This is a genomic window from Algibacter pectinivorans (assembly GCF_900112595.1).
In the GTDB taxonomy this organism is placed as follows: Bacteria; Bacteroidota; Bacteroidia; order Flavobacteriales; family Flavobacteriaceae; genus Algibacter_B; species Algibacter_B pectinivorans.
The window spans coordinates 1-57671 of record NZ_FOMI01000008.1 but is presented as its reverse complement, the minus strand read 5'-3'; the positions used below and the strand labels follow the sequence as shown (position 1 = coordinate 57671).

Sequence of the window (57671 nt, the reverse complement as noted above, 5' to 3'; positions counted from 1 at the left end):
TAGCCTTTTCCTCCTCTAAGCGGCAAATTACTGGTAGCGTAATGATCTCCAGAAGCTACACCACCATTATCTGAAGTAAAAACTACAATAGTATTTTCTTCTAATCCGTTATCTTTTAATGCTTTTAAAACGATACCAACAGCATCGTCCATAGTTTCAACTAATCCTGCATAAATAGGGTTGTCTTGTACTTGACGGATAGGTAATACACGCTCCATAACATAACCTGAATCTGCAACACCTAAGCTATCAGCTTTATCACGGTATTTTCTCCATTTTTTTTCTGTGGTTTGAATAGGTGCGTGTACTGCGTAAAAAGATAAAAATGCAAAAAACGACGTGTCTTTATGTTTTGAAATGAAATCTGCAGTTTCGTTAGCTAAACGCAAGGTTAAATTTTCTCCTTTTTTCTTATTGGGTAATTTTGGATTGTTCCAAGGTGAAAAAAAACCACCTCTAGGAGATCCTGCATCTATGCCAGCAATATTAATATCAAAACCATGATTTTCGGGGTATGAACCTTCACCTCCTAAATGCCATTTTCCTGCAAAAAAAGTTTTATATCCGTGATTTTTAAAAGCTTCTGCAATGGTAATATCTGCTTTAGGTAATTGCATTACATAATCGGCTGGCAATAATTTATCATATCGATTTCTTGTACGCCACGCTTCACCTGTTTTTGCTCCTATCCAATCTGTAATGCCATGGCGTGCTGTAAACTTACCTGTCATGATACTAGCGCGAGATGGACTACATACTCTACTTGCCGCGTAGCCCTGGGTAAACATCATGCCTTCATTGGCTAATTTATCTACGTTTGGAGTTTCGTAAAAGGTGCTACCCGTAATACCTAAATCGTGATAGCCTAAATCGTCTACTAGAATAAATAGAATGTTAGGTTTGGCAATTTGTTTTTGGGTTTCTTTATTTTTTTTACACCCAAATACTGACAACACCATTAAGCAAATACAGATTATTTTTGAATGATACATATTGTAAATTGGTTAAAATCTAATCGCTTACATATTTATGTGTTTATACTAAAACTTCCTTTTGACCCGCGTTAGGGATTGCAGCGGCATCCTTTTTAATACTTAACTTAAACCAAAGAAGTTTTTAAACTACACAGTAGCAGTTTGCCACGTCACTAACTCCTCGTAATGACATATTAAAAAGATATAGCGGAAAGCCCGACCCCTTGTGGGTAACGCCCAAATACTTAATTATCTATACTTATAGGCTTTTTGCTGCTTTTGGCCCATCATAATTATAAGTAAACCAATCGACATCAATATACCCTGCATCCTCTTTTTCGTTCCATGAAAAGAAGCCTAAACGATCGCCCGTCCATTTCCCGAACGCTATGGTAAACGTTGGCCCAAAAGAGTTATAGGTTTCGCCATCGAGACTATATTCGTAAGTAGCTTGGTTGCTGTTGTTTGATGTGCGAACATATAAATCGCTTCCTGTTATTTCTGGCCCTTTCGTTTTTTGCGCCATAGGATCCATATAAAACAGGTGTTTTTTTCCATTTTCGTCTACTTCTATACCCAATAAATTGAACACGCCGCCATAACGCACAAATCCTGCTAATTGGTGTGGTTGCATCCCTGAAATATCGAATTTGGCCACAGCTGTTCCTGTTGTGACACCCATAATACGCTGACTTAAGGTATTAGAAGCTCTCCAAAAATCTGAATCGGAACCATCGTTGTTTGTCCACTCGTTTATATTTGGTCCGTAGCCTTTTTCGTTTGGTAATATTTTACTTGCTTTAAGGCGTAACCACCCTGAGCGCTCAGTTAAAGACCAATGTGTGTTTCTTGGATTATGGTTCCACTCCCACTGAAACCCTAATTTAGATGATGAAAAATCATCGTCTGAACTTGGTGCTGTAATTGGGTAACCGTCTATGGGTTTTTTGTATTGCCTTACAGGTTCACCAATGCCATCATTATCTTCATCTATACCTATAATTGGCCACCCGTCAACCCAATTTACAGGTTCTAAACATTGCGGACGCCCTTGGAATGGAATGGTATCATTCTGAATCAATTGATGCATATACCACCACGATTTATCTGGCGCTTGCATTAATGCGCCTTGGCTCGCACTACGATCATTAAACGCTGTACCTTTTTCTAACACAGTTTTTACTTCGTATGGTCCATAAATACTTTCTTTGGAGCGAAGTACAATTTGCTTTCTATCGTTTTTTGGATTTTTTACACCTGGTTTGGTTGACTTGTCTCCCATGGTCCATTGTGCTAAAAAGATATACCAAGTTCCATTTATTTTATAGATTTTGGCAGCTTCGGCACCCATACCCGTGTAGACTAATTTACCTTCGCCTAGGATTTTTGTACCATCCCAACTCATTTCGTAAATTCTATTTTCGTTGCCTTCAATTGTATTAGTTGCTGCTTTTTGCTTGCCAGCTGTATTAATTATTACGTAAGCTTTGTGTGTTTCTTCATCCCAAAACACTCCCGGATCGTCTAGCACCTCAGCCTTTGGAAGCATCATAATAGGTTTACTCCAAGGGCCTTTAATATCCTTAGCTGTTGCTACCATTAAACCATGTTGGTAATCTATTTGGTAACAATACCAAGTACCTTCATGGTAGGCTAAATCGCCTGCCCAAGTACCAAAAGAATAGCCATTCATACGATCCCAATTGTATTCTGGTGCCCAAGATAAACTGTTAAACACATGCCCCACATTTGTCCAGTTTACCATGTCTTTAGATTCTAGAATAGGCATCCCTGGAGACATGTGTTGTTTTGATGTAATCATATAATACGTATCGCCTACTTGCTCGATATCAGAATCTGGATAATCTGCATTTAAAATAGGATTGATATATGTACCATCGCCTTGGTCTCCAAAGCTACCTGTTTGGGCTTGAGCAACATCTTTTGAAGCTGTTGTTTTGTTTTCTCGTTTTGAATTACAACTGACTAATGTCACTAATAAAATAATAATTAGTGGTTGTAAAACAGTGTTATATATTAGTTTCATAGTATGTATTTTAGATATTTTTAATGTCTTATAAACTTAGCTTTTAGAATACGCTATTGTGTAATCTCCCGAGCCTAAAATTACAAATCCGTCTGCTATTTTAATAGGATTATTTTGTTTAAATTCTGTAATAGGTACACCGTTTATTTTTAAACTTTCAAGTTCTGAAGGCGTCACTATAACCCTTGCTTGTGTATTGAACGGTACATTAAGTTTCATGCTTAACACCTCATTTTTTAACGTCCAAGTATTGGTAATATCGCCATAAGGTGTAGGCACTTTTACTTCCGTGTTTGTAATTGCGGTAGGAAACTCAGGGTTTACATTAAATACTTTATAACCTGGTTGGTCTTCTGATGATTTTACACCTCCTAATGATTCATAAAAATAAGCAGCAAAGCCAGAATGCATTGGGTGGTTTAAAGAGTTTGTAGGGCCTTCCATTTCTTCCCAAACAAATTGGCGTTCTGGCCATGTAGTAAAGCCTGAATTCATGACATAAGTTTGACTTGGAAAATTTGGTGTTGTTAGAATTTGGTGTGCTAAATCTGCCTTTCCGTATTTTGACAACACGGTGTAGATATATCTGTTACCGTGAATACCTGTAGAATGATGCCCGCCTTTAACTTCAACAATATCGTATGCTAACCCATTTACAATACTTTCAATATCACTTTCTGGTACTAGACCAAATTGTAAAGCTTGAACAGTTGCCGTTTGACTTTGATACCATTTGTGTTTAGTATTAGGTATTTCTACTAAAAACTCTTTGTTAAAAGCTTTTTTTAATGCTTCTTTTTCTTGTTTCATTTGGGCTTCATATGCAGCATCGTTGTTCATTCTAGCAAAAGTTTCCATAATACCTAATACATCGTAAAAATATGCATTTGCCGAAATAATAGGATCACATTCCATTGCAGAAGGATTTTTACGTCTGTCCCATCTTGGTGGACACCAATCGCCCATACCATCTTGCATAATGCCATTAATATCTTTATAATTAAGATAAAAATTAGTTAATCCCTTCATATCTTCGTAGTACTCTTTTACTATGGCTTTGTCTCCATAGAACTTGTAATTATACCATGGCAAATACATAGTGGCTACACCCCAATCTATTTTTGCGTAGGTTGATGTTCGTTTTCCCGGAGCAATCATTGTTGGTACTTGAAACTTTATCTCTGGATTATTATGTCCTTTTGTTGGTCGCATTTGTGTGCGGATGTCTTCCATATATTTTTTGTAAAAATCGTACATATCGTAATTGTAAAGCGCATACTCACAAAAAGCATGTGCATCACCCAACCATCCACATTTTTCGCGGTGTGGACAATCTTCTGGAATACCATGAACATTGTCTACAATTGTCCATTTACTAATGCTGTGCATTTTGTTTAGTAATTCATCTGAAGATGTAAAACTGCCTGTTTCTTGAATATCTGTAGCTACCAAAATTGCTTTAATCATATTAGCATCTGGCTTTGTAGAAACTCCTTTTATTTTTGCATACCTAAACCCATGATAACTAAACTTAGGCTCCCAAGCTTCTATTTCGCTACCTTTACAAATGTACTTGTAAATTTGTGCCATCCCATTTGCTCCACCTCCTGTTGATCCGGGAAAAATATCTTTTCCGTTGGTTAGTAATGCTTCGGTAGTTGTAATTTCAATTAATTGCCCCTGCTTTTCTTGCACATTTAATTTAACCCAACCTGCAATGTTTTGACCAAAATCCACAATCCAATTACCATCTAATCCTTTAAAAACCTTTTGTGGTTCAAACTCTTTTAATTTTTTAATTGGAGGAATTTGACTGGCACTTATTTTTTTTACTTGTGGTGATGCTACTTTTGCATTACCCCACTTAACATCATTGTAACCTACTGTATTCCAATCGCCTAATTCATATCGTGCGTCGTAAGTGTCTCCTCCATAAATATTATTAAATACTATTGGTCCTGTAGCTTCTTTCCAGTTTTCATCAGTATAGAAATCTGCTGATGTACCATCTTTATAATTTAATTTCACCAAACAACGTACGGTTGGTGGACCGTAAGACACTCCTTTTTTGTTAGACTCTGGATCTCTACTCCACGAAATATTTTGTCCGTAAAACCCATTTCCTACTATAATTCCGAAGGCATTTTTACCAGATTTTAATTGTTCGGTAATATCATAATTCACATAATAGGCTTGCTTATCGTAATTTGATGGTGCAGGATCTAAAACATGGTCTCCAACTTTCGTTCCATTTAAATACAACTCATAATAACCTAAACCGCATATATATACTTGCGCATTTTCGATATCTTTACTTAGGTCCATCTCATTTCTAAAATAACTAGCTGCAAAACCATCAACTGGTTTCTCTTTCTTCATGTCACCTCTTTTATAACCTCTAAAACGGTGTTCTGAAGTACGAGTATCTTTATTTAGCGTAATCCATTTTGAATCTCCCCAATTCTTAGTGTCCACCAAACCCATTTGAAATTCTTGAACCTCAGACCATCTTGAAACCATATCTTGTTCGTCCCATATTTTAACTTTCCAAAAGTATTTTTGGAGTGGTTCTAAAGATTTTCCTTGGTATTTTACAAATGTAGATTTATCGCTATTTACTTTATTTGAATTCCACAAATCTGCATCGTCTTCATTTAAATTTTCTTGAGATGAAGCAACCAAAATATGATAAGCTGATTGTGATTTATTAAAGCCTTCAACAGCTATCACCCATGAAAACACAGGTTTTTCACTTTCAATTGTTAGTGGGTTTTCTTTAAAATTGACTAATAAGCTATTGAAAGATAAAAGTTGTTTAGAAGGTATTTCTTCTTTACATGTGAAAGAAAATAACGCTAAAAATACACTGAAAAATAAATACCTTTTTTTTATCATTTTAATTGGTGTTAATTTATTTTAGTCCTATGTCTAATACTCGGAATTAAAAGTATAGGTATTAAGTAATATAATTGTCCTGTACAATACTGTTTATTAATTAAACACGCTCAAGTTTTATAGGGTATGCTTTATTTGCGTTCCATTGACACACGTATAAATTTTCATCGTTATCAACACACACATCGTGGCAATGACGAAAAATCGGTTGTTCTTGTACCATGCGTTGTAGTTTTCCTTTTTTATACTTTGGTTTAGTACCACCAGGGTTAGAAACTACTTTACCTTTGTCATCCAAAATAGTAACGAAACCAGAACCTGGGCTTGTTTTTGTAGGATGAGTTTCCATACGCCTTGAAGCATCATAGTCTATTTCTGAAGACCAACAGACTCCTGAATACAAACTATCATTATGAATAACAGGACGACAAACAAAGGCTCCAGGTAAGTCTATTTGCTCTATATACACGCCATCTAATGTAAAACGCTTAAAACAATTACTAGCTCTAGAGGTTATTAGCAATGTAGGCTCTCCTTTTCCTCTGTAATCTATACAAACACCATGTGCTGTTTGAAATTGGTTTTGGCCTGTACCATTTCCTTCTCCAATTTTTCTAATAAACTCTCCGTCTTTTGTAAATTGAAGTATGTATTGCGAACCATAACCATCGGCTATGTAAATATCTCCATTAGGTCCAATGGCACTTTCGGTAGGTTTAAATTTATCCTTTTTGTCGTAAGCTCCATATAGAGATGGGTGCCCAATAATCATTAATTCTTTTCCATCAGTTGTGGTTTTTATAATTTCTCCTCCTTTGGTATCTGCAATAAACAAAAAATCATCAGAGCCATCATTCCATAAAGATAATCCATGACCTCCTTTGTAACGCACTCCCCAAGCATCTAATAATTTACCAGATTTATCATATATTAAAACATTATTATGTGTGTCATCACCCACCATTATAAGTCTACCTTGAGAATCCATTACCATTTCATGACAATTTTTTACAGGGGTAATAGCCCTATCTAAATCTCCCCAAGATTTATGCACTTTATACTTAAAATCGCCATGACCAATAATATGGTCGTACATCTCTGGTTTAGACTTTAATATGTTAAAATGAGGCACAACTGCCAAACCTAAACTTGCTTTTGCTGTTGTATTAATAAATGTTCTGCGGTTCATATTAGACTTAGTCATGATGGAATTAAATTTTAAGCGATGTTTTCTTTTGATGATTTCATAGGATTACCAAATAAATCTAATATGGGTTTCCCTTTACCATCTGGCGTTGTATAAAATGGTCTACCTTCTATTTCATAATGGGTTTCTGGATGAACACCTAAAGCATGATAAACAGATTGATGTACTTCATCTATTACTACTGGATTCTCTATTGATGAGCAAGGTCTTTCGTCTGCAGTTTTACCATAAACTAATCCTTTTTTTACACCACCGCCCCACATTAAAATAGAACTGCCGTCTGTGAAATGACGATGCATTCCATAGTGTTTTTCGTGTTCTATAATATCTGGTTGATTCACTTGGTCTTTTACTTTTTTACCTGGTCTCCCTTCCATAATAGCATCTCGACTAAACTCACTTGCCAAAATAATAAGTGTTCTATCTAAATGACCTGTTTCATCTAAATCCTTAACAAGTTGAGCTATAGGTCTATCAATAAGCGCTTTCATTTTTTTAAGTCTCGTATGTCCATTTTCATGAGTATCCCATCCCAAAAACGGTTCGTATTCTGTAGACACACTAATAAATCGACCTCCATTCATCGCTAATCGTTTTGCCAACAAACAACCTAACCCAAAGCGTCCTGTATTATAGGTATCATAAACTTCTTTTGGTTCTTCGGATAAATCAAAAACTTTGGCTTCTGGCGAATTTAATAAACGATACGACTGCTCCATAGAACGCATTAATGACTCTCGCTGGTAATCGCTACCCTGCTCCATCACCTCGCTCTTATTTGCTAGTTCTTTATATAATTTATAACGTGCTTCAAAACGTTTAAGCGACATACCCTTTGGCGGACGTACACTTTCCAAACCACTTGAAGGGTCTGGAATTAAAAATGGCCCATATTCTGTACCTAAAAACCCTGCCGAGTGAAAAGCTTTAAGTTCTTCTGATTCCCCCATTGTAAAACGTTGTCCCATAGCAATAAAGGGCGGAATAACTGGATTTGCTGGTCCCAACTCTTTAGCTATCCAGGAACCTATATGAGGTGCTTGTACCGATTGGGGTGGTTCATAACAAGTATGCCAATGGTATTGATGACGCGTATGCAAGATATGACCTAAATCTGCAGATTTATATGAACGGATTATAGCACCTTTATCCATTACGCTACCGATACCTTCTAGTCCTTCAGAAAAATACAAATCATCAACTACAGTAGGTTTCTTAGGGAAAGTACTTAGCACTCTCTTGCTTTCTACGCCTTTTTCAAAAGGCACATAAGCTTTGGGATCAAACGTCTCGGTATGTGCCATTCCTCCTGCCATCCATAGTAAAATAACAGTATCTGCTGTAGATGCCATTTTTTGGACCTCAGGCGAACAAGAACTTAAAAAACTAAATCCTGGAATTGTAGTTGCGGCTGCTGATAAACTAGCAGCACTCATTTTTTTCAAAAAATCTCTACGTGACTTGTTTGTATCCATTTTTTTATTTTTAGTTAATAAACTGAAATTCTGGCGACATTAAAACAGACCAAAACACATCTTGTAATTGTTCTTGTTTTGGGTGCTCTCCTAGAATATTCAGTATCATTGTTTTTTCTTCATTTGAGGGTTCTCTATTTAATGCCTTATTATATAAGTTTATAACGATAGTATCGCTATCATCTCCGTATTTTTTTAACCACGATTGTGCTCCTTCCTCTAAAACCCCATTAAAAAACTCACCATTAGTAAGCTCTAAAGCCTGTAATAGCGTTGCTTGATCTTCTCTTGAGGTCGTAACAATTTCTCTACTAGGCCTTCCTAAAGCTTTCATAAACGAATGTTGTTTTACCAAACTAGCACGTGCAAATTTTTCGGTATGTGGTTTAAATGTAAAATCAAGTAGTTGTCCCCAATTTTTAAAATTTCTAGTACTGTAATTCCTAACTTTACTCCACGAACTATCATCATATTTAACCGCAACCCAATTGCCTTCTGGTAATTCACGAGAACTTACCCAGGAAGTATCAGATTTTAACAACATACTTTTACCATTTTCATAGTCTAACTTTAAAGCAAATAGTATACCTGCAGGGTTTGCAATGGCACCATTATTTTCGCCTATGATTGCTATAGTATTTTTACCCGATTTTAGATACCTTGTTACATCTATTTTATCAACGACTTTCCAATTTTCATTTTGCAATATTTTTTTTCCGTTAAGATAAAGTATATAAGAATTATCAACCGAAATTAAAACCTCTCCTTTATTAATAGTTTCTTTTGAAACATTAAACGATTTTCTAAAATATCTTTTACCAGGTTCAGGCAATACTACTCTTCCCAACTCTTGCTCTAAATGCCATATACGTATGGCTTTAATATCGTCTCCATTAGGATTAAATGCCACTTGCGGGTATAAAGGCGCAATAATTTGACTTACAGCATCCGAAAATTGTTCAGCACTTATTCGGCGCGTTACAGGACCTTTAAAGACATACTTTGCTTTTAAGTCTTCCTGTTTTTTATAATTGACCATGGGCAATTGATAAACTTTAGACGTCATGATGCTCTTAATTAAATGCTTTAAATTTGAACCAGAATCTATAAAATCTACTGATAACCAATCTAGTACCTTAGCGTCCCATGGCGCATTATCCATTTCATCTAAAGGTTCGACAATACCTCGCCCCATTAATCGATCCCAAAACCTATTCGTAATGGTTCGGTAGAGTCTCCCATTATCTCTCTGCACCATCACCTCTGATAGTTTTAACAATCTATCCTTAACGGTTTCTCCTTCAACACTCCCTAATTCTGGATATAAAAAATTAGCCTTCGCCATTTTCCCTATGGGTTTATCACACCTATTCAATTCTAATAAAGAATCAGAAAATATAGTTGCAAATCCATAAGCTTGATCTAATGTTAAGTTACTAATAAAACTGTTATGACACGACGCACATTTTACATTAACCCCCATTAAAGACTGCCCAATATTTTGCGCCGCCTGCATCTCCGTTCTTTGACTAGCATTAACAACACCTCGCCATTTTACACCTTGTATAAAACCTTCTGAACCTCTTACGGGGTTTACCAGCTCAGTTACTATTTGGTCATAAGATTTATTTTTTACTAGCGAATTGTATAACCAATGTGTAATTTGCTTTTTGCCACCTACACTATAATAGTCATTTCGTAATAAATCATTCCAAAAGCTTAACCAGTGCTGTGTGTAATTTTGATTATCGCTTAATAATGTATCTACTAATTCTTCTCTTTTATTTGGATTGCTATCATTTATAAAGCTATTTACTACATTAGGCTCGGGCAATAAACCAATAACATCCATATACGCTCGTCTTATAAAAGCTCTATCATTAATAACATCTTTCCAATCTATGTTATTTTTATCAAAATAAACATCTACTAATTTATCGATAGGATGATTAATTTCTTGAACCTTTGGCAACTCTGGTTTCACTAAAGCCAATTCTGCTTCAGGAAAAACTTTTACAGCTTTGTCGGACCAATGAGCACCTTCTTTAATCCAAAGCTTTACCAATGCTACCTCATCTTTAGTTAGTAATTTTCCTTTGGTTGGCATTACTTTTTTATTATTAGCAGGAAGAATAATACGTTTATAAATTTCGCTTTCTTCTGGTTTCCCTGGCACCACTGCTAATCCAGATTTTCCTCCTTTAAAAACCCCCGTCTTGTTTTCTAATATAAGTTCTCCTTTTTGTTTGTTTTCACTATGACATTGATAACATTTATGTGCAAAAAGTCCTCTTACTTCTAAACTTAGTTTATCTTTTTGTAATTCCGACAATTTAGCTTCCCCTTTTAATTCCGAAAGTAAGACTCCAGATTCTTTATTACTGTAAACCTCTTTATTACTTGGTAAAATTGCTGTTAAATAATCTTCGCCATGGGTTAAATTAGCACCTAAATGACCAGCTATAGTTAGTAATACAACAGTTACAAAAAGCATAAACCTATATGCCTTTAAATTAATTATAGCTTTCTTTAGAGCACGTCTTAAAACTATAGCGGTAATGAGTGCAAAAACCGCAGTAGCTATTCCAGTATATTGGTGGTTATCGACTAAATCTCCAGAATATTCATCTTGCGTTTTTAAAAACCATCCAAAAAGTGCAGAAAACACAGCAAAACCTGCACCTATATAAACCATCCAATTGATGCCTTCCCTAAGCCCTTTTCGTTTACCTCCTATAGTTCGAGTTTCTAATAGTAATGCAACAACCAAAAGACCTATTGGGAAGTGTACCAATAGAGGGTGTAAACGTCCTAAAAGTTGTAATATCCAATTTGCAGTTTCCATAGCATGTAATCAAAAATAATTTGTAAACTAATTAAGTAAAATTACAATTCTTAAATTATAAAATTATCCTGTAGCGTCTTGCTTTTTAAAATTTAATTTAAAAAATATATTTAGTACACTATTTTAAAATTAAACATACAAAACAGTAATACTATATATAATAAGTTACCAAATTAAAATTAACTTTTATTACAATTTAGACCTTAGGTAGTTTACTTGGAAATTCAAAGTAAATCAAGTTTCCAAAAATTTTTATACGTAATAAAATTAGTACTCCTTACATCTTAAACAGAAAAAAGTAAACAAATTATTATATACACTTTAACTTATAATTACGTAAGAAAAAAAATATATTAAACAGGATACTGCAGGATACTGCTACTATTTAAAAGTCCTAATTTTATGACAAACAAACTAATAAACTAAATTTAAACCAAAATGAAAAAAACAAAAAACAATCTTATTAAAGTATTACTCTTAGCCCTTATTTTTGTCTATTCCTCATGTTCAAAAAATGAAGAATTAGATAGTATGACGCAAGATGAAACCATTTCTTTTAAAAACCTTCCTGTTGAAGAAGCGCCTTTAGAAAACACTGATGAAAACAATAATTATAGGTTAAGTGGAAAAAGAACTTCTCAGGCCTGCGACAATCCAAATAATTATCAAATTTACACTGCAGATGAGGTTGGCATTGGTACTGATTTTGTATCTAAATACACTACTAGTGGAGTATCTGTAGACAGAATGAGAAATCTTGACGACAGAACTTGTGCCTATAATTACTCTCAAGAAACTAGAGGTGGTATTAACTACGGTAAGTATAGACTTAGAGCAGGCACTAACCCGTTTGACTCTAGACAACCAAGAATAGAAAGAACTACAGTGGCCGTTAATAATAACAATGGCGCATTTGTTAGGTTTGATGGACAAGTTAGAATTAGAAGAGTAGGAGATGCAAACAACAATTTATCCCAAACTAGTTTTGGTGAAAATAGTGGAACCTATATTATTCAAGCCAAAGGAACGCATTCTGGTGGTGGCGGATCTGTGGACCCTGCAATTTGTTTAATTGTAGCTAAACCTGGAAGATCTGGTTATTTTAACTTGTATAGAGAAGAAATAAAATTTCGAGGTGGAGAAAACTCTTCTGGCCGAAAACTTGTACCTCTTTTGGAAGTACCTGCAGACAGAAGAATTAACTTAACAATGATAAATGGTTTTAATGCAAACGGAACGCAATATGTGAATACTTGGATTAATGGATCATTTTTTGGGTTTCCTGTTCCTGATTCTCAAACACAAAAAGGACTTACTGCAAAGATTAGGTTTGGAGCTTACAGATGTAAGAATGGTGAAGCAGATATTTGGTGGAACAATGTAACTCACGATTTTAGTAATGGAACAGCATCCAATAACAATAACAATGCATGGAACCCAGCTAACAGCTTTGCCAAATTAGGAACTTCTTTCTCTAGTAGTGAATGGAGCTCTCAATACGCTACTTCCTATGGTTTAGATGGTAACAACAATACGCGTTGGGCATCTGCTAGTCAGGGAACAACAGCAAACCATTACTTAGGTAATTGGCCAGGTACTTGGAGAACAATTAAAAGAGCAAAAGTTACTTTTGACTCTGCGATTGCAAATGATTTTTATATTCTATATTACGACGGTACAGGAGACTGGAAAGTTGCAAAACATATTACTAATAACAATTCTCAAACTGTTAAAATTGAAGGTATGAATGCTTATGGATATGGCTTTATTATATATTCTTTAAGACAGCCTTATGGACACATATCTATACATGAGCTAGAGTTTTACGATCATTAAAAAATGATTGAGTCTACGACCTAAAACAGGTTGGTGCTTTTTAAAAATTAAGCCAGAGAATTTACTTTCTCTGGCTTTCTTTATATATAAATAAAAATTCTAGTACCGCTAAATATTCAAGTAACAGACTTAGCTAATAAAAACAGTGATTTTAGTCGCCGAATTGTTCAAAATTGATAATTGTTAAAAATGTCAATACCGCATTAAAAGAAGGATAAAAAGACTAACGAACACATATATTGGCTTAATTACAGCCCCCTACCCGATAAACTAGAGTCCACATGTATATTGTCTTAAACACGTGCTGTACTTGTAATTGCTTACCAAAAGGCGAAGAAACAAACGTAAAGTTTAAATAGACAAATAACAGCCAAATCATTTATTTAAATGAAGAGAAACATTCTTCTGGTATTTCTTATTATTTATATAATGTAAATTATAACAACATATCGTTTAATGTAAATACAGTTGGCCAACTTAGTAATGGTCTATATTACTTAACTTAAAAGAAATGTAGTGTAATAAAATTAATAAACGATAAAAATTTATTCTGTATAATTATGTCTATCGAAATATTACCGCAATTAACTATTTTGGTGTAAATAATAAGTTTAAACGTAATAGAAACGAACTATAAGGCATGTTTTAAGTAACAATTATTATAGTTCTTAAACTATTTTTCTATGGGGGTTGTGGTTTACAAAAAATTGTTTGTTATCATGATAAAAAAAAGCCAATTCTTCTTTTTCTTTAGTTCTGTTTTTTAACCAACACATATTACCAGAAGGTACATTATTAAACATTAAATAGAATTCCCAACACCTACCAATACCACAGATAAGATAATCACTATAATTCCTGCTGTAATGGTCCATTTTGTTTTTTGAGCAACCCCTTTCCATTCTTTTCTATAAATCCCCCAAAGATTAGCCGTTAAAATAATGGTTGACATGTGTAAAATCCATGAACTGGCACCATTACCTAATTCGCTTTCTCCCATACCGTAAAAAAAGAACTGCAAAAACCATATCGTTCCAGCGAGCGCTGAAAACAATAAGTTTTTCCCAATTGGTGTTGCAGCATTTGTAAAATCTTTATAGGAATTGTTTTTAAGGCTTAAAATAGTTGTCCAAACCAAATTTGTTGCTAAACCTCCCCAAAGAATTACCACGAATGTCACGTTATTAGCGAATAAATGATCATATCCTGCTTCAATCGCCGCATCTGATAATGGCTTACCTGACTCGATACCAAAACTAAAAAACGAACTTAATATGCCTGAAAGAATTGCAACAATTAAACCTTTTGCTAAATTAAACTCGCTTACGCTCTTTTTCTTTTCTTCTTCTGAGAGTTCTTTTTCTTTCAGCATGCCTGCCTTTCCACAAAGCGCTATTCCTAACAAGCATAGCAAAACCCCCAACAATACCATTTGCCCGCCTATTGTAGATATCATATCTGTAAATGATACTTTACCGTCTTGCGGATTAAAATTATAATAAATAGAAGGTACAATAGCCCCAAAAGCAGCACAAAACCCTAGTACAACTGAATTACCTAGAGACATCCCTAGATAGCGTACTCCAAGGCCGTAAGACAAACCACCAACACCCCAAAGTAGCCCCATTAAAAAGGTTAAACCTAAAATTGTACTTGAACTTGATGCAATAATTTCCATAAATCCCGGAACAGTTAAATACGCTGCTATAGGTGGTGCAATTAGCCAAGACATAACCCCACCAACCATCCAATAGGTTTCCCATGCCCAACCTTTTACTTTGTTATACGGCATGTAAAAACTTCCTGCCGCTACACCTCCTAAAGAATGAAATAAAACTCCTAAAATTGCTTGCATAGTCTTTTGAATATAAAATATATTATAATTTACTTACGTATTCTGGATTTTTAATAGTTGGAATTGGAGCATTGGTATCCTCCCACCAAGTCTTTAAAAGCGTTAATAATTCATCTACTTTTTCAAGATTTGTTTCTGCTAGATTGTTTCTTTCTCCAATATCTTCGGATAAATTAAATAATTCTACGCTTTGATCTTCAAAGTAATAATGTAATTTCCAATCTCCTTTTCTTATCACAGACCCTGGACGGGTTCTAAACAAAGGGTCGCGATTTTCATTATCATTTACATTATAAGCTTGTAAATAAATAGGAAAATGCCAAAATAAAGGGCGCTCAAAAACCTGTATTTCTTCTTCTAAAACAGGGGACAAATTATTTCCATCTAATTGAAGATAGCTAGCATCAATTCCGGCATATTTTAATACTGTTGGAAAAATATCTAAATTTGTTATTGGTATGTCACTCTTGGTTCTTGCCTGAATCTTACCGTTTAGTACAAAGAAAAAAGGTTCTCTAATACCGCCTTCGTAATAGCTTCCTTTCCCTGCTCTAAGTGGTTTTTGTTTTGTAATTCCATACAAACCGCCATTATCTGATGTGAAAACTATTAGTGTATTCGCTAAAAGGTTTTTCTCTTTTAATTTATTGATAAGTAAGCCAATATTTCTATCTAAATTATCTACCATAGAGGCATACTCGGGATTACCTTGACCTTGCCAAGGTGATTTTTTTTCATATTTAGGCGCAATACTATCTACAGCCATAATAGGTACATGAACTGCATAAGGCGAATAATTCAAATAAAACGGTTTTTTAATTGTATCCACAAACTTTAAAGCATTTTCCATAACCAAATCAGTTAAATATTGGCTATTGCCTTTTTCTATTTTTACATTTTTATACGGTGGATAATAACTTCTAGGTAACCCATTGTGCCCTCCTGCAATATTTACATCAAATCCATATTCTAGAGGATTATCACTTAAATGCCACTTTCCTGCATGACAGGTTATATAGCCATTTTCGCGTAACACCTCTGGTAAAATATGATGTTCTGGTGATAAAGTATGCGTGTTTTTAATAGGAATTATTTTTCTGTCTTCAGATTTACCTCTAGTTGAAGGACTCACTGTATAAACTCCATGTCGTGGGGCCCATTGTCCTGTCATTAAATTAGCTCTACTAGGTGCACAATTGGACGCCGATGCGTAGCCATTTGTAAATACCATTCCTAAACTAGATAGGTAATCTATATTAGGTGTTTCGTAATATTCGCTTCCCATAAAACCAACATCTTTCCACCCCATATCATCAACATTTATAATTATGATATTAGGTATGGTTGCGTCTTGCTTGGTTTTGCAGGCTGCACAGATTAATAATATTAAACATAAAGGTATTATTCGCATTGTATTTTATTTTATGAGCTAATTTAAAATATAAATCAACTTTGTTTAATTTTCTATAATTTCTTGACTTTTGAAACACTAATTTTAACAGGACCTATTAAACCAGATGGCAAAAGTTCTGAGTTTTTATTATAATGTTTAAATGCAGCTAAAGTTACACGTTTTGTTGGTCTGTTACTATTGTTTAAAAGCCACTTGGGCCATTCTTTTATATTTGGTCCTTTTCTTTCGTAATCTAGCTCCAACTGCTCGTCGCCAATTAGTCTATTTGGCCAAAGGTTTGTAATTTTTATTTCAAGTGTGTTGGTGCCCTTTAAGATTGCAGTATCAAGATTTATTCTGTATGGGGTTTTCCATAATATTCCAAGATTTTCTCCATTAAGAATCACTTCAGCAATTACCTTAACATTGCTTAAATCTAATTCTAAAGAATAACACGATTTTATAAGTTTTGTAGGGATTTGAAACTCTTTTTTATAGCTAGCTGTCCCCGAAAAATAACGAATATCTTCTTCTAAAGCATCCGACCAAGAAATCAATTGATTAAATGTAGTTGCTAAAGTATCTTTGTTTATTAGCGGGAAGCTTACTTGCCAATCATTAGATAAATCAATAGGCTCAGGTATTGATTTTACTTTTAAAGTTTTGGTTTTTCCGTTTGACGATTCGTATTTTATTTCTCCAGCAAAGGGTGTAACCAAATTCACTTTATCATCTTCAAATACTAATTTTGGTCCTGGTGTTGTTTGAGTCAATTTTAATATACCTCCATTGGAAACAGCAACCATTTTTTCTTCATTATTAGTTGTGTAAATAACGCGTAGGGCTTTCTTTGTCTTAATCTCTTTTCCTTCAAGGAAACTGTCATTTACTGGAATTTCATATACACCTGAAGCAACCATTGATTTTACTTTTTCAGTTACATCAAAAACTGGTTTGTTTGGGGGGATGCCATCAACACCTCTAGCAAATTTTCCAAAGACAGCTTTTAAGACCGTTAATTTCCCGCTGTTTGTAGCCTCTATTTCTAACCATTCTCTTTCCATAGCATTTTTTTCGAAGACCTCTTCTCCTATTGTATATTGAATGCGTAATTCTTTTTTGTAACCAGGTGCCGGATCACCTATAGAAAGTTCTCTCGTAGCGTGTATATTCAATTCATTATTTTGAATCCTGTTTGCAACTACCTCTGTAACATCAACCAAGCCATCAGGTAAAAATGTTCCATATTCTGCTTTGATAATTTTCAAGTTTGAAAGGGGCGTTACTACTGGATTTTCCAACTTCATTTCAGCATTTACAATGTGTTGATCTGAATGTATCGGATTTCTAAAAACTACAAAAACAGAACCTTCTGGTTCAAACGCTATCGATACTGTTGTAGTACCATCATCATTTTTATGCCATATTGTAGCCTTAGTTATTTCTCCGGTTTCGGCATTCCAAAGCTCAGGTTGTTTTCCTGAAACTCGAAAACGACAGGCTAACTCTCGACTTTCTTTCTTAGAATTTACTACAAAATAAATGTCCGTATCTTCTGTTTTTCTGTGAATAAAATCTATAGATTCCCGGTGGCCTTCTTCAATAGAAAAATCTGGAGGCAATGTGCCGTTTTTTAAAACATCTAAAATCGAGTTATCTTTAATAATACCCGAATTCCATAAATTATCAGCTAACTCAATAACCTTTTCATCGCAAGTAGGATACTTTTCAAGACTTGGCGATTTTTTTGGTTTTGGACCACTAATTTGTGCTCCTAAATTGGCTAGTTCTTTAATCTTAGTAAGTGTTTCTGGTGTCATCCATTCGATTGAAGGCAATACCAAAGCCTTGTATTTTTCTCCAACTGTGGTGTAAATAAGACCGTCTTTTACCGTTAACGAATGTATTTTGTTCGCCCCAATCACATCATAATCATAGCCTAGTGCTTTTAGTTCTGGCATTAAAAGCGCATCATTTGGAGATGCTTCTCCTGTAAAAATCAAGACATCGGCTACCGAGGTGCCTTGCTGTAGTAAAAACTGACCTCTACTAATATAATTTACAAAAGGTTTGCTCTGATTCCACCACGTATTTAAACGGTTAAAATCTGTTCCAAAAACCTGTAAAGTCAATCCAGGTCCAACATTCCAAGGTTGGTGTACATAACAGTGAAAAACAAAGCGATTGATACCTTGCGCCCAGGCCAAGTCGCCCATGGCTTTTAGTGTACCTGGATGTTGGTTCCAGCCTCCCATACCAGTAAAAGATTCTGCTTCGGCAATTGGGCTTCCATTTAATTTGGCGATTGAAGCAACAAATTTTGGCGAGTCAAAAAAGGCCAAACTACCACTCCAAAATTCAGACATTACCACATCGGCAGTTGCACCAACTTGCATGCTATCAAACGGTCCCCAATAGGGTTCTGTAGAAAATTGCATGCCGTTTTTATGGCAAAGTTCACCGAAATAACCGTAATAATTCTTAGCAATTAAATCTCCAATAGTGCGTCTAAAATCCCAAAGAAAACGTTCCGTTTCTTCGCCGTTTTCTATATAGTAACCGGCTAATGCAGGTAAATATGCTTTACAGTTGTAAGAACGAAGGTTTTTAAATTCTTCAGCGAAATTTGCTGTCCAGTTTGTAGTACCTACCTCGTAGCTATCAATATGGCATCTTGTAACAGCAGTACCTATTAAAGTATCTAATTTTTTAATAATGGGTTGGATGCCACCTTGCCAAAAAACATCAACCGCTTTTTTATTCATTTTATCGCATTCTAAACCACGTCCGCCATCACTCGGAAAACGATTTTTTTCACCAGTTGGTGTATGTCCAATTCGTAAAATAGTCCATTCGCCTTTAGGTGCTTGCCATTTTAAAACCCCATCTTTCGAAAGCTTTGTTGTTAAATCGATAATTTCTGCTTTTTTAACTATTGCCAAATCAGAAACATTCTTATTATCAGGTGTTAGGTGGTTTCTAACTTTATGCGAAAGTATTTTTGTATCTAATTCGTTAATACGCTGGTCGTTTTTAGGTTTAGGAAAAGCAAGAATGGCGATGTCTCTATAATAATTTAAGTGTGTTTTAGGCTGAGGTAGTTTAGCGTTAAATGTACTATTTCCGGTATGTGAGGTTTCAGAAAAAACCAGTTCTTGCATCGCATATTCTGGGGTAATTGATGGGCCTCCCGTTGACGACCAACCGGCACCATTATGAAAACTTAATTCGAGTTTTAACCGTTTTGCTTCAGAGGCTGCAAAATGAAATAAATCTAGCCATTCAGTACTTAAATAATCAGCAAAACCTTTAGGGTTTCCTAAATTCACATTAAAAATCAGAGCACCCTGAATACCTACGTTTTTCATGGCTTCCAAATCGGCTGTTATGCCTTCTTTTGTTACATTTCCGTTTATCCAAAACCACATAGTACGTGGTTTCGCAGATGCTGGCGGATTCTGAAAATTTTGTTCTAAGGGTATATTTTGGGCAGTTAAACCTGGCACAAATAAATACAGAAGTAATCCTATAAACAGCGTCTTATATAGTAATTTCATCATTATTAATTTTAACATATTCTAACTACTCTAAGATTTAAAATTTTTCCTAATTTATCAATTTTGTTAGCAATATGCCCTACACCAATAGCACAATGGTGAGATGGCCCTTGTTTAGACCACTCGTTCATAAAAGTTCTTGCTCCTATTGAAAAACGGTAACGACTATTTGTATTTCCTATTTGTAGAACAGGCCCCTCAACGGACTCTCCTTCTGCAACCAATAAAAACACATCATCTTTACCTTCCACTACAGACAATAAAGTTACAGGACCATGCTTAACAGTCATTTGAATTGACAAGCCTTTTCCTGGTTTTCCATGATACACAGGTAATGGTACTAATTGTACGTTACCTTCAGCAATTGCAAAATGCGCAGGCCCATCGTGACCTAACATGACAATATCGTCATTAAAATCCATGGCATAAAACTCAGAAAATGAACCACCAATACCAAAAGCATCCATAATTTTCATGGCTTGGGCATTTTTCACTTCATATTCTCCTGCAACTGGTACATTTTTCCCTGTTAACAAGGTGTTTCCTGCTATAACAGAAGTTACAATATTTTCATATTCGTTTCCTGATTCGCCTTCATAATAATAAGCTAAAGAACCTAAATCGTGATTTTCAACCAATTTATCTAAAGCTATTGATGTTTTTGCTGCGCGCACCAATTCTTCTTCTTCACAAGTATCAATCACTTCAAAGGTACTTTGGAATTCAGCTATTTTTTCGCCAACCTCATCATTTGTAACTGCATCTCTGTACTTTTTCACCTCACACATTTCAACAATTTCTATATGCGTTCCAAAAGCTGAAGATTGTTTTGTTAAATCGGAATATACGTCTAACATACCTGCATAATAATGTCCTAAAACACCAAGTCTATTATTTTGCATAACTGAGGCTACCTCTGTTGCATCAATCCAATCTTGAATTTCGTCCCAAACTACTTGCTCTCCTAAATAACCTGTCACAAATTCGTAATCTATTCCTGCACGGTTAAACACATTTGCAAATTCTGGTACCGAACAAGCCTGACAATGTGCTAACCACTCTCCAGTCATTTTACCACGATCTCCCAAAGCATTAAAGCTTTCGTAATCTATAGCCGCAACAGGCTGTATATTTAAAATAACTATTGGACATTTTACTTTTTGTACTACAGGTAATACTGTAGATGATAAGGCATACGTAGATATATATAAAAACAAGATATCTACATCTTCTGTTTTTAGCACCTGAGCTTTTTCTCTTGCAACCACAGGGGAATCTACCAAACCAACATTGACAACCTCAGTACCAAAACTTTCCATTTTAGTTGCTATTTGTTGTTGATAACCTTCTAACCGTTCTAATAAGCCTTCAAATTGCGGCCAATAGGTATCTAAACCAATACCAAATAATCCTACTTTTATCATTATTTTATTTTTTTTAAATCAAATCTATACTCTAACCATGCCATGGAGCTTTTGAATATTCATCCACAGCAATAGTTCGCCGTAGCTTTGTTTCCTCTAGGTTTAAGTTCTAGATTACTTTTAGTTTCTCTTTATTAGGGATGTCTAAACTTCACCTTTTTCTTTACTAAAAACACCACCCTTTTAAATCTATTTAAAATGCTTCATAATTTCTTTAGTGATCAACTCATGTCCTTTTTCATTAGGATGATTTACTTGTGCCATATACTTTTTAAGTTTTTTCTTTTTAGAATATAAAAACTCAAAAGCCTTATAACTATCAACCAACTCTATATTATAAGTCTCAGCTAGTTTTCTTATTTGATTAGCGTGTTGCCATAGTTTATTTTCAGGATTACTATAATCAACCCTACTATCAGGTGAGGGTGTTAATAAAATAGCAAGAATGTCATTCTTTAAAGCACTTTCTATCATGTATTCCCAAGCTCGTTTTGCCTTTTTTAATCCTATCTTTCGGTCATTTAAGCCATAGTCTATAAATAGAATATCAGGGTTAAGATTTAAAACTTCATTTTCAAACCTTTCGGCTCCTTTTACAGAGTTTTCTCCTCCAATTGCAGTAATAATAGAATTTACAACGGCATGGGGGTATTCTTCTTTAATTTTCCTTAAAACCTGATACGGATAAGAAGACAAGGTATTAACTACAGGTGTTTTAAAATATCCTGAAGGCACACTATGCCCGTGAAAAACAATATTTATAGTTCTATTATTTGGCCACTTTACATTAAGCTCTTTCTTAATTTCCAATAAATAATCTTGATCTTTTTTACTTTCGATTTCTACAACTTGAGCAAAACCAAATCCATAAAAAAGAAACATTAAACAAAATATGATATGATTTCTAAGCATTTTAAAAGATGCATTTTTTAATAATTCGTTTCAAATGAATACGTTCCTGGGTTTACCTGAAAAACAAAAGCTTTATTTGTTTTCCTTAGTAATTTTATATCTGAATTACTCTCAAATTCTACTCCATTTACCTTAATGGTTTCTTGTGTATTTCCTGGTACAAAAACTTGAGCAGTTGTATTTGGAGGTACTATTATATCTAAATTAAATTGCTTGTCGACTATTTTCCAACTTGAACTTACTTTTCCATAAGGCGAATTGTAAGTAGCTGCCGCAGACGTTAAAGGACCACCCGGTATAGGAGCAATTTCAATTTCTTTGTAACCTACTTTAACAGGTTTAATACCCGCAATTCGTTCGTACATCCAACGACCAATAGCTCCGTAAGCATAATGGTTGAAAGAATTCATACCGCCTTTGTTAAAACCATCTTTATGGGTGTAACTATTCCAACGTTCCCACATAGTGGTTGCCCCTTGATTTATAGAATAGAACCACGATGGGTATGTTTCTTTAAACAAAATTTCATACATCAAGTCGGTTTCACCTATTTTATCAAGTACCAGAGGCAATAAAGGTGTACCTAAAAAACCGGTACGCAAATGGTTATCGGTTAGTTTTATTTGTTCCAATAAATGAGGTACTGCTTTTTGCGCTAATTCATTATCCAACAAATCGAATGCTAAGGCTAATAAATAAGCGGTTTGAGTTTCAGGACCTTCAATAATGCGTCCTTGAGTATCGAAAAAACTATTTTGAAATACATCGCGAATAGCATGGAATAAGAGCTCATACTCTTTGGCTTCAGACTTAAATCCTAGCACTCTTGCGGCTTGAGCAGTTAGGTTAACAGAATGTGCATAATGAGCCGTGATAATTAGCTTGTTGGAAGTGATACCAAATCGCTCATCTCTTTTGTGTGTTGAATAGGGTTGTAACCAATCGCCGTGGGTAAACATTTTAACAATATGGTCTTTAGCATTTGACTGATAAAATCCTACCCATTTTTTCATACTTGCATAGTTTTCCTCCAAAACACCTACATCACCCGTGCGTTGGTAGGTTTCCCAAGGGACAATAGTGATTACATCGCTCCAACCAGATCCAGCTCTAAGGCTACCACCTAAAGAAGGCACCATTACAGGCACCGCCCCATCTTCATCTTGATCGTCGCGTACACTTTGCAACCAACTCATCCAAAAGGAATGTACATCACCTAAGAAAAACGAGGTGGGTGCAATGACTTGAGCATCACCTGTCCAGCCTGCTCTTTCATCACGTTGCGGACAATCGGTTGGTATATCGAGCGTATTACCTCTTAGCCCCCAAATTATATTGCTTTGCAGTTGATTGAGTTTTTCGTGAGATGAGTTAAACTTAACATTCAAATTATAATTAGAATGTTGCACAACACCTGTTACCCACGATTTATCTGGTGTAGCATTTGCATTAAAACCACTTAACTCTACATATCTAAAACCGTGAAACGTAAATGTTGGTTGATACTCAATTTTCCCATCTTCTTTAGCGGTATAATAGTCAGTTGAAACTGCACCTCGGTAATTTTTAGTATACATACGCTCATCTTGCTGAAGCATTTCGGCAAAACGTATTTTTAAGGTTCCATCTTTATCCATTGGCACTTTAATACGCGGTACACCCACCATATTTTGTCCCATATCAAAAATTACCACACCCTTATCAATCTCTGTAATAGCAATTGGTGCTAACTCTTCTACAGATTTAACTGTATTATGTCGCTTAGGTGTCAAACTAATTTGTGCATCTATACCTTCAGCAATCACCTTTTGCCAACTTGCATCATCAAATGATGTTAACGACCAAGATTTTTGTTCTTTTCGTTCATCATATTGCTCTCCATCATAAATTCCAGCATAAACAATTGGCCCCTCTTGGGTAGCTTTCCAACTTTCATCAGTAATAAAGGTTTTAACATCGCCATTGGTATATTTTACTTCAAGTTGACACATTACTTTAGGCGAAACTTTTGGATAGCCTCTAAGCATTAATCGACCTGCATACCAGCCCTCAGCTAAGGAAATTCCAATGGCATTAGAACCATCTTGCAAATGGTCTGTTACATCATAAGTTAACGTTTCAATGCGTTTATTGTAAGGGGTCCAACCTGGAGCCATTACATCGTCGCCAACCTTTTTGCCATTGATTTCAGCTTCAAAAAGTCCCTTTGCCGTAATGTACAATCTAGCAGATTCAATTTTAGAGTCAAGAGTAAACTCATTTCGCAAGTACTGTACTTTATAAGAGGTTTTATTCGTTTTTGGCGACTTTGCTTTATCAACTTTTGGCAAGCTAATCCATTTGGCCTGCCAGTCGGAGTTATGGAGTAGTCCTAACTCAAAGTTGGCCACCTCACTCCAAGCAGAAGCCTTTTTATCTTGATCCCAAAACTTTAGCTGCCAATACACTTTTTGTCGCGAAGAGAGTTTTTTTCCTTTGTGTTTTACAAATAGAGTTTGCTCACTTTCCACTTTTCCACTTTCCCATAAATCAGCATTATTTGGTAATAGTTCAGGTTTAGAAGCCACTACAATCGAATAAGCTGTTTGCTTTTTGATGTTTTTATTTTGTGGTAGTTTCCATGAAAATGTTGGTATGCTATCGTAAAAACCAATAGGATTGTTAAACCCTTCGGAAACTGTTAATTCTTTTGGAATTGGCTGTTTTGTGGCGGTTCTTTTTGAACTGCAACTAAACACTAAACTTATAATTGACACTAAAAGGAGCCTATACATTTCTATCTGTTTTTTTATGTGTTGGTTATATAAGGGTAACTGTTTATACTACTATTTATAAGTGGCTTTTATATTCCAGTCGCCTGACGTGACTTTAAATGTCACAAACATCTCGTCTTGATCCACATAGCTTACACCAGACAATTGCGCTTTTTGTTTGCCTTTCTTCCAAATTAATTTTCCATTAATTTCTATAATAGCAATTTGTTTTCCTGATTTTGGGATCCCAATAATCGCTGTTGTAGTTACTGGAGATTCAAGCTGTAATTGGTAAGTCGTCTTGGTTTTATTCATTTTTAAATGAATATTGCCTTTTACAGTAGGTATTGTTTTTTCTATACTCTTTAAATGTACTAACGTTGGCTTTACTGCAAATTCGCTCCAAGCGGGTTGTGTTGGATACACCCCTGCGATGTATTTTGATAAAATTTTATTTGAACCATTCCAGGCATGATTGTAACTTCCGCCTCGAGGAAACATTTCGTATAGGGTAGACATGGATTTTTTATCTACTTGACTCTGGTACTGTGCCTTCATGCGTGCTAAGGAGGCTTTGTGCCTGCCAGCGATACACATGGCTTCTTCTGCTATCCATTCAAAATGGGGGCTAGAAAAGCGGTTAGGGATGAGTACGTTATCTACAATCTGATCGTAGTATTCTGGCATTGCAATACCCGAAACAATAGCAATCGCATTGGCTCTATCATCTTTTAGTTGCTCTGGTTTTGTGCTGTAATAGCCATTTTTCCAGTACGCTTTTTGGTAAGCTGGTTTCATGGCTTCCATTCTATTGGTATACCATTTTACGTGTTCTGTTTTTCCTAATACTATTGCCATTTCTTTGGCTTTAGATAATGCCAAATAATAAAACGCCATTTGTATCGGTTGTTTGTCCTCGGTTTTTTTAACGCCCCAGTCTACCCAATCCCAAGAGTCTGGACTTTTTTTCTTGCGGTATTCCGGTAAACCATTCTTTTGCATCGGGAACAATGCTAAATAATCGTATACGAAGGGATATGCTTTTTCTAGAGTTTCTTTATCTCCCGTGTTTAAATAATACGGCCAAATACTTTGTGCGATAAACTGTAGACTTTGCGACACTAATTCGCGCACTCTCAACGGCCCTAAAGCACCTAACACGCCGTTTTCGCTAAAAGCTGTGGTTTGTATGATGGCTTTTTTTAAAAGTTGGCGGCCTGCGTTATCCATAGCATAAAATAGATACCCTGTCTGGTCGGCCACATCGCCAATCCATAACGCTCGTTCGCGGTCTGGGCAATCCATAAAATTGTCGCGTGCGCATACAAATAAGGTATTGTTTCCCATCCACCATAAACGGTCGTAAAATGGGTCGTCTACTTTAAACGTACCAGCCATTTCACCTACACTCATCCATCGGTACTTTAAGGCTTTTACTTTTACTCCTTTTGGAATGGTGTATCTCACTTCATTACCGTTCATCCAAGAATAGCTTTCAAATTTTTGTGTCCCTACTTTGGTTATGTAAGTGGCATTAATTCTATTTAGTCTATTATCTGTTGTTATAAAAATGGAATCTCCTGCGTTTGCTTCTACTTCTAAATAGGGGGTAATTTGCTTGTTAAATGGTAGTTTGACTTTAATTACTTTTCCATCACTTACAAACGGAAATTGTAACGCATTATGATTCTCATAGTTTTGTAAACCATGGTTGATTAAATGGGGTACCGTATTAGGTTCTACATTATACCAAGGTGCAACACCTAACGCTCCTTTTTCTGAAGCTTTTGCCCATTTTGCATCATTGAAAGCAGGCATATACCAGGCTTTTTCTGTCCAGTCGTTTAAAGCGTTATTCGAATTAAACATCACAGAATATTGTATTATGGCTTTACTGGCTGGAGCTATAGTATTATTGTACCCTGTGTGTTGTAAAACGTTCCAAGATTTATCTGAAACTACGTGTTGGTTTCCTATTTCCGAAGAAAATAATAAACCGCCTTTTCCACTATCGATGTGCGTACCTTTATGGCTTTCGCGCCCCCAATACCACACTAAAATGGCTATGGTATTTTTTCCTTTTTTTAAATAGGGTTGAATATTAACAGTCTCGTACCAAGAGTTTGCTGGTGTTATTTTTGCTTTTCTATTCCATTCTCCTGCTTGGCTTGGTCCTCGAGACAGGCCGCCTTCAAACAATACCATTTCACCATTAATCCATAGCCAAAATTTACTATCTACAGCAATGTGAGCATCAACAGTTTCTGGAATGTCATTTACTGTAACTGTTTTTCTAAAACTCATCCAGGTATTAGATGGGCTATCTTCTTGTTGCCAAATCCATTGCGCTCCGTTCCAGTTTGGTGCTGTTGTAGCAAAACTTAAAGCGGTTGTGCATAAAAGTACGATGAGGACTAAAAATTTTCTTTTGCTGTATTTACTATTCATTATGTGTTAAAGATTACTATTTATTATTGTTGTAAATTTTGATTTCTTTGATTGATGGCGCTTTTTTCGCATCTTCAATATATACCCTCAGTTTTGATGACTGTATACTATTGAATTGATGGTTTTTATTTACCCCGCAAGTTGTGTTGTTGGATGCTGTTTCCCATGTGTTATTTTTCCAATACTGAATTTTGTATGCCATAATAGCGTCCCCAAATTCGTCAATGATGACTTGATTAAAGGTTTGCGGTTTTACCCATTCTACCTCTAAATACTGATTCTTAGTTTCAGTAGCCAACCATCTTGTTTTTTCATCTTCATCATTTGCTCTAAAAGCTTCAAAAACGGGTAACTTTGCTGATTGAATGGTCATTGATGACGCATTCACACGACCTATTAAGGCTAAATTATCTGGTTTATTTAATGGGTTTGGATAGTTTACTTTAGGAAATTCATTTACTTTAAAATTATAAGTACCAGAACTTACTTTGTAAATGACATAATTACCCACAGCATCACTTTTCTCTACTCCTAAGTATTTGATGTTTTCAACATTTTCTGCAATGGTTTCACCTTCAAAGACATGTTTACTTTCTGTGGCAGGAATGTATATTTTTGCTGATGTATTTTCAGGTACTTCGATATGATAAGTTGCGTTTTCCTTTTCTTTTTTCCAATTTACTACAATGTTGCCATACATAGATTGGTAACTTGTATTTGCAAAGGTTAAGTCGCCTACTGGTGATGGTTTTACTACAAAATGTTGCATACCTAACTGTTCTGGATCTGGACGAATTCCTGCAAAACCTTTTATAAAATAACCTCCAACACCTGTATAACAGGTATGAATTTGGCTGTTTCCAATAGCCGACCAACGCTCTGGCCAAACCGTTTTTCCTTGTTCTAAAAAGTAACCATAACTTGGGTGGCTTTTATCTTTGAGCAATTCATAAATTAAATCCATACGCTCTCCATATTCTATAAAATAGCGAGTGTATAATGCCTGTCCTGAACTTCCTGTATCGTAGTATGGGAATTTATATAAAACTTGATCTACCAAATTATTGTATACTTTTTGCTTTTCAGTATCAGGAGTTATTCCAGAAAGTAAAGCAAAAGCTTGATTGACCTGATGCCCTTTACCGTACTTTCCTGTACTAGCATCATAAATATTTTTATGAGTGGCATTACGCTGTACTTCCAAGCGTTTCGAGAAAATTTCTATATCATCTTTTTTAGCTAGTGTTTTAGCTATATTCAATGCATTCTCTAACATAAAAGCATACACACAATTATTAAAATGTGCAGATTCTGGAGAGTTACTAGATGTCCAGAAATTGCCTCTAGGTGTACACCAATCGCCTAGACCTGGAAATTCTAATGTGCCACGTGTACCTATTTTTAATGCACCACCTGTTTCGTAATCCGAATGTTCGTATAACCAATGCATCCATTTTTGTAACGTTGGATAATGGTTTTCTAATAGTTTTTTATCACCCAACATTCTATAGGTTTCCCAAATTGTTATTGGGCTGTTTGCCATCCACATTAAAAACTCAAAATCGTCACCATTAATTACCGCCCTCATTTTACCATCTTTAGCTTGGGCATCTTGCATAAACTGAGCGTATTGCTCCATATAAGCCCCACTTTCAAAATTAGGTAATGCATCACCGTACATAGCAGCTACAGTAACCTCTCCCCAACCACGGCGTTCGCGATGCGGACAATCTACCAAAATACCATCAATAGTATTTGCTAAATATGTGTTTAAGTTTATTTGATAAATTGTATTTAACAATTCGCTAGAACTTTCAAAGCTACTAATTTGCTTACGATTATTGGTAATTACATAACCTTTAATATCTTTCAATTCTGGTTTATAATTAATACCGCTAACAGTAACCCATCTTCCTCCTGCTAAATTAAAACGATTAGTAAAGCGACCTGTTCCTGTTTCATTAAACACGTATTTACTTGTTTGCTCCCATGATGCGGTTACCTCTTTATGATCTGCAACATTAAAAGTAACTGTATCACCTCCTTTTCCATTAAACAGGTTCATTTCAAAATAACCAGTATAGTTTTCTCCCATATCAATTACATAAGTGCCATTTTCGTTTTTCTTAACTTTTATAGGGTTAACTTTTTTGTACTTAACTTGAGGCTCTACCATTTGAGCACTTAAAGCTGCTGTTATTTTACCATTTGGCAGGTTACCATCTGTGCTTGGTACTCGTATAGCTCCTTTAGGTCCTAAATTAATATTAGAAATACCAACCTCATCTTCTTTAGAGTCATTAAATACTACGGCATTTTCCCAATTACTATCGTTATAATCAGCAGTATTCCAATTATCCTCTCTTAAACGGTCATCAATAACTTCTCCTCCAAAATCTAAAATATCCCAAGAACCATAATACGAACTATAACTCTTTTTACATTTCCAAGTTTCATCACTTGCCAGCACTAAATTACCATTACTTCCTTTTATTTTTGCTTGTGCTTTAAAAACAAATGGCGGATCATAATACGTCTTTATCCTACCCCACCTTGCCCATCCAGCAGCATGCCAAATACCAATAACATTATTTCCTTTTCTTAAATATTTTTTAATATTATATGTTAAATAAGGCAATCTCTTTTTTAAGGCTGATGCCACAGGATTCATTACCCCTACGCTCGCTTTTTTACCATTAACATACACTTCGTGATAACCAAAAGAAGCTACATGTATAAATCCTGATTTTGGCAACTCGTCTAACTTAAAACTCTTTCGATACCAATTATGATCCTTTTTATTTTGATCTTTTTTATAAATCCATAAACCTTTCCAATCCTTGGCTTGTATTAACCCCATTGAAAATTTAGCTATATCGCTCCAGTTTGAAACTTTACCCGAAACATCCCAAACTTTAACTTTCCAAAAATACTGCTCTCCAGATTTTAAAGCCTCTCCATTGTAGACAACATTTACTGATTTATTAGATTCTATTTTTCCAGAATCCCATAAATCACCATTATCACTAACTAAATTATCAGGATTGCTAGATACTAATATTTGGTACGCTGTTTGTTTTTGTCCTCTTGTTTTATTTTTATCAATAATCTTCCAACTTAACCTAGGTAATATATTATCAATACCTAGCGGATTGGTACGATACTCACATTTTAAATCTATAGGCATTACTGTTTCCAGAGAATCACATGCCGTAAAACACAACGTTAAAAATATGAGATAAATAAACGGATATCGCATAACAGCATTTTGGTGGTTTAGTTGGTTTTTCATTATAATTACATTTAATAAAACCTATTTTTATTAGAGTTTTTATTTAATAAAAAAAAAAAAAAATCAAACATCGAACATTAAAACTTTTTTACGGCATAAAACCTTGACTTGTTTTTTAACAAAAGAATCGTTATTTGTTTTTTTATAAAATTCGTGAATAAAATGATTAATCCCAATTAACAATTTGATATATTAGTTGCACAAAATGATATGAAAAATACATTTAGAAAATATTTAATAGTTCTTGAACAAGATAAAAAATGGGGGTTCTACATAAATAACCTAGGACGAACTGTTATTGAAAAACACAAAAACTACCCATCAATCGACCATCCAGATAATTATATTTTTACTTGGGACAAAGGACGCATATTAAACGAATTTCATGTTGTATTAATTACTAAAGGAGAAGGTGTATTTGAAAGTAAAGAAACCGGAAAAATTAAGGTTTCAGATGGTGATGTATTTTTACTTTTCCCTGGTGTTTGGCATCGTTATAAGCCTAAAAAAGGAACTGGATGGACAGAACGCTGGGTGGGTTTCTCTGGAGATATTGCAAATCAATTCTTAACCAATGGATTCTTTAACTCTAACAAGCCCATAATTACTAAATGTAATAAACCAAATGTTTTAAATTATTTTAATTCTCTTTTTAAATTATTTGATGAAGAATCTTTCGGTTTTCAACGTATAGCCTCAGGCATTTGTATTCAGCTTATGGCAGAACTAGTTAATATAAAAAATGGCGGTAATAATATAGAAAATCTTAATTCTATGACTTTACTTGCTAAACGCATGATGTACGAGAATATAAGTAGACCTTTAGATATGATAACAATGGCTTCTAAACTTGGCGTTAGTTATTCTAAATTTAGATTAGATTTTAAAAAGCAGACTGGCGTTTCTCCTTTACAATACCATTTGTTACTTAAAGTTGAAAAATCTAAAGAATTACTATTAAACACTAATAAACCTCAAAAAGAAATAGCCTTTGAACTAGGTTTTGAATCTGACTACTATTTTAACAGACTATTTAAACGAAAAACTGGTTTAGCTCCAGGTAAATTTAGAAACCTAAGTAAAACCAGCTTAAAAAAATAATACCTTAACTTACCTTTATTGAAACAAGTAGTTCCTTTTCTCCTTCATTAAAAAACACTTCTAGCGGTATAGCTTCAGCTCCAGGAACCATATTAAAAGTTCTGCTTCCTTGTATCTCTTTTATTTTTATTTGTGCATTAGCTTTAATTGTAACGATACCTTCAGGTTTTTGAATTTTTAACTCTGTATCACTAACTTTTGTAACAGTTTCATTATTTGGTGAAATTATTGGCAAAACAAATGCTGTAGATTGCGAAATTACTTGATTTGTACTTACTTTAATTTTCATCTCATTTACCGAACATGTATAAACAATATTAAATTCTGATGCTGTCTCTTCAACTATATTTCTGTCTACATCTTTCAATTTAACGTTTGCTAATAATTCAATAGTAGCATTTTCATCTTTACTAGAAACGGTAGCTGGCAAATCATACAAATTAGTGTACCATTTATCATTTATAAATACTTCTATTCGTGGTGTTAATGCAATATCTTTACCTGGTTGTTCTTGCTGATTATTCTTTTCAACCATTTGATATTCTGCCATACTTGCTGCACATAGCAACCCTACTGTATTATGATACAAAACACCTAAAGCACCTCCAGAAGCTTGACGAAAATCGTACTTATAATGGTATTCGGCATCATACGCACTAACAGTTCCTCTCCAATCACCTCTCGCAAAAAGGTATACATCTAAATCTTTAAAATGTTTTACACCATCTGCTACCGTTCTAGGTAATGCCGCGTTTTTATTAATTTCTGGCAGATGTTGCCAATGATCCAACATAGCTGCCAATGGTTTAGCATGGGCAAATGTATGGTGCACACAAGGAGGTATTCCTGCAGAGACAAAATGTGGGCCTCCATGAATTAAACCATCTGCGGTACAACGTTTTAATAACTCGGTATTTTTTACTGCTGCAGTTCCAAAGGCTGGATTAATATGTGCCATCATACCAAATGCTGGTTGACTACCATCGCAGGTTCTGCTGCCCCAATAACTCCATTTGTACATACGGTTACCCCAACTATTATCCCAAGCACCATCTGGCAACATAAATTCTAAATGACTGTTTAAAGATTTAGTTACTATTTGTAATAACGATTCGTCTTTATGCTTTAAGGCATACATGACAATACTATTTAATGTTTCCTCTACATTATATCCTAAATCTACACCTTGTAAACCTTTAGCACTTAATTTTTTAGAATCCGGTTTACATTCACCAAATAATAGTGTTTCATTAGCTGTAAAATAGTCCTTAATTTCTACCGATAGCTTTTTGCTTTTTGCTATAAAATCAGGGTTACCTACAACATCACCAATTAAGTCTAAACCATAAATAGCGGTGCCACCATAATTAATATTTGTAAAAGAAATGGTGAACTCTTTATAAATAAACTGGCCTGCTTTTTCTAGACGTTTAGTCCAGGCCTTGCGGGTTGTTTCATTTAAAACATGACCATGATAATGCAAGGCTTCGGCTAGTGCAATAGCTCCAAAAACAGTAATACCTTTCCATGATTTGGGATTTCTTATTACTGTCCATGCACCATTTTCTTGAGACACATTGTTTTCTGCCCACGTCATAACTAACTCGGCAGCTTCAATATATTTTTCATCACCCGAAACATCGGCCATATATAAAAATGGATACACAGCGTCCATACATCGCCCATGGATATGCGAACATGATGGACAACCTAAAGCGCCATGTTCTTCTAAATTTTGTGGGTTATTAATCTGGACATTTATCATACCATCGCACCAGTCCTTCAACAAACCTGATATTAAATTTTTAAACTCCAAAGAATGTTCAGGATGATTTGAACAAGCGTTTAACAGTCCTGACATAGGAAGTGATAGCCCAATTCCTGCAAGAGCTGATAGTTGCATAAAGTTGCGTCTTTCCATAATTAACTACAATAGATTTTCAAAATGAAAAGTATTAGAAATTATATTTTAATCTATCCTGTTTCATCCTGTAATACTTAATTAAAAAAGCCAGAACATAATTTTCTGGCTTTTTAATACTTAATTTTTTAAACTCTTTTATTTTATTATAAGCTTGGTATTATAAACTTTATTAGCCCCATCAACAACCCTAATAAGATAAACACCAGACTTAAATTGTCCATTATTAATTACCTTTAGGTTTTCACCTAGAGACTTATTATTATAAACCGTTTTACCTAGCATATCAAAAATTTGAACTTTTACTTGATTTAGGTTTTTAAAGGCCATAGTAAAACTATCATTGGCTGGGTTAGGAAATATTTTAACCTCTGATGATGATAGTTTGTTTTCACTTAAACTAAGAGACACATTTGTTGGAATAGCTTCCCATACACTTCTATCATCAGTATCTCCAACCGAAATATGCGTTACCGTACCATTTGTATCGTGATACATAAATCTTCCACTATTTCCTGATTCAAACCTATATGTTTCATTAACCTCATCATAGTGGATGGTCCATATTTTATCACCATCTGTTGCTGGTGCGCCTTTTGTTGTACTAACCACAACATAAGCACCTCCAGGCCCTCCTGCTCCTGGGGCACGAAGTATTCCTAAAGTTTCACTATCTAAATTAAAATAGTTTCCACTTTCTACAAATGCCCAATGTGTATTTTGCTCTTCTCCAGAATTCGTCATCGTTACAGGAACAGCACTAGCTCCCGAATCAGTCAAAAACTGACCTGTTGCAACATTTCTTAATCTAAAAACATCATCAGTTGGACCAGGATTACCATTATCTATATTTACAACCTCTTCTTTTTGGTATGCGGTATTTGCCCACCTAATTTGAGCTCTACCTCCTTTTACCCTATAAGCGCCATATCTAATACCTGACTCTGTTCCTTTTTCTGGTTCTGGAATATTCCAATTAAAAACATCGCCTCCAATTATCGCGTTACAATAATGAATCTTTTTAGTAGCATCGCTAGGGTCTTCTCCAAAACCTACTTCTAACTCAAAGTTTGTTTCTACATTTTTACTAACATTTTTTAGAAAAACGACTTCCCTTCCGCTTCCTTCTCCTCCTCTATACAAAATACGCTCGGCGTAAATATCAAATGACACTTGTTTATCTGAATCGGCACCAGTACCATATACAGGTTTAGCTAGATATAAACAAATTGCTGGATCTGGAGAACCTCCTCCACCTGTATGCTTTCCTTTAGCTTGCGCGATGTAAGATCCATCTTGTCCAAAAGAACCAGCATCACCAACTTCAAGTATTCTAAAAACTCCTGTAAACTTAGCAAAACTACCTATACCCGTTTCTCTAGATCTACTTAATGACCTCTCCATTCTAGGTTGTAATCTTTCACCAAAATGATTTGAGCCATCTGTTATATTATACACTCCCCAGGTTTTGCCATATACATTACTTTCCGTATAATTTGAATAGCAAGTTCTATCATCTATAGTTCCAACATTAACCGCGTTCGGTAAATCTGGAGCAGATCTATTTGGGTTTTTAAATTCATCAGAAGCTGGACAGCTTATATCTGGATTAGTATCTTCATCGGGGGCTGTTGATTGCCCCGACACAAAAAGTGTAAAGAGCGTAACAGTACAAAATAAGAAAGATTTAAGAGTATTTTTTTTCATAGTTTAGATTTTTTTATTAAAATTATAACAATCAAATTTAAAGAGTATCCTGAACTATCCTGAATCTTAAACATTAAATACTACATTACGAGTGTAAACTGTTAAAAACACGTATAATAATTACTTAATTATGGCTGCTAATCTTATATTTTTTTGTTTTAAACTAAATATATTGTTCCCATAAGTTAATAAACAATACCTATAACTTATTTGTAATATTTACAAGCTTAATATTTGTATTAGTCGTGGTGCTAGAATTTAGTTTATTAGGCATCCTTTACTATTTTAAATTACTTAAAGTTAGTGGATTAAGCGTCTCTAACTTCTATCTAATTAAATATAGGAAGAATATAAACATCATTAATACTTTAAATTTTATGTTTTTATAGAAAACCTAGATATTACATCATAAATAGTATTTTTGTATCCGCACACACTGTACTAATAAACTAAAAAACGAGAACTAATAGTTATTTATTTATGGTTTTAAGCCATTCTATTCGACTGTTAGTTTTTACTAAAACTTACTGTTATCAATTGTAACACTAGCATTATACTAACTTTAATGTGATTGTTTATATGAAATGAAGTTTTTATTAAACTAAATACAATAAAGCCTAGAGTTTTAGATGCTTTTAAAACTAAGACTAAATTTCTTAGAATTATTATGTGTATTAGCATATAGGGAAAACAAAAAGGTCATTTATAATTATAAATGACCTTTTATCTTTATTTATTTCTAGTATTCTTTTTTATTGCTTAACTACTTTTGTGCTGTAAGTAGCATTATTACCCGATATTTTAACAATATAAACACCACTAGTTAAAGTACTCGTATTTACATTTAATTCAGATTCTTGATTTACGTTACGAGTTAATACTTTTTTACCTAATAAACTATATACATTTACTTCTTTTACTTTAGAAGGTAATCCTTTTATTTGTAATTCGTTAGAAACTGGATTTGAAATAAATAAATTACTCGTATCAAATTTTTCAGTGCTTAAGCTAACTGCTTCCCAAGAAAATTTTTCAGGAGTCCCTCCATTAACTTTAACATCAAGCCCTAAACCAGAAGTTTGAACTCTTCTTTTTGATCCAGACCAACCACAATCAGTACATATATTCTCGCTAAAAAGTTGCGTACCAGAACCTCTAGTAGGATTCCAACGATCTAGTTGAAGTGCACTAGGAGCAGCAGTTGTATTTCCTTTAACAACTAACTCAGCCGTTTGACTTCCTGGATTCATTAACTCAACCACACCTATACCTTCTTTTACAGATTCAATAAAATAACAAGAAGTACAAGTAGCAGAATCCCATGTAACATTAAAAGTTTGCAATTCTGGTTTTGCTGTATTTAAAGCTTGGTATGTAAGTGTATACGTAAAACCTCCAAACAGAGGTGGTTCCATGTCTGGTATTGTAAGATATAAATCTTGGCCTTCTATTTTAATTTTAAAAGTTCCATCGGTTTGAGTAGGATAAGCATTCCCTTGTGCTTGCACCTGTAAGGCAATCACGGATAAAAATAAAAATGCAATAACTTTAAATGTAATTTTTTTCATAATTTTTAGTTTAAATTAATTAATGACACAATATATGAAAATCAATCAAATATATTATCCTGTACTATCCTGCTCACCCAGTACCTTTCAATATATTGTTAAATATAATTGCACTATTTAGCTAATAACGACAGTAAATTATTTGCTTTCACTTAAATAAAAATTTAATTAAATAAACAATAATCTTTTAATGATGCCATCTTCTGTTTTTAACAGATATATTCCTTTTGAATTCTTAGAAATATCAACAAAGTTACTATTGCCTTCAGTTATTTTAGCACCTAACAAAGTATAGACTTTCCATTTTTTTGGTTTACTTAAATTAAACACTCCATTTTTACTTGGTATAGGATATACTTTTAATATTAGTGCAGAAGCATTTTCTTCATTTACACTTAAACTACCAACTTTATTTAAAGTTATATAATCATAGGAAGGTCCATTTCCTGACTGAGGAATTCTAAACTCCAATACAAATTGTCCTTTAAGTAATTCAAATTCTAAAGATTGATAATCCAAAAACACTACTGATCCTGTTTCATTTTCAGACCTTATAATACCCGAAGACATTGAGCCTCCACGATCAAAAAACAGTTCGGTTGATGATGATAAGTCTCTAGGTAAAACATAAGCAGATATAGATTTAGATGTTGTAGAAAATGTTCTATAATTAATAATCATTTCATATTTCCCTGCCTCCTTAACATCAATGGTATATCTGGTATACTCATTAGGGCGTAGACTATTTAAGATAAAATTGGTTCCACCAACAGAAACATCTACATTTTCACCTTCTTCGGTTCTATATACCCCTCCAGAATTACCAATATCGGTATCTGAAAAAGCAAATCCTTCTCCACCTCTATCAAAATCCTCTAATTGGATTGTTCCAGGTACAACATGAGGAGCTCCTAAGTATGGCTGAGTTGGATAATTATTACTACTAACGGTTATAGCTGTTTCTTTTGTTCTGTTTCTCTTATCTGTTAACACTAATTTCAAAGTGTAGCTTCCACTAGAAATGTTTTCTAATAATGCATCATTTTGTCCACTATACCCCCAGGTAAATGGTGCTTTATTAACACTTCTAACTAATACATCATTAACAAATAGGTCCATACTCGCAATATTTTCTGGAGCAAATGTAGTAGAGGCTTCTACTTCAATATTTCCTCCGGGCATAATATTATAGCCATGGTTAGGAGTTACAAATATTGGTGCTTCAATTGGCATAACTTCCAAAACATGTATTTTATCTAAATTAAATCCTTCATTTTGAATATGTATCTTTAATTCATGAAGCCCTTTTGTTAATCTAGAGCTCAACTTAGTGACACTTTGAAAATTTGAAGAACTACCCGTTTTTGCTAGTAGAAAATTATCAAATAACACAACATCATCTATTTCTAAACTAACCAGAGCTCCAGTATTTTGAGCAGCATAGATAAATTCAAAATCGTAATTTCCAGTTTCTAGTACATTCAGATCATATTTTAACCATTCCCCATTTTGAGTGTCTCCAACATAGACTATATTGTTTTCAGTACCAACATCGACACCATCAGTATCTATACCTGTGCTTAAGGTATTATCTGGAGTTGTATCAAAATATCCAACACCTTGTCCACCCTCTTTGTAATCTTCAGCTTCAATAGTTCCAGGTATTAACGCAATCGTTTCATCATAATAAATTCCTGAAATTCTACTTACAGATAATGGCGGCAATGTTATTGTTCCTTTACCTTCCTTAATTAACTGCAATGCATCTGAAAAATAATCAATAGGAGCTACAACACCCAAATTATCAAACACTAGAGCTTCATGTTTAAAATTATTAGAATAAGCGACATTATTAAACCTTAATTCGAATGTAACTGGCTTATCTGTAAGATTAACTGCCACAACTTTTGTTTCGCCAAATTCGTTTATAGTAGCTCTCGCATTTACAGCATTTACCGAACCTCTCGAAACAACTAATTGTGCGGATGATGTTAAATTTCCATTTAGCATTGTGGCATCTCTAAAAACGTCTTGTATAATCTCGTAAGTCGACAAATAACCTCTTTTTTGCAAAGGGTATACAGGTTCTCTATTGTCCCCTACTACTACCATAGCATTTAGTACCCTATTAAAAATAAACCAGTTTGCTCGCTCATATACATCTTGATTTTTAGACATATACATAAAAACATCTGCCATACCTAAACAAGCACCAGCATGAACTTCTGACCCTGCAGATACACCCCACTCTGTTAACCAAACAGGTTTACCCTGTGCGTAGTTATCTCTTACCCAATTTACATCTTCTGCTAATTCTAATTTAGCCGTTAATAAGGCGCTATAGGCACTATTACTTTCTCCTGGCACGTCAGGGTCTGCCCCTAAATATTTATGAATTGTGACTGCATCAAAGAAACTCCCATCTCCCTTAACGGTATTATTATATGATGCATGGCTTCTTCTCCAACTTAAAGGCAAGGATAATTTTATATCTGGAAATTCGGCTTTAAGTGCACTAGAAACCTCTGTTGCCGCTAACAAATACATTTCGGGGGTTTCTGTTCTTAAAGCGCGCTGTCCTCTCCAAAAATGCTCGTTTCCAAGTTCGATAGCTTTAACTTCTAGACCTAATCCAATATCTTTTTGCGCTCTAGCAACACTACTTGCGCCGTCATCAAAATTAATAGAGTAAGTCCACATCATATCATACCCCTTTCCTCCTATTCTATTCTTTTTTTCTGTATTTAAAGCTGCAATTCCATCTATATCGCCCGTTATACTAGACACAAATATATCGAGTGCGTCTTGATGGTCTCTATTATCATAACTATCTTGTTGGTACCCATCTGTTTCCCATTCATAAAAATTAGCCCAAACGCCATGAGGAAAACGTATAGTTACTGGATCTACTAGATTAACAAAGTCTTTTTGCGTTTGGGTATCAAAGCCTTGTATATTATAACCTATTAATTTGTTATTAAACACCTCTGTATTTGCCGTTTCTACATTTAATGATGCTGTAATATTATTTGGTAGACTAAATGGATATTCTTGTGCTTTTACCTTAAAGTTAAAAAGTAAAACGTATACTGCCAATACTACATATTTATAGTATATCTTTTTTAATGAAGTATTTTTATTCATCTTATTGTAAATAATAAAATATTACGGCTAAATTAAATTGTTTTTCGTAGAAACCACTTCTATAAAAAACAATACATATCTTGGTGTATTAGAAGTCAATACAATTTAAATATACATATATATCGTATAACTTTTATACCAAATAGTATTTTTTATAAAAAAACTTTACGTTTGGTAGCTAAAACAAAAATTAACTCTACAAGCGAAGTGGTTTTAAAATAATTTTATCTCTCTCAAAAATTGTATTAAACCACGCACTAATTATTTAAAGGCCTATACTATTTAAATTAAAAAAGCGTAATAGAGTACACGTTTACGGTTAAAACTAGAAGTTAGTTTATAGTTAGAACAACAAAATAAATTACATAAAATAGAGTTAAATATTAAATTAAATGAGTATAATAAAAGCAATTCTGTTTGGCATAATGACCAACCATAATAAAAAAGTTAATATCCACATTATAAAGAAATAAAGTTCCAATACTTGTTAATAAAACACTAGTTTCTATAAAAGTTTACTTGTAATTTTTATCATTTTAAGAGTTGACCTATCAAAGGTTGTTAAAAATAAAGAATATTATAAACTTAATAGAAATGCGATACAAAAAAGAATAAATGGGATTATAAAACAAGAATAGGTACTATGAACTAATTTACTTAATTTTAATACTAAACTAAATTGCATTAAATTTTTATTAGAAATTAACAGTAAATACATATTAAAAAGAAAACAATATTTTACTAAAAAAAGGTAGTGATATACAATCACTACCTTTTTAATTCTATACTATAATTTAATGATTACCCAGGTATTCTAGTTTAACTTTAAAACCTCACTACCCGCCATTAAAAAAGCACCTGTACCAAAATTTTGCCAAGAATTGGCAGATGCCGGTTCTGGAAATGCTCCAATATTTTGCACCCAACCTACGCGACCATCATCGTGTTGACATGCCGCTATAGCATGCCACGCTTTTTTGACTGCTGGTATGTGTTTTTTATCTAACAAACCATTATTTATACCCCAGGCTAAAGCAAATGTATGGAAACCACTTCCACTAACTTCTCCATGATTATACGATTCTGGAGAAAGCAAGCTTGTTCTCCATAAACCATCTTCTGGCTGAATAGCTAATATTTTAGAAGCCATTTCTTTATAAAGTTTCTCGTAAAATGGACGGTGCTCATAATCTGTTGGCATATCATCCAAAATCAAAGCTAAACCGGCAATAACCCAACCGTTTCCTCTAGACCAAAATACTTTTTTACCATTAGGTTCCTTACTGTCTTTATCTGAGCCAGTCCAAACAAAACGCATATCTCTAGCAAATAACTGCTCTTCTTCATCATATAACTGATTGTAAGTTTGCATGTAAAACTTATGCATTTCATCTAAATACTTAGGTTGGTTAGTATGTTTAGCATATAAATTTAGGACGGGAGGCGCCATAAATAAAGCATCACACCACCACCATAATATGGTTTGCCCCATTTCATTCTTTCTATTACCAGCTTTCCATACATCATCTTCATAGAGATGTGCGTCTAGAAACTTTTTAGTAGGCTCTAAATCCACAAAGTTTTTTCTGTTATCTACCATATCAATATACAAATAGCTATACGAAATAGCAACATCGTCTGCATGGTGCAACCTATTGTAAGTTTGCCAATTATTCCAGTAAGCTTGGTTTTTTAAAGCAGCCATATACATCATATCATTGGTTGCTTTATGCGCTCTTGTAACACCTGTATAATAAGCCCCAGCCGTCCAATCTGTTGGTGCAATAGCAAATATAGGATGTGCTTCTTGCCACTCTAAAGCTTTTATCATAGAGGCTTTAACCACTGCTTTATCTATGGGCTGCTCTTTGGTGATTTTTTGAGCGGTTGAACAATTAAATAATAATACAACGGCTACTAGTGTTAAAATCGTCTTATTCATTATGTCTTATTTATTTAGTTTAAATGTTGTTTCTAAATACTTTTGCGATGAGGTTCCTATTTTTACGGTATAGTCTCCTGATTCTAAAACCTTTTGCATTGAAATACCCGTAAATTCTAACATTTTTGGTGTAATTGTGAATGAAACGGTTTTACTTTCTCCTGGATTTAACTCTATTTTCTCAAAACCTTTAAGTTCTTTATCTGGTCGTGTTACAGAGCCAATTTCATCTTTAATATACATTTGCACCACTTCTTTAGCTTTAATACTACCATTGTTGGTAACCTTTACACTAACCTCCAACTCTGTATTAGGTGTTATTTCAGGGTTTGAAATTGTAATGTTTGAATATTCAAATTCGCCAAAACTTAACCCATGACCAAAAGGATATAACGGCCCTTTACCCAAGAATAAATATTCTTTTTTATAGTTGATTTCTTTCATGCTATAATGGTATGGTAATTGACCAATAGATCGTGGAATTGTAACTGGTGATTTTCCTGATGGCGATACCTCTCCAAAGATAATTCTTGCTGTAGATTCGTCTCCAAACTCACTTAAATCCCAAGTGTCTAAAATAGCATCTGCATGCTCTGAAATAGCATTTATAGATAATGTTCTTCTGTGCTTTAACACTACAATAACTGGTTTTCCTAACGCTTTAATTTTTTCAACGAGCTCGTCTTGAGGGCCAACAGGATCAATAGTTGCTCTATCACCTAGTGTACTATTACTAAAATAAGCTTCTTTAGCGGTATACTTATCGCCTCCTAAAAATAAGATATTTACGTCTGCAGATTTTGCTTTATTTACTAAACTCGCAATAGCTTTAGGATCTCTTTCTAAAAGTTCTGGTGCCCCACCTTTTTGATTGGTTAATTGAAAGCCTTTTTCTGCTATAAACTTCACATTTGAACCTGCAGCAGATTCAAACATTGCTTTTGTATCTTCATTTAATAATGGACCTAATAGTGCCACTTTTAAAGACTTGTTTTTTGATAGCGGTAAAGCTTTATCTTCATTTTTTAGTAAGATAATAGATTCCAAGTCTGACTCTCTGGCCAATTCTAAAGATGATTCTGCTCTTACGCCTTTCTCTACTTCTTCAATATCAATATACGGATTATCGAATAATCCTAAAATAAACTTAGTTCTTAGTACTCGTCTTACAGATCTATCGATTAGTTTTTCAAGTTCTGGGTTTTTCTTTACCATTTCAGGTAAGTATGCGTAAGAATCTTCAGCATATAAATCGATATCGATTCCTGCTTCTAAGCCCATTTGTGCTGCGGCTTCTGGAGACTCTGCAACACCCATAAAATAATACAAACGTGCTATATCATTTGAATCTGAAACCACATAACCTTCAAATCCCCATTGATCGCGTAATACGCCAGTTAACAATTCTGGATTACCATGACTAGCTACACCGTTTAAATCGCCATGCGATGCCATAATCCCTAATGTTTTTGCTTCTTTTACTGCTGCTTCAAACGGTGGATAAATTTCATCAATCAATGTTCTTTCTGAAATTTCGATTGCTGCAAAGTTTGAGCCTCCTAATACTTGCCCGTATCCTGCAAAATGTTTTGCAACGGCACCAATATGCGTTCCGTTTCCAAGGCCCTCATAATTACCTTGTACACCAATTATGGCGTTTTTTACCATTTGCGTTGTTAAATAGGTGTCTTCTCCAAATGCTTCACTCATTCGTCCAAAACGTGGATCGCGTACAATATCTGCTTCTGGTGAGTGGCACATGTGCATCCCCCTTAATCGTGCTTCTCTACCTACTACATCCCATTGACGTCTTACCAAATCTGGATTAAATGATGCTGCCGATGTCATTGGGCGACCAAACTTAGTACAACCCTCTGCATCTACGCCGTTATAAGATTCTGTAACAAACAATGCAGGGATTCCCCAGCGATTATTTTCTATAATATATTTTTGAAGTTCATTATTCAACTTAGCAGCAGTTACAGCATCTATATGTTCGCCCGGGTTTTTAATTCCTGCTATACCAATTTTTAATTTTTCTATAACTTTATCAGACAGGGTTAGTTTTCCATTTTCGTCGTGTTTTACTCCAATATTTGCATGAAAAATACGCATTTGCGCTACTTTTTCTTCCAAAGACATTAAAGGTAATAACGCTTCTACACGATCTTCTATTGCCAATGATGCGTCTTTATAATCCTTTGCTGAAGATGAAGACTCTCCGCAGGAGTAAAAGATTATGCTTAATAACGTTAGGGGTAAAATGAATAATTTTTTCATTAGTATTTATGGTTAAATTTTAATTATTTTGAAAATGAAAAGGAATCAATTTGTAATGAATTAGAGTCTAATTGCTGTACTAGAAAATAAAAATTCTCTGTACTTTTTAAGTCTTGCAAATCGATTTGTATAGTTTTAAATGTATTAGTATTAGGCTTTAAATTAACTATTTTTTGATTTATAATTTCCCCATCTAATCCATTTTTTCGGATTTGAATAGAAAACTGTCCGCCGTTAGGAGCGTTTACTTTCATATTTAGTATAGAATACTTGTCTAAGCCATTGATATTTGGAAAACTTAAATAACTTTTATTTGCCGCTGTTTTAACAACAAAGCCATTTTCAAATTCTTTTTTTAATAAACCATCTGCTTTAAAATAATCCTCAGCTTCAATATTAGACTGATTAGCATTGTATTGTCCAACACCAACGCCATCCACTCTTATTGTTGCCATTTCTCCATTTTCCTTATAGTGAATGTAGCTAATAAACGTATCTCTAAAATAGCGATTTCCTGTTTGACTTATATCGCAATAGGCGTAATACCATTGGTTATTCCATTCAAAAAAAGAGCCATGGCGTCCTTGCAAAAATCCATTGGGCCAAGTGGGAGCGTTATAACCTTTGGCAAAACTTTCCTCTTTTATAACAGAATCTTTATATTCATAAGGGCCATATAAGTTATCAGACATGGCATAAAAGCAACCCCAAGACAAATAGTATTTTCCATTTCGTTTATGCATAAAAGGCTTATCGTCTGTTGGTTTTTCTAAGTTATTACCCTCTGGATTGTAAGGACCTTTAGGATTATTAATAATAAGTTTTCTTGGTTTTTCAGCAAGACTTATCATATCATCATTCAGCTTTGCCATATAATAATCCCAAACACCAAAAATAATATAATGCGCTCCATTATCTTCAAAAACAGCCATATCGTATTCATGTGTTGGCGTTAAGTCTGAATTTAAAAGAGGTTTTCCTAAATGATCTTTCCAAGGCCCTGTTGGGGTATCTCCTACCACAACCCCTGTTTGTTCATTTCCTTCTGAAAAATACCAGTAATATTTTCCGTTTTTATATGCTGCATCCGTTGCCCAACATCTTGAAAAATCTTTTCCTATATAGGTATCTTTAGGATTTAAAACGCTTCGCTTTGTCCAATTTACTAAATCTGGAGACGACAACACCCACCAATCTTCCATAATAAATTTTTTATTATCAATGGATTTATCGTGAGATGCATAAACATAAGCTGTATCGTTAAAAATATGAATATGCGGGTCGTTTAAACCTTGATTTGGAACAATAGGATTTTGAGCATAAAGATTACATATCCCTACTAATAATAAGAAAGCATAATTATTTCTAAGATGTACTAGCTCCAGCATTCAGTTAGCAATTTATTTAGCCAATAAATATAACATTTGACCTTTGGAGACGCATCCTGACCTGTCCTGTTTTAATTTATAAGTTACGTTTATACATCCTTAAAATGATAGCTCCTTACATTAGAATACTTATTAAGTGAATATAATTATAAATTTAGCATGACTAAAAGAAAACAAAAATTTAAAAACGGAACTAAAAATATGACATTAAGTATTTTAAAATGATTGTTTATGCAAAAAAAAAATGCCAATAACTTATTTATTGGCATTTCTCATTCTAAAATTAAAATGAATTAATTTTAAGTTGAATAATATGCTTTCCTGGTGATAACCTAATAGACTCGAAAGCCGCTGGAACCTTATCTCCATTATGTATTAAATCCTTTCCATCTAGCCCATTTAAAGAAAACTCTGCTACCATATTACCCGGTATTTCTATTTCGTAAGTTTGAAGTCTTGCACCGTTGTACGTGTATTTTCCTTTAATTGCACCTCTTACAGTTGGCACTTCAATTTCACTAGACTTTAACTTACTCATTTGTGGCTTAATAGTTGCCACCCCAAATCCTGCTGTTTTAGGTTTAATACCCCACAATCCTCTTGGAATTACATTTGCAGGTACTGCACCCCAAGCATGATTCCAGTCTAAATTGTTTTTATATTTTAAATCCCAAGCTTCTAATGTTATTGTAGAACCGCTCCTAATCATATTATACCAGCTTCTTTCAGCTTTACTTGCCATTAATTCTAAAGCATAATCTGCTTCGCCTGCGTTATACAAACCATCCATTAAGAATTGTGCTCCGTATACACTGCAAGCCATACCTCTAGATTTCACATAGTCTACTACAGTTTGGTAATGCTCCTCAGGTACTAACCCAAATGCTAAAGGCATCATATTAGCATGCAACGATGCATGATCTGTACCTATTCCGTCTACATAAATGCCTCGTGAAGCATCAAACATTTGTTCATTAACTGCTTTTTTAACTTTGGCCGCTCTTAATTCAAAATCTAAAACTTCTTGGGTTTTTCCTAAGATTTGAGCAAATTCTGCCATGATTTTCATATTCTCATAGAAAAACGCATTAATTACAGTACTATATGGTTTAAATACAAATCCGTCGCGCTCTCCTTTAGTTTTACTACCGTTAAAGTTTGCAGAAGGCCAATCAACAATATCTGATAATGGTTTTTTATATCCTTCTTGAAAGCCTAATTTTTTCATAAAGTCGGCATCAACTTTTGTAGACGTGATTAAACCATCTTCATTAGAAAGTTCGAATAATGTTTTGTGCTTTAAAGGCTCATAATAACGCTCTATAAGTTCTGTATTTCCCGTGTACATATAGTCTGCATAAATTAATAATGCTACATGTTGTTGCCATTCTGTTGGCCATGTTGGGTTTTTCATAAAATACTCGATAGTTCGTCTTGCCATAGCAAATTCCCTATCTGTGGTATAATGACTTAACTGGTTTAAGTACGCATCAGCTTCGTAAGGAATGCGCTCTCTATCGCCATCGACATATAAACCATTAAAGGTTGTCGCTTTTATTGAATACTTACATAAATCCCATACTTGATTTAAAATATCGTTGTTACTTGTAAAACTGCTAGCCTCATCATCCCAATAGGTACGATATACTAATTGTTCAAAATTATCACCAGATATTGCGTTTTGCGCACCTTCAACTTCAGCATATCTAAATGGCACAAGTGGAGGAAATCCGTTTGGTAACGGAATGGCTTTATTAGCTCTTGTATTTCTCTCATTTTCCTGTACTTTTATTTGATATTTTGTCTGTCCTGGCTTTACATCCACTTTAATCTCTTGATAACGAATATTACTTTTCTTTGGCGGTGTTCTATTAACATTTCCATTGTCGTCAATCATTTCACCAACTCTAACGGTCAAGGTATGTGGTGTTTTTGCTTGGTATGTAAAGTCCATGGTAGCAAATCCTGCTTTACCAAAATCCATGAAATAAAAATCACCTCGCTTTTCAAACTTAACCGGCTTTATTCTATCTATTTCAAATTTATTTTCAGTTGAAATTATATAACTATCACTTTTACCTGTTGTGAATTTTTGAGCTTCGGAATAATCAACCAATCTATTTTGTTCATCCCAAATTCTAACTTTCCAATAATAGGTTTGTCCTATTGTAAGTGGGTTTCCTTGATATTCAACATTTGTTGATTCTAAAGAACGTACTTGACCACTATCCCAAACATTGCCATTATTATTATCAATGTCCATTTTATTTGAAGCTACTAATATTTGATAGGCGCCTTGAAATTTTGAACCTAACGGAACCGTCCAACCAAACTCTGGTTTTAAATCAAATATTTTAACATCTGTACTTGGCTTTCTTATTAATTCTACCGTTAAATCTGTTGGCGCTGCTCTATATTCATTACTATTCTTTTTGATTAATTCATCAAGTTTAGAGCGAAGTTTATTGGCAACGTCTTTATACTTTTTCTTTCCAATTAGGTTGTTAATCTCTTTTGGATCTTTCTTTAAGTTATAAAGTTCTTCAATACTTTTATCATTTACATATCTAAAGTATTTCCATTCATTTGTTCTTACACCTTCACTAGGTGGAATTTCGCTAAAATCCCAAATGTGTTCTATTAAAATGGTATCTCTAGATATGGTATTTGTTTCTTTTTTAACTATAGGCATTAAACTTTTACCTTGCCATGTATCTGGAGCTTTTACACCCGCAATATCTGCAATAGTTTGCGGTACATCTATATTTAATACCATATCATTAACATCTTGATGGCTGTTAACTCTAGGATCGAAAACTATTAATGGCACACGAATAGAGTTATCGTACATTAACCATTTTCCAGCTAATTTTCGTTCTCCTAAGAAATAGCCATTATCTCCCATCACTATAATTACGGTATTTTTATCAAGTCCTTTTTCTTTTAGTTTTTCTCTAATTTTTTTAATTTCTAAATCAATTCCAGAAATCATTCTATAATACCCTTTTAAACTATGCTGATATTTTTCTGGTGTATCATAACGCCAAGTCCAACGCAACCAGTTAAAACCGTCTCTTACAATTTTTGGTTGGGCATTAAAATATTTATCATCGCCCAAATCTGGACCAGGAATGGTTGTATTTTCAAGTAATTTATCGGTTTCGGCCTGCCAGAAGTATTGTTCTGGAGCACCATCGTGTGCATGCGGTGCACTAAAACTTAAGGATAAACAGAAAGGCTTATTGTTTTCGGCATTTTTTTCAATAAAATTTAAAGCTTGGTGCCCTGTATACCTTGTTAAGTGCACCGTATCATTATCTATTGTTTTGTAGTAATACCCTCTTCTGTCTTTATATCTGTTATTTCTGTCATAAGACTCATATTCATCAAACTGTTTATCCAACTCATCATATCGAACCCCATATTTTCCATAAAAACCAGTGTAATAGCCATTATTTTTAAGAAGCGTTGGATAAGAATTGTCCATATACTCACTTCTTATATTTCCTGTTTGAAAATTAAAATTATGTGCACGTTCATGCAAACCTGTTAAAATACTTGCTCTACTAGCTGCACAAATTGGGGTGGTAACTATGGCTTTATTGAAGTAGGTTCCCGATTTAGCTAAATTGTCCATTTCTGGGGTTTCAACAAACTTATTACCAGCATAACCAATAGCATCAAAGCGCTGATCATCTGTTAGAATAAAAATAATGTTTGGTTTCTCTATATTCTTTACTTTTTGTTGTGAAAAGACTGTACTAAAATTTATAATGGTAAGTAGTCCTAATAAAAGTGTGTGTTTTTGCATGAAGTATTATTAGTTTAATAAATTATTTAAAAAATATGCTATGTATAACAGTGAAAAAATTAATAGATCAAAAAAAAAAATAATTTTTAAATATAAATAAGCACTGTACTAATTCCATCCTGTACTATACTGCACTACTATGTTAATCACAAAAAAAACCCCTATTACATTTCAAGTAATAGAGGTTTTAATAATTTATGTACTAATTTTTATTCTGCTTCCGATAACAGCACTTTATCTATAACATGTATAAAACCATTAACTGCAACTATATCAATTAATGTTGGAACCAAATTAGCAGTTCTACCATTAGGATCTGTTACAGTAATATTATTCACATCTGTTGGATTGATAAACAATAGCTCATTATTAAATGCAGGAATAGGGAAAGGTCTTCCTATTTCTATAAATTCTGGTGTACTAATAGGAGCAATATCAATTAAATGTGTGAAAATAGCATCTGCAACAATAGAAGGATCTACTTCTGATAATTCTGCAACTCCTAATTCTACCAATAAATCAGCAAAGGCATCATCGGTTGGCATAAACAGTGTTCTTTCTGCACCTGGATCTACTAATCTGAACCTCAAATTAGGGCCGTTTCCATCTTCATCTCTTGCTGTTTGAGCAAATTCTACGGCGTCATCAAACATGGACAATGATGGCAACATAGCCGAAAAATCTAACATAACTGGCAAATCTATAACCGTATCAACAATATGTAACGCTCCATTATTCGCCCCAACATCAGGCGTTATAACAGTAGACTCACCATTGATGATAACTCCATTAGTTGTATCAATATACATCGATACATTTTTAGCGGTAGCTCTTGGTCCAACTAGCGCTGAAGATGTTGTAAGTCCTGTTGTAAAATCTGCCGCTTTAAACTCACCTACTAAAATATGATTTAGAATAACGACTTCTAAATCTATTGGGTTTATTAAAGAAATATCATCAATACCACTATTATCTAACCACGCTTGAAAAGCAGCATTACTAGGAGCAAACACTGTAGTGTTACTATTAGGCAAATTTAATTTTGCTAACAATTTTTCGCTATTATTCTCTTGTTCTAGAATACGCAAAGCTTGTTCAAATATGCCTAAATCTTCATTTGCTATAATTAACTGCGTAATCGTTTCTGGATTTTCTACAACACCAGCTTCAAATGGAATATAAAACTCATCATCTTCAGGAAAGTTACAAGAAAACAACATTGCTATGGCAAACATTCCAATAAACCATTTATTTATATTTTTATATTTATTCATTTTATTATTTTTTATTTAAGACTAAATCTTCTGTATATCATTAATAACCTTTTATTAGTCTACAGATAAATTCTCGTATAGACCAAACGGCTGATATCTAGCTGTATCATTTAAATAATGTCCAATACCATTACTAAACACATAGTTATGTGCTCTCACCCTTTCATTGAATCCTGGTTCTACAGCAGTAGAAATTAATGGAGCATTAACGTTATTAACCTCCATTTCCCACTCTATATCTCGTCTAATCGCAATTTCGGCCTTAGTATTAGACAAACCAATAGCCTCCCCTGTAGTAGCATCTACATTAACTGTAGGCAATAAGGTGGTAAAGATAAAATCTTTTTCAAAAATTGTAATCTTAGGCACTTGAGCAACCTCTTCATCAATAATATGATATTTTAAAATTGCTTTTAGCTTGTTAATCTGAGCTGGCTCAGTAATAGTAGCCATAAGGGAATCAGCATTAACTCTACTTAATGTTCCTTGAGTTCTACCAGTTATAGCTCTAATAATATCTCTATCTGGATTATTACCAGTAAATGCATTATTATTCAATAAAAAATAGGTTCTTTCTCTGGTAGTTGTTTGATTATATAATTCTTGATATCCGACGTGTTTAATGGCAGCTATCATAAAATCTAATTCTTCTGCGTCTGGTACTTTTCGATTTTCATCATCTACAATAGCATTGGTCGTCCTTGTTTGAATATATTCCCACGCTGTCATATTAGCAAAAGGATCTCCAAATGTATTTTCTGGTTTAAAATCAAATGAATCTTGTGGCTCTAAGGTACATGAATAAAACACCACCGTAAAGCAAACAAGTACTATAATTTTTATATATGTTTTCATAATATCTTATTTTTCTTTTAAATTATTATCTCCAACCCAAGTTTTGCTCTAGCAAATCGTTTTCATTAAGATGGTCAATAAAGATTGGCCATATTATTTGGTCCTCCGTAAAGGGCACAACAGCACCATCTTCTCTATTTTGTAAAATTGGCGTCATAACTTCGATAGCCTTATCATTTCTTACTAAATCCCACCAGCGTTTAGCTTCTCCAATTAATTCAAACTGTCTTTCAACTAATAAAAAATCTAATTGTTCGTCGAAAGTGTCACCAAACTCTTCTTCACTTGCTAATGGTAATTGTCTCGCAGTTCTTACTTGATTTATTAACTCAAAACATCTTGGGGCATTATCAAGCTTTAATTCTGCTTCGGCTAACAATAAAATCATATCTGCTAAACGAAATACTGGTATATTCGTATCATCCTCGTTAGGGTTTAGTCCTGATCTATTTTTTATCCATTTAGTGCTTCTTGCCAAACCAAATTCTTCAGATCCTAAACCTTGTTCATAATCATCGCCATTTCTATTCATAAATTGCCTCCAATCACCATAAACAGGTACAATTTCCGTTTCTCCATCAATTAAAACCTCTCTTGAAAATACAGGAGCTGTATCAGGATATTTAGTAGCCCAACCTAAAGAATCTGCCGGAAATCGCTCAACCCATTTTTGTTCTACTTCTACAGAAATTGTAGTTACGGCAGCACCAGCAATATAAAACCTAGCCAAACCTGAAGTATTTACATCTGAATAGAAAAGAGAAAATATAAGTTCTGAACCAGATTGTACTTTTCCTCTTGCTTCTGGAGATGCATCATTTGCCTCCTGATTATAAAATAAATCTAACCATTCTTCTGGAGTAGTAACTAAACTGTGTACACCTAATGCCAACAAGTTTTGAATAGCATTTTTTGCTAACAACTCTTCTTCTTCCCACATATAAACTTCTGCCTGAAGAGCATAAACCCCTCCCTGAGAAAATGTAAATTCAGAATCTATAGTAGTAATCATCTCTTCTGCTTTTTTCATATCGGGAATTACAACAGTTTCAAGAATAGTATCATAATCCTCTTGTGAACGAAACGCTTCAGATATTGATGTAATAGGTTCAAGAAAGACAGGTAAGTTTCCCCAAACACGAGCCATATCAAAATACATTTTAGCACGAATAGCGTAAGCTTGACCAATTATATTCTCATCTACACCTTCTACTGATTCGGCAGATTGAATGATTCTATTTACAGCATCTATAGCTTGGTAATGGTTTGCCCATCTTAAGTAACCTTCTCCTGGATCCATTGTACTATTATGTACAGAACTCCTTGAAGCATCATTACCTTGAGGCTGAAAATTATCTGATCTTATCTCACCAGTGTTTATATAAAATTGACTATATGCTTGAGAAAATAAACCATAAGCCCCATTTAAAGCCAACTGTAATTGGTCGTTGTTTTTGTAAAAAGACTCTGGAGCAATATCACTAACAGGAAGCTCTTCAACAAAATCATCACAGGAATATGTTATTCCTACAGTAGCAAAAAGTAGAATAACAACTTTTAACTTTTTTAATATATTATTTGTATACATAACTTTTCTTTTTTTTAAAATTGTGCTCTTAATGTTAATAAGAACTCTCTATCATTTGGATACCTTAAACTATCTTCACTTGGAGTTAAAGGGTTACCTCTACTACCAAACTCTGGATTATAACCTATATAGTTAGTCCAAGTCATAATATTGTTAACGGCAAGATTTAAACTTAATCTATTCATCCCAATATTAAAAGATTCTAACACATCTTTAGGAAATGTATAGCCAACACGAATATATCTCCATTTAATAAAACTACCATCAGACACAAAACTACTATTAGCTGTACTATTTGAAAAATCAAATCTATTTTGATTACGTGCTCCTCCTGGTTGTAAAGTAGGCCATTGAGCAATATCTCCTTGCTCTCTCCATGCATTTTGAAGTCTATCAGGAGAAACTGAAAGCACAGCCGCTCTTAAACTATTCCTATCGTGATCATAACGTCTATAAATTTCATTTCCAAAACTATAATCAAATGATGTATCAAAAGTCCAATTTTTATAAGTAAATTCATGATTAAAACCACCATATACAGTTGGTAAACCATTACCTAAAACTTGCTCATCTTCACTATCAATAAAACCGTCATTATTCACATCATCCCAAATATAATCACCACCTCTAAGAACATTTCTACTAGATCTGTGTACTAGTTGTCTAATTTCTGCATCGGCAGGATACGCGTCTCCATTACCTCTATTATAAGATCCTAAGAAAAACCCGTTTGCATCGAAGTTAGGAAATAAACGTTCTCCTTCAGGCGTGTATGCATTAGACTCATCATATTGATAAACTCCGGTATTTTTATATCCCCATATATTTCCAACAGGTCGACCTTCTTCAGTAATAAAACGTCCTGTTCGGATAGGCACCGCTAGTTCTTCAACATTGTTCTTTAAAACACTTATGTTAAATTGAGACCTCCAAGTAAAATCTGTACTTTTAATAATAGTACCTCCAATTGTAAAGTCTACACCATTATTTTTTATGACACCTCTGTTTTCAAGTACAGATGAAAAACCAGACTCCTCTGGTAATTCAGATTCAACAAGAAGCCCGTCTGTTACTTTTTCCCAAACATCTAGAGCTATATTTAATCTTCTACCTTTAAAAAGACTTAATTCTAAACCAAAGTTTTTAGATACTGATTCCTCCCACTGGATATCTGCGTTACCTAAAGTTAACGGTATAAAACCTCCAATATCACTTGGTCCTAAAGTACTTACATACCTATAAGGTTGAATTCTATCGTTTCCTGTAATACCATAACTACCTCTAACCAATAAATTTTTAATTACACTATTATTCTTTAAAAAGTTCTCATTACTAACTCTCCATCCTGCTGTAGCAGAAGGAAAATATCCATATTTATTATTAGCCCCAAAACTTGATGAACCATCTCTACGTATCGTTGCTCCAAATAAATACTTATTAGCATAATCGTAATTAAAACCACCAAACAATGAAAATATTCCAGTAGTAACAATTTGTGTTCTATCTCCTCCTTCTTTATCTACAAAAAATGTATTATTATCTAAGCCTGTTTCTGTATCCACTCCTGGATCATTAACCGCATTATTCCAAGTTTGAATTAAATCATTGTTAAACTGAGCTGCGTAATTAAAATTATCTACTTTTCTTCTTTGTATTTGCATACCGGCAAAGGCAGAAACATCATGATTTCCAAAAGACTTCAAATAATTTAATGTGTTGTCTTGCTGAATTTGATAGGTTAAAGTTTGTCTTTGATCTCCTCTATGTATACCATTTTCAAAATTACGAGGATCAAGAATCGCTGGCGCAAAATTATCTCTTCTATCTAAAAAGAAATCAACACCTAATGTAGATCTTATAGATAATTCTGGTGTAATACTAAACTGTGCATAATTAAAAACATTACCTCTGTAACGCCTTCTATCATTCTTTCTAAGAACCGCGTTTTGAATTGGATTTAAACTAAATTTGTTTGGAGAACCTGGAGTAAAAGATCCATCTGGCTCAAAAAGTGGTAAATAAGCTACCCTGTTTAATAAGTGTCCAAGTACAGGTCCTGTACTGATACTATTAGTATATTCGTAAGATAAATTAACTAATGTACCTAATTTAAATTTATCACTAGGCGTAACATCAACTTTTAAACGTGTATTAACTCTTTTATGCTCACTATTTATAATAAGTCCTTCTTCATTAAAAAAACCTGTATTCCAGTAAAACTTTGCTTTTTCAGAACCACCACTTAAAGCCACATTGGTTTGATGTCTAAGCGCTGGTCTAGTAACCAACCTTTGCACATCAAAAGAGTTTCTAGACACTAAACTTAAAGAGTCTCTACCACCTCCTATACCCCAGGTTGTATTTTGAAGTCTTTCTTGCTCTATTCTTTGAGCTGCATTAGCTGCTGGTAAATCTCCAATAAGTCTATTAACGCCGGTTACTGTCGTAATATCTAAGCTAAGCTTACCTACTTTCCCCGTTTTAGTTTTAATAATTACAACACCATTACCCGCTTGAGAACCATATATAGCCGCAGTTGCCCCGTCCTTTAAAACCTCTAACGATTCAATATCATTAGGGTCAATATTATCTATATTAAAAGTTTGTTGACCATCTACTACATAAAGTGGCCCTGTTGCTCCTGCAGACAATGTTGACAAACCACGAATTTTTATATCAAAACCTTCTCCAGGACCATTATTAGAAACAACCTGAACACCAGATAATTTACCTTGAATACCTTGAAGCGGATCAACTGGTGCCGCCTTTTGTATTTCTTCTGACTTGATTGTTTCGACAGCTCCTAATATTTTTTCTCTTTTTACAGCTTGAAAACCTATAATAACAATTTCGTCTAAGCCTGCAACATCTTCTTCTAAAGTTACATTAACAGTAGCCTTATTACTTACTTCTACTTCCTGTGTTTGGAAGCCCAAATAAGAAAACACTAATGTTTTTTGACCTGACACTAATTGAATAGAATAATTCCCATCAAAATCTGTTACAGCTCCTTTACGTGTCCCTTTCTGCAACACATTTACCCCTGGTAAAGGCAATCCATCTGCTCCTGCAACTGTTCCTGTAATTCGCTCTTGGGCTTCTAAACTAATAGCCGAAAAAGAGGAAAACAATATTGCCAGCATTAGCACTATTCCCGATCCAGCGCCATGTCTTTTAATTTTTTGTTTCATTTTTAATTTTAGTTTTAGTTCTTAAAATATAAATATTACGTTAAAATTATTTTAATAGCCTATTAAATGCTAAATCATAATAATATGTTAACAATTTTACGAATAACGGTAAAGACTAGTATCCTGCTCCGTCCTGCGTAACTCTAAAAGTTTTAATCAAAAAACGACAATTTTATCAACACTCAGACCTCCCCAAACACAACATATTGTTAATAAGCAAGTTAAAACACGTCTTTATTAACAATGAAAAAACAACAGTAACTAATTATTACAACATTTAACATTAGTGTGGAGAATATTAAACAAGTTAACCCTAATAATATATTAATTTATTTTCTAGTAACAATAATCATAAAGTTAACAAAAACTTAATACATTTCGCAACTTTAAACAAAACTAACTTAAATGGATTCTATTTTAATACTAGAAATAAACCTCGTTTTACTCATCAATTAGCACATTTATACAAAACAAAAACAGGTACTAGTGCCTAGAGAATTGACATCCTTTTTATTTCGAATCTTCATTAATACTAAATACCATTAACAATATATTTATTATCATCAAAATAATTATAATTAATAATATCGTTTTCATATTTAATTTACTTAACTTTCTACAAAACCACAAATTATTTCTTCCTTCATGGTTATAAAACGCTTTATATATACTGATTAATAATATTCTCGAACAACTCTTGTTTACCACTTTGTAGTTTTAACTCGCCATTTTCCTGAGCTAGTTTGTACAAATCTTGTAAACCTAATTTTCCGTTTTCGAAATCTTTTCCTTTTCCTGAATCGAATGAGCTGTAGCGTTCTGTTCTTAATGTATCGTAAGGAGAATTTGTTATAATTTTATCGGCAATTAATAAAGCTCTAGCAAAAGTATCTGCTCCACCAATGTGTGCGTAGAAAACATCCTCCATATCGGTTGAGTTTCTTCTAATTTTAGCATCAAAATTAACACCTCCACCTTGTAAACCTCC

Annotated in this window: 28 protein-coding genes and 1 pseudogene (1 of these 29 running past the window's edge); 2 read left to right on the top strand and 27 right to left on the bottom strand. The window is 34.0% G+C overall.

From position 1 onward, the window contains the following. From BMY96_RS12105 to BMY96_RS12080, 6 genes are all read right to left on the bottom strand, one after another. A protein-coding gene (locus BMY96_RS12105) for a sulfatase (protein ID WP_092852537.1) crosses the window boundary here: on the bottom strand, positions 1 to 992 show its 5' portion. 601 nt of this gene lie to the left of the window's left edge; only the first 992 of its 1593 coding nucleotides appear in the window; the start codon lies at positions 990 to 992; the stop codon falls past the left edge of the window. Positions 993 to 1233: 241 nt separating this feature from the next. After that, positions 1234 to 3021: a glycoside hydrolase family 43 protein gene (locus BMY96_RS12100; protein WP_092852535.1), complete on the bottom strand. Its 1788-nt coding sequence runs from the start codon at positions 3019 to 3021 to the stop codon at positions 1234 to 1236. A 36-nt stretch (positions 3022 to 3057) separates the two neighbouring features. Beyond that, positions 3058 to 5916: an alpha-L-rhamnosidase gene (locus BMY96_RS12095; protein WP_245750636.1), complete on the bottom strand. Its 2859-nt coding sequence runs from the start codon at positions 5914 to 5916 to the stop codon at positions 3058 to 3060. Positions 5917 to 6016: 100 nt separating this feature from the next. Continuing rightward, positions 6017 to 7120, bottom strand: coding sequence for a 6-bladed beta-propeller (locus tag BMY96_RS12090; RefSeq protein WP_245750634.1), 1104 nt, complete (start codon positions 7118 to 7120; stop codon positions 6017 to 6019). Between the two features lie 14 nt (positions 7121 to 7134). Continuing rightward, positions 7135 to 8598 (bottom strand): DUF1501 domain-containing protein, encoded by a 1464-nt coding sequence (locus tag BMY96_RS12085; RefSeq protein ID WP_092852531.1) that lies wholly within the window; start codon positions 8596 to 8598, stop codon positions 7135 to 7137. 10 nt (positions 8599 to 8608) lie between these two features. Then, on the bottom strand, positions 8609 to 11443 hold the full coding sequence (locus tag BMY96_RS12080) for a DUF1549 domain-containing protein (protein ID WP_092852529.1): 2835 nt from the start codon (positions 11441 to 11443) through the stop codon (positions 8609 to 8611). Positions 11444 to 11881: 438 nt separating this feature from the next. Between BMY96_RS12080 and BMY96_RS12075 the strand changes: the two genes are divergently transcribed. Continuing rightward, positions 11882 to 13279, top strand: coding sequence for a hypothetical protein (locus BMY96_RS12075; RefSeq protein WP_092852527.1), 1398 nt, complete (start codon positions 11882 to 11884; stop codon positions 13277 to 13279). An 802-nt stretch (positions 13280 to 14081) separates the two neighbouring features. Here the strand turns inward: BMY96_RS12075 and rhaT are convergent. The 8 genes from rhaT to BMY96_RS12035 all read right to left on the bottom strand — a co-directional run bounded on the left by rhaT (position 14082) and on the right by BMY96_RS12035 (position 30913). Then, positions 14082 to 15134 carry an L-rhamnose/proton symporter RhaT gene (gene rhaT, locus BMY96_RS12070; protein WP_092852525.1) on the bottom strand — a complete coding sequence of 351 codons (1053 nt, stop codon included), beginning with the start codon at positions 15132 to 15134 and terminating at the stop codon, positions 14082 to 14084. A gap of 22 nt (positions 15135 to 15156) precedes the next feature. Beyond that, positions 15157 to 16545 carry a sulfatase gene (locus tag BMY96_RS12065; RefSeq protein WP_092852523.1) on the bottom strand — a complete coding sequence of 463 codons (1389 nt, stop codon included), beginning with the start codon at positions 16543 to 16545 and terminating at the stop codon, positions 15157 to 15159. A gap of 53 nt (positions 16546 to 16598) precedes the next feature. Next, positions 16599 to 20087: a glycosyl hydrolase gene (locus tag BMY96_RS12060; protein ID WP_245750633.1), complete on the bottom strand. Its 3489-nt coding sequence runs from the start codon at positions 20085 to 20087 to the stop codon at positions 16599 to 16601. An 8-nt stretch (positions 20088 to 20095) separates the two neighbouring features. Further along, a complete protein-coding gene (locus BMY96_RS12055; protein WP_092852519.1) occupies positions 20096 to 21508 on the bottom strand; it encodes an L-fucose/L-arabinose isomerase family protein in 1413 nt (470 codons plus the stop codon). Between the two features lie 189 nt (positions 21509 to 21697). Continuing rightward, positions 21698 to 22420, bottom strand: a complete 723-nt coding sequence (locus BMY96_RS12050; RefSeq protein ID WP_092852516.1) for an SGNH/GDSL hydrolase family protein — start codon at positions 22418 to 22420, stop codon at positions 21698 to 21700. Positions 22421 to 22437: 17 nt separating this feature from the next. Continuing rightward, complete coding sequence (locus BMY96_RS12045; RefSeq protein WP_092852514.1) at positions 22438 to 25194, bottom strand: glycoside hydrolase family 78 protein; 2757 nt, start codon at positions 25192 to 25194, stop codon at positions 22438 to 22440. Positions 25195 to 25245: 51 nt separating this feature from the next. Further along, positions 25246 to 27621, bottom strand: a complete 2376-nt coding sequence (locus BMY96_RS12040; RefSeq protein ID WP_092852512.1) for an alpha-L-rhamnosidase-related protein — start codon at positions 27619 to 27621, stop codon at positions 25246 to 25248. 16 nt (positions 27622 to 27637) lie between these two features. Further along, on the bottom strand, positions 27638 to 30913 hold the full coding sequence (locus BMY96_RS12035; RefSeq protein WP_092852510.1) for a family 78 glycoside hydrolase catalytic domain: 3276 nt from the start codon (positions 30911 to 30913) through the stop codon (positions 27638 to 27640). Positions 30914 to 31123: 210 nt separating this feature from the next. Here BMY96_RS12035 and BMY96_RS12030 point away from each other — a divergent pair, with 210 nt between their 5' ends. Then, positions 31124 to 32014 carry an AraC family transcriptional regulator gene (locus BMY96_RS12030; RefSeq protein ID WP_092852508.1) on the top strand — a complete coding sequence of 297 codons (891 nt, stop codon included), beginning with the start codon at positions 31124 to 31126 and terminating at the stop codon, positions 32012 to 32014. A 4-nt stretch (positions 32015 to 32018) separates the two neighbouring features. Here the strand turns inward: BMY96_RS12030 and BMY96_RS12025 are convergent, their stop codons facing one another. The 13 genes and pseudogenes from BMY96_RS12025 to BMY96_RS11965 all read right to left on the bottom strand — a co-directional run. Beyond that, complete coding sequence (locus tag BMY96_RS12025) at positions 32019 to 33917, bottom strand: ulvan lysase-like protein (protein ID WP_245750631.1); 1899 nt, start codon at positions 33915 to 33917, stop codon at positions 32019 to 32021. Positions 33918 to 34073: 156 nt separating this feature from the next. Continuing rightward, a complete protein-coding gene (locus BMY96_RS12020; RefSeq protein WP_092852504.1) occupies positions 34074 to 35642 on the bottom strand; it encodes a T9SS type A sorting domain-containing protein in 1569 nt (522 codons plus the stop codon). Positions 35643 to 36394: 752 nt separating this feature from the next. Beyond that, on the bottom strand, positions 36395 to 37210 hold the full coding sequence (locus BMY96_RS12015) for a T9SS type A sorting domain-containing protein (RefSeq protein WP_092852502.1): 816 nt from the start codon (positions 37208 to 37210) through the stop codon (positions 36395 to 36397). A 168-nt stretch (positions 37211 to 37378) separates the two neighbouring features. Continuing rightward, positions 37379 to 40354 (bottom strand): carbohydrate-binding protein, encoded by a 2976-nt coding sequence (locus BMY96_RS12010; RefSeq protein WP_092852500.1) that lies wholly within the window; start codon positions 40352 to 40354, stop codon positions 37379 to 37381. 814 nt (positions 40355 to 41168) lie between these two features. Further along, positions 41169 to 42296 (bottom strand): glycoside hydrolase family 88/105 protein, encoded by a 1128-nt coding sequence (locus BMY96_RS12005; RefSeq protein ID WP_092852498.1) that lies wholly within the window; start codon positions 42294 to 42296, stop codon positions 41169 to 41171. Positions 42297 to 42302: 6 nt separating this feature from the next. Continuing rightward, complete coding sequence (locus tag BMY96_RS12000; protein WP_092852496.1) at positions 42303 to 44576, bottom strand: glycoside hydrolase family 3 N-terminal domain-containing protein; 2274 nt, start codon at positions 44574 to 44576, stop codon at positions 42303 to 42305. Between the two features lie 23 nt (positions 44577 to 44599). Then, on the bottom strand, positions 44600 to 45964 hold the full coding sequence (locus BMY96_RS11995; RefSeq protein ID WP_092852494.1) for a family 43 glycosylhydrolase: 1365 nt from the start codon (positions 45962 to 45964) through the stop codon (positions 44600 to 44602). A 283-nt stretch (positions 45965 to 46247) separates the two neighbouring features. Then, a complete protein-coding gene (locus tag BMY96_RS11990) occupies positions 46248 to 49775 on the bottom strand; it encodes an alpha-L-rhamnosidase-related protein (RefSeq protein WP_092852492.1) in 3528 nt (1175 codons plus the stop codon). 209 nt (positions 49776 to 49984) lie between these two features. Continuing rightward, positions 49985 to 51049: a fasciclin domain-containing protein gene (locus BMY96_RS11985; protein WP_092852490.1), complete on the bottom strand. Its 1065-nt coding sequence runs from the start codon at positions 51047 to 51049 to the stop codon at positions 49985 to 49987. A 54-nt stretch (positions 51050 to 51103) separates the two neighbouring features. Then, the gene (locus BMY96_RS11980) at positions 51104 to 51862 is read right to left on the bottom strand and encodes a hypothetical protein (protein WP_217639596.1); all 759 of its coding nucleotides are present in this window, start codon (positions 51860 to 51862) and stop codon (positions 51104 to 51106) included. 67 nt (positions 51863 to 51929) lie between these two features. Then, complete coding sequence (locus BMY96_RS11975; protein ID WP_092852486.1) at positions 51930 to 53492, bottom strand: RagB/SusD family nutrient uptake outer membrane protein; 1563 nt, start codon at positions 53490 to 53492, stop codon at positions 51930 to 51932. Positions 53493 to 53506: 14 nt separating this feature from the next. Continuing rightward, complete coding sequence (locus BMY96_RS11970; RefSeq protein ID WP_092852484.1) at positions 53507 to 56683, bottom strand: SusC/RagA family TonB-linked outer membrane protein; 3177 nt, start codon at positions 56681 to 56683, stop codon at positions 53507 to 53509. A gap of 661 nt (positions 56684 to 57344) precedes the next feature. Continuing rightward, positions 57345 to 57671 (bottom strand): annotated as a pseudogene (locus tag BMY96_RS11965) (xylose isomerase); the annotation flags it as partial.

What these genes read in the sequence shown, in the direction of transcription:
- BMY96_RS12100 (WP_092852535.1), bottom strand. Translation starts at nt 3,021, where the DNA reads ATGAAACTAATATATAACACTGTTTTACAACCACTAATTATTATTTTA.
- BMY96_RS12095 (WP_245750636.1), bottom strand. Translation starts at nt 5,916, where the DNA reads ATGATAAAAAAAAGGTATTTATTTTTCAGTGTATTTTTAGCGTTATTT.
- BMY96_RS12090 (WP_245750634.1), bottom strand. Translation starts at nt 7,120, where the DNA reads ATGACTAAGTCTAATATGAACCGCAGAACATTTATTAATACAACAGCA.
- BMY96_RS12085 (WP_092852531.1), bottom strand. Translation starts at nt 8,598, where the DNA reads ATGGATACAAACAAGTCACGTAGAGATTTTTTGAAAAAAATGAGTGCT.
- BMY96_RS12080 (WP_092852529.1), bottom strand. Translation starts at nt 11,443, where the DNA reads ATGGAAACTGCAAATTGGATATTACAACTTTTAGGACGTTTACACCCT.
- BMY96_RS12075 (WP_092852527.1), top strand. Translation starts at nt 11,882, where the DNA reads ATGAAAAAAACAAAAAACAATCTTATTAAAGTATTACTCTTAGCCCTT.
- rhaT (WP_092852525.1), bottom strand. Translation starts at nt 15,134, where the DNA reads ATGCAAGCAATTTTAGGAGTTTTATTTCATTCTTTAGGAGGTGTAGCG.
- BMY96_RS12065 (WP_092852523.1), bottom strand. Translation starts at nt 16,545, where the DNA reads ATGCGAATAATACCTTTATGTTTAATATTATTAATCTGTGCAGCCTGC.
- BMY96_RS12060 (WP_245750633.1), bottom strand. Translation starts at nt 20,087, where the DNA reads ATGATGAAATTACTATATAAGACGCTGTTTATAGGATTACTTCTGTAT.
- BMY96_RS12055 (WP_092852519.1), bottom strand. Translation starts at nt 21,508, where the DNA reads ATGATAAAAGTAGGATTATTTGGTATTGGTTTAGATACCTATTGGCCG.
- BMY96_RS12050 (WP_092852516.1), bottom strand. Translation starts at nt 22,420, where the DNA reads ATGCTTAGAAATCATATCATATTTTGTTTAATGTTTCTTTTTTATGGA.
- BMY96_RS12045 (WP_092852514.1), bottom strand. Translation starts at nt 25,194, where the DNA reads ATGTATAGGCTCCTTTTAGTGTCAATTATAAGTTTAGTGTTTAGTTGC.
- BMY96_RS12040 (WP_092852512.1), bottom strand. Translation starts at nt 27,621, where the DNA reads ATGAATAGTAAATACAGCAAAAGAAAATTTTTAGTCCTCATCGTACTT.
- BMY96_RS12035 (WP_092852510.1), bottom strand. Translation starts at nt 30,913, where the DNA reads ATGAAAAACCAACTAAACCACCAAAATGCTGTTATGCGATATCCGTTT.
- BMY96_RS12030 (WP_092852508.1), top strand. Translation starts at nt 31,124, where the DNA reads ATGAAAAATACATTTAGAAAATATTTAATAGTTCTTGAACAAGATAAA.
- BMY96_RS12025 (WP_245750631.1), bottom strand. Translation starts at nt 33,917, where the DNA reads ATGCAACTATCAGCTCTTGCAGGAATTGGGCTATCACTTCCTATGTCA.
- BMY96_RS12020 (WP_092852504.1), bottom strand. Translation starts at nt 35,642, where the DNA reads ATGAAAAAAAATACTCTTAAATCTTTCTTATTTTGTACTGTTACGCTC.
- BMY96_RS12015 (WP_092852502.1), bottom strand. Translation starts at nt 37,210, where the DNA reads ATGAAAAAAATTACATTTAAAGTTATTGCATTTTTATTTTTATCCGTG.
- BMY96_RS12010 (WP_092852500.1), bottom strand. Translation starts at nt 40,354, where the DNA reads ATGAATAAAAATACTTCATTAAAAAAGATATACTATAAATATGTAGTA.
- BMY96_RS12005 (WP_092852498.1), bottom strand. Translation starts at nt 42,296, where the DNA reads ATGAATAAGACGATTTTAACACTAGTAGCCGTTGTATTATTATTTAAT.
- BMY96_RS12000 (WP_092852496.1), bottom strand. Translation starts at nt 44,576, where the DNA reads ATGAAAAAATTATTCATTTTACCCCTAACGTTATTAAGCATAATCTTT.
- BMY96_RS11995 (WP_092852494.1), bottom strand. Translation starts at nt 45,964, where the DNA reads ATGCTGGAGCTAGTACATCTTAGAAATAATTATGCTTTCTTATTATTA.
- BMY96_RS11990 (WP_092852492.1), bottom strand. Translation starts at nt 49,775, where the DNA reads ATGCAAAAACACACACTTTTATTAGGACTACTTACCATTATAAATTTT.
- BMY96_RS11985 (WP_092852490.1), bottom strand. Translation starts at nt 51,049, where the DNA reads ATGAATAAATATAAAAATATAAATAAATGGTTTATTGGAATGTTTGCC.
- BMY96_RS11975 (WP_092852486.1), bottom strand. Translation starts at nt 53,492, where the DNA reads ATGTATACAAATAATATATTAAAAAAGTTAAAAGTTGTTATTCTACTT.
- BMY96_RS11970 (WP_092852484.1), bottom strand. Translation starts at nt 56,683, where the DNA reads ATGAAACAAAAAATTAAAAGACATGGCGCTGGATCGGGAATAGTGCTA.